Here is a 56,171-nt window from a genome sequence, read left to right as displayed (position 1 = left end):
CGCCCTTAAGCAGGGCCATCCCCTTTTTGAGGATGCCGCCCATCGCGAGGACGAGGACTGCGTCAAAGATGCCCTTGATCAGCTCCCAGATGCCCTGGAAGAACTGCTTGATGCCCTCCCACATCCGGCTCCAGTCGCCGGTGAACAGGCCGCTGAAGGTGTTCCAGATGCCCATGATCACGTCGACCGTGCCCCGGAAAATGTTCTCGACGGCATGGATCGCGGTGATCAGGGTGTCGACGAGCATCTTCGCGACGAACTCGATGGCCGGCGCGAGGACGGGCATCAGCACGTTGACGATCGCCAGCAGTGCTTCGAGCAGCGGCTTCGTGGCCTCCGCCAGCCCCGCGAAGGCCTCCGCCAGGGGCGGCAGGCACTCGGCGACGAGGCTCTGGAAGATCCCGACCAGCGGGGTGAGGATCGCCGTCAGCAGTTGGAGCAGGACGGCGATGACCGGCTGGAGGGCGGTCATGATCGTGACCCAGGCCTGGGCCACGATGGCGAGGATCGGGGTGAGCCCGGAGACGAGCTGCTCGATCAGCGGGGCTACGGCGGCCAGGATCTGGCCGAACAGGGCCGCCGCGATGGGCAGGACGGCCGACAGCGCCTGGAAGGCGCCGCCGAGCAACTCGCCCACTAGGGGCACGAGTTGGGCAAAAAAAGGGGAGAGCTGCTGGATGGCGGCGGTGAGGGCGCCGCCCAGGAGCTGGATGATCGGGATGATCGCCGGCGCGAGGGCCGTGAACGCGTTCGCCAGCGGGACGAGAGCTGCTGCGACGAGCGGGCCGAGCATCGTCGCAAACGCGCCGACGACCTGCATCAGGGCGCCGAGGGCCTGCCCGACAGGCGCCATGGCAGGTGCCAGGGCGGTCACCGCGGCCTGGAGCCCGGTGAACATCGCCGTGACCCCTTGGGTCACGGCGGGTTGGGCCAGGGCCGAGGCTACGGCGTCGAGCGCCGTCCCGATGGTCTGCCCGACCTGCGGCAGAATCGTTTCTGCAAGCGTCGCGAACTCGGTGAAGAACGCCTTGACCGCCGGGCCCGACTGGGTGGCGATCCGGTTCATCGCCTCGTGGGCTGCGGCGAAGACGCCGGTCAGCCCGGCCTGGAAGCCGGGGCTGTCGACAGCGGCGTGGATGCGCTCCAGCGTGTCGGCCAGCATGCCGAGGCTGGAACCGCCGGCCGCCTCCGCAGCGCGGGCGATGCCCGCGAGGATGCCTCCCGTGTTGGAGAGGACCGACCCCAGGTCCTTAAGAGACTGGATCCCTCCGTCGATCCACCCCTTGAGGCGGCCGTCGCCCTCGGAGGAGGTGAGGAACGCGGAGAAGCGTTCCGAGATGTCGACGAACCACTGCGCGAGCGCGGGCAGGTAGCTGGTGCCGACCTTGCCGAGGACGGCGATGATGTTCGCGAAGGCGCCGGTACCGCCGGTGGCGATGTCGATCGACGACGCGAGGTCGACGAACATCTGGTTCAGCGCGGGGTCGAGCGCGCCCTTGAGGCCGGTGGCCAGACCGCCGAAGAAGCCGCCGAGTTGATCGGCCGTCCTGGCGACGCCGGCTGTGAACTCCGGGAGGAGTTCCCGGGTCATGGCGCGGATCGGCTCCGCGGCCTTGGCCCAGAACTTCTCGCTGATCGTGTCCTGGAGGCCTGAGAGCTGGCCCTTGACCTCCGGGAGGATCGTGTTGAAGTCGCGGAAGGCCGCGACGGTGACGCCGAGGCCAACCGCCATCCCGCCGAGAAGTCCCGGCAGGAGGAGGGAACTTGCGCCGATCTGCGCCAGAGACGAGGACAGGGCGGCCAGGTTCGAGGCGGCTGAGAGGCCCCACCCGGCGAGGCCGGCGATTGCCAGCGCCAGCGAACCGATGACCGGCACGCTCTTGTCGAGGTTCTTCAGCGTGTTGCTGAGCCGCTCGAACATGTTGTTCAGGACCCGGGCGCCGCTCAACGCGGCCAGCGCCGTTGCGACCTTGGTGACCGCGCTGTTGTCGAGCTCGGGCAGGATCGGGACGGTGCGCGGCCGGGTAAGCACCTGGAGGCGCGCGGAGAGCATGGCCCCGGAGCCGTTGGCGATGTCGGGCTCGACCTTGACCTTCAGTGGGGAGACGTCGTCGGCCCAGTCCTTGAGCTTGTGCTTGGCCTTGTCCGCAGAGCGTTGGTCGAGCTCCAGCTCGATCCGGCCGGTGGCCTTGAGGTCGTCGACCTCGAACCGGACCTTCTGGCCGTTGGCCTTGTACTGGAGCTCGCGGGCCGCGTTGCGGACGGCGGTGGCCATCCCGTCCGTCGAGATCGTCGTGTAGAAGCGGACCTTGCGGGCGTCGGCCTGCCGGTTCCGCGCGTTGATCTTGCGGAGCTCGGAGATGAACTCCCGACTCGCGCCCGACATGTCGATCTTCGTGGCGACGGTGAGCTTGAGCTGGCGCTCGATCCGTTCGAGCTGTGCCCGGGCCTCTTCCTTCGTGTCGGAGGTGTCCGGCATGATTTTGACGGCCACGCGGCCGACGACCTGGGTCTGAGCCATCCCCACCTCCTACCTTCCGGCGAACTGCTGGTAGATGGCTGCGACGGTGACCGGAGGCTTGGAGCCCGTGGACTTGCCGGGTGCCTTCGAGGTGGGACGGGGCCACGGCGGGATCTTCGGGGCCTTGCCCTTGCCCCACTGGCCAGTGGCCCGGGTGTTGACGTTGACCGCGTCGTAGAGGTCGGCGATCAGGTGGCGGTCCTGGCCCCATCCGAGGAGGTGCCGGCCGCCGGCCGCGAGTGCGGCAGTGAGCGAGGTGTCGGGGAGCCTCTGTACCAGGGCGAGGACGAATACAGGCGAGGGCCCGCGGCCTGCGATCACCTCGGCGAGGTCGACGCCGAAGTAGAACAGCAGGTCCGCGTACAGGCCCTCCCCGTACTCGTCGATCAGCCCTGCGAGGCCGAGGCTTCCCCCACCTGTGCGCCCTTGGCGTACCGGTCGAAGATCTCGGCGAGCACGGCCAGGTCGCCGCTGACGGCGGTCAGCAGCTTCTTGGCCTGGGCGGCGTGCTCGGCGACCAGCTTGATCGCGTGGGACAGGAGCTCTTCCTGGTCTGCGTCGTCCTCGCCGAGGCGGTCCTGGAGCGCGGTGAGCTCCTCGCGCTTGGCCTTGGGCAGTCGGAGCGGGTTGAGCAGACGGACGACATCCTCGCCGATGGTGATGTCCGTCGATCCGTACTTGGACTCCGCGGCGGCGCGGATGTCGTCGAGGGAGTACTGGGCCATGGGGTGCGACCTCCAGGTCAGGAGAGAAAGGGGGGAAGGGAGAAGGGCTGGAGGTCTCAGGTCGCCTTGCCGGCCGTCCAGGCGCTGCCGTTCCAGAAGGCCGAGCTGGAGTCGCCGAGCTGGACGTACTTGCCGCCGGTCCAGGCGGTCGCGGGCGAGGCCGAGACGGCCGCGAGCGCGGCGAGGTTGGCCGGGGTGACGGCGCCCGGCGGGCTGAAGACGCCCGGGGTGCCGGCCGTTGCGCCGGTGGCGCCGACGTTGCCGAGCGGGGTCACCGCGTACGTCCAGGTGTTGGAGCTGAAGGCCATCGGCTTAACTCCCAGCGGCAGTCCTGCGAGGGTTTCCGTGTCCGCGATCGACATGTCGTCCGCGCGGTAGATTTCCGCCTTCGGGGCGTAGAAGGCGAAGTGGTTCTCGCCGTCGATGAAGACGGCGAGGAAGGCCGACTGGGTGGGCACGGGATCGGCGGGCACGCCGATCGAACCGTCCGGCAGCATCGGCGCATTGGCACCGAAGTACAGGCGGAGGCCGATCGTGTCGAACTGCTGGAGGGTGAAAGCCATTGTCTCGACCCGCGCGGAGTACTTCGTGCGGAGGGACTTGTTCTGGAGGCTGCCGATCGTGGTGGCCTCGCCGCCCTCGGAGGTGACGGCGAAGACATCCTCCAGCGAGGTGTGGCCGACGGGCTGCCACGGGGAGACGGGGACTAGGAGGTCGGTCGGCATCGCGGTGCCGACCGGGGCCGTCAGGAAGTTGCCACTTCCCACGACCAGCGTTGCATTGTCGTTGAGCGCCAAGAAGAAACGTTTCTGCTTTCGGGCATAAAAAAACCCCGACGCCGAAGCCTTCGGGGTTCGCGGTGCGGGTGGGATTAGGCGGGGAAGGGGCGCTGGCGCGGGCGTCGGATCTGGATGTCGTAGATCGCCTCGTAGCGGGTGACACCGGTCGGTAGGTCCGCGTACTGGACGGGCCCGGTGGCTGTGGCCCAGTCGGCAGCACGCCGGGGGGCGCTGTTCATGTCGACCCGGATGATGTGGCCGAGGCGGGGGTACACCTGCTGCTTCAGCCAGGCGTCGCGCAGGACCACGCGCACGGCTTCCCCGAGGATCGCGGCGTCCTCGTCGCCATCGGGGTCCGGGGCGAAGGTGTGGATGACCACCCTCGCGGCGTCCGTGAACCGGGTGTCGCCCTGCCACTGTCCCCAGGTGGGGTCACGGCGGACCAGGACCAGCGGGAACTGCTGGTGTAGGGAGATCAGCGTCTGGACGGGAACGCCCGGGAGGCCCTCGCGCAGGACGGCCAGGAGCAGATCTTCGACGGGGGAAAGTTCGGCGAGCGCCCGGACGTGGTCGGGGAGTCCGGCCATCAGAGCTTCACCTTGCCCTTGCGCTTCTTCGGCAGGCCGGCCGCACGGGCCAAGATGAAGAGACCTTCGGCGGGCGGGATCATGACGAGGAACTTGTTGCCGTCCTTGTCCTCCCGGACGGCCACGGACGCCTGGCGGCCGAACTCGATCGACAGCGCGGCTTTCTGGCCGCGTTCGTCGGAGAGGATCACGTACCTGTCGACGGTACCGGCGTCCACGTCGATCTCGGCGTGGCCGTCCGCACGGTGCTGAACGAGCAGCTCCTCGGCTCGGACGGCGATCTCGAACATGACTTCGTCGAGCGCCCGCTGAACGCCGACCATTTCGGCGAGCCGCTTGGTGAACTTCTTGCCGCCGAAGCGGTCGTAGATCACTGCCATCAGGGCCGCTCCCGGATGTCGATGGACCAGTGCCGGGTACGCCTGGTGCCGTGGTGGTAGGCGGGGGGCGAGACGATGTCCCACTGGCGGCCGGCGTACTCGACGCGGGACCAGAGCGAGACGCCTTCGAGGTGGGCGTCCACGATCATCCTGGTGACGTTGATCTGCTGCTGGCCGGGGACTTCGGCCCGGGCCGACCGCTGCGGGATGAAGGCGGCGCGGACCTCGATCGGCCCGGCGGGGTCGGCAGCCGTTACGGCGTTGCCGCGGTGGTCGACGGTCTCGATCGTCCGCCAGACCCGGGCCCGTTGGCCTCGACGGCGTTGGACACTCACCAGGGCCCCCGATCGTCGGCGAACAGCGGGAAGCGGTCGCCGCCCGCGTAGTCGACCGGAACCGTGCCGGCCGCACCGGGACGGATCTTCGAGGACCAGGCCGACACGACGACGCTGGTCAATCCGGGCCTTCGGCCCGCGAGTTCGGCGAGAAGCCGGATCTCCTCGCGAGTGAAGTGGATGGTGCCAGCGTCCCGGCCGATGTCGGACCAGGCCAACGTCTCGTCGCCCGCGCGGCTCTGTGTGTAGCCGTGCGGGTTGCGCAGGTAGCGGGCGACGGCCTTGAGGACCAGCGTGCGCACCAGGCGCGGTACCCGGTCCTGCGGCCAGTCGCGGCCGTACTCGGCCGCCAGGTCGGAGGCGTCCTCCAGGGCTGCCTTGGCGATTCGCAGCTCGTCCTCGTCGAGGTCCCAGTCCAGACGGCCCTTCAGGTCGTCGAGGGTGGCGTAGGCCAAGCCAACCTCCTTTCGGGAGCGGGCGGACCGTGCGGCCGGGGCGTCAGGCAGCACGGTCCGCCGTGGGTCAGGCGTTGGCCGGATCGGTCTCCGGCTTCGCGCCGGCCGGGGTCCACACCCGCGCGTCGGACACGCCTGTGAGCTTCGCGAGCTCGGAGGAGGCGGCCGGGTAGTCGCTCTTGCCGTCGAGCTGGAGGCGGATTCCGCGGACGAAGTGCTCCTGGGTGGAGATGATCTCCTTCTCCGCTGCGTCGTCCCAGCCGACCAGGATGTCGGTCACCGACCGGAACCCGTTGTAGGTGTTTACGACGCTGCGGTCCTGGAGGTACAGGCTGTCGTAGTCGCGGATCCAGCGCAGGGCGATGCCCTCGAAGGAGGCGGTGGCGCCGTAGGGAACGGACTGCGGGATGGACGGGGCGCCGGAGAGGAAGATGAACGCGCTGGACGCGAAGGCGTACGCCGCGTCGCTCGGGATGGTCTGGTCGACGACGATCCGGAAGCCCATCCGGTCGCCGATCGTAGCGGTCCGGAGGGCCGACTCGGCCTCGCTGTCGCCGACGTTCTGCGCCAGGTTGAGCTTGTCGTCGTTGAGGAGGGCAGACTCGAAGTCGGAGCCGACCAGCAGGTATCGGGCCTCCTTCGGCGCGTGGAACGCATTCAGCACACGGCGGGCCTCGATCAGCGCGGAGCGGAGGTTCTGCTGGGCGTTGCCGATGGTGACGTTGTACTGCTGGCCGGTCAGGGTCTTGACGGCACGGCGCTGGAGGCCGCGGCCGACGGCCTTGACCTGCGGGCGAAGCAGCTTCGACCACTGGTCGATGTCGAAGTCGTTCTGCTCGTCCGTGAGCTTGACGGCCGAGTAGGAGTTGCCGCCGAAGGTGACCGCGATGGTGCGCTCGGCGTACTCGTCGAACTGGATCGGCTGGCTTCGGTCGTTGCGCCACGCGTAGTCGTGGAACGGCAGGATCCCCTCAATTTTCATGGAGATCGTGTCCTTGTCTGTACCGCGGAACTGGTCGATGCCGTGCTTCTGGAACAGGCTCGGAATGAGAAGCTCCTGTTCCAGCATTCCTACAGCGGTGTTGACGAGCTTCTGGGGCTTGACTATCTGGTGCTGGGTGGTGCTCAAAAGGTGCTGGATCTCCGGGAATGGCCCCGGACGGGTGGCTCCGGGGGCTGTTCGTAGCCGGAAACACCTCTCCTAGCCCTCGACCCAGCCAGTGGCTCGGGAGCTAGGAGAAACGTTTCTGCATGTACTGGAAGCGCCGGAACGGCGCGCGAGCTTGGACTTCAGAGGAAGAGCGGGCTGCCGGTCGACAGGTCGAAGACGGCGCGTTGGTGTTCCGCTCGGGCGACGCGCAGGGCTGCGGCGCGATCCGGGATGCACAGCGACAGGTCGAGGTAGACGTTCGGCCCGTCGAGCCAGGCCCCGAAGTAGAGCCGGTCGTCGACCGCGAGACGGCCGGCGTGCTCCTGCTGGAACCGGACCAGGGCATCGTCGGTGAACTCATCGACAGGAATGGAGAGTTCAGTCCCAGCGAGGGAGACCATGAAGCCCTCGGCGGGGGCTGCGCGGCCGGGAGCCCAGGTGGCACCGCCGTTGGCCAGGATGAGGTGGGCGTGCTCGGTGAGGGTCGTCAAGCGGTCGCCGCTCAGAATCGGCGGGTTCGCCGGGCGAGCTTGCGGGGGTCGAGCTCTCCGTCGTCCTGGCTGGAAGGGTCGAGGCCGCCGTCGAGGGACTGGGGCAGAGGCGGGGCGAGCAGGCCCTGGAGGGTCTTGGCGTCGGCGTCCAGTTCCTCAACGGTGGTACCGCGCAGCCGGGCGGCGAGCGCGTCGGGCAGGTCGTAGCGGCGGGCGACGGTACCGATCATGAGCGTGCGTTCGAGCTCGGCGTTCTTCGCCGTCACCTCGGCAACGGCAGCCTCGAACTCCTCGGGGCTCTTCGCAGCCGTCAGCCGCTCCTCCGCGTCACGCAGGCGTGTGCGGTACGACGCACTCTCAGCGCGAGTCCGCGACAGCTCTCGGCGAGCCCAGTCAGGAAGATCGTCTTCGGGCGACGCGGCCGGCGTCTCGGGATTCTCGTCGTTCTTCTGTTCGTCGGTCGGTTCGGGGGTCTGTTCAGGCACGGTCACGCCTCCTGGGCTGTGGTCGCTCGCCGAGCCGCCTGGGCTTCGGCCTTCTGTTGTTCGCGTAGTCGGGCGCGAAGGAATCGGCGCCAGGCGTTCAGCGCAGCCCGGCCGCTGTGGCCCTTGGTGACCTTCGGCCACAGGTCCGCGTACTGCCGGTTCAGCTCGGTCAGCGCGCTGGCGCCGTACTGCTGGGCGTTGAAGACGGGCAGCGCGGCGCAGTGGCAGTGGTCGTGGAAGAGGTCGCCGTCCTTGTAGAGGGCGGAGGCCTCGGACTTGTAGGCGATTCCGCGGCTGAGGAGCATCGCGCAGAAGCCGCACGGGGTGCCGGTGCGGGAGACCCTGACGTAGCCAAGGGCCCGCCGGTCGCGGCCGGCATGGTGCCAGAGGGTGGACCTGCCGCCGTTCATCGCGACCCGGGAGGCGGCCCCGGCCTGCTGGGCGCCCGCCTTGCGATGGGCGTCGCCTCGCTGCTGGTCGGCGTCCTTGGCGGGCTGCTGGTCATCAACCTGCGAAAGCCGGCGGTCGAGGTTGCGGGTGCCGAGTGCGTCGAGCACCGTGCGGAGTTCCTCTTCGGCTTCTCGCTCGATCCGCTCCTCCTCCTCGCGGAGGCCTTCCAGTTCCTCGACGAGGATGCGCTCCCAGTCTTCGGGGCTGTCGTCGAGCACCTGGTGCCTGTGCTCGACTGCGGCATCGCGGACACTGGGCTCGACGGACTCGGGCTCGGTGCTCGGTGAGCTGGGATCGGATGGGGTGCTCGCGTCGGCGCTCGGCGGGACGTACGTACTGGCCAGGCCGGCAAACTCCCTGCGGAGGTCGCCGAGTGTGATGTGCGACGGCTCCGGGTGGTAGGGGTCGGCCACGGTGGTGCCGGTTTGCAGCGCGCGGGCAAGGCGGTAGTAGGCGCGCGCCAGGTCGCGGGCCTGGCGCCTGCGGCCCATCACCAGGGTGATCGCTCGACGCAGCCACCCGGCGGCCGCGGCCGCGCGCTGCTCGGCCGGGACCTCAGACCACAGGGCGAGCGCCCCGGTGGCCGTGGCGACGCCGATCTCGGTGAGCGCGGCCTGAAAGGCGCTCGACGCCCGGTCGGTCTCATCCTGCTTTGTCGGCCGGCTCACGCTGCCACCGCCACGGCGGGTTCAGGGGTAGCCCGCTTCAGCGCGGTGGCGAGCTGTCCGACCGGGTCTTCGTCCTCATGCTGTTCCCAGTCCTCGATCTCGGTCTGGGTGACACCGGGCACCCGACGCCACAGGCCCTTCTTCGGGATTCCGAGCTGCTCGCGCAGCTTGCCGAGAGCATCCGCAGCCTGCGCCAGCGACCGGGACTCCATGTCGCGCCAGATGACCTCGCCCCGGTAGTCGTCGGCGGCCGACGCGTGGCCGGCTAGCTCGGCCGCCAGGCGGAAGACCCTCTCCCAACACTCTCCGAACGAGGTACGGAACTCCGCGATCTTCCGGCTCAGGGCCTGCTCGGCGGCCAGGAGCGCCTCCGCGCTCAGGTTCGCGATCTGTCCCAGCAGGTGATGGGGCGGGGTCTGCGACACGGCAGCGAGCTGGCGTATAGACATGTCGACACTGTTGATGAAGCCGTCGAGTGGAGTCTCGTCCAGCGAACCGAACTTGACGTCCGGGTCCTCGGCGAACAAAAACCGCTTCGCATTGTGGTTGATCGCCAACGGGATGGGCTGGCCGATTTCGTTGAGGACGGCCTCGCCCGTCTCCGGATCGCGCTGGATCGGCGGCGCCATGCCGGTGACCGTCCTGACCTTCGAGGAGCCGAAGGTCTGACTGAGCAGCAGGTCGAAGACTGTCTGGTTGATCCGGTCCTGCAAGGCGATCATCGGCTCGATGACACCGACAGTCCGCCCCTCCAGGTCCACGGTCGCGGCGAACCGCGTGACCGGGCACTCGGAGGCACCGTGCCTGCGGGCGTCCGAGACCGTGATGCCCTTCTTGTCCTCCAGCGAGCGGAACGTGACGGAGTACTCGTTCCGGGCGTCCCAGAGCCGTGCCCGTCCGATGCTCTCGCCGGAGGGCCAGGCCGTGACGGTCGCGGCGGCGTAGGGAACGTCGTCGTTCGCGGCGTCCTCGTAGAGCGCGGCCGTCCGCAGGGCCGACAGCCCCTTGGTGCGCACCTGGCCCGCACGGTCGCGCTCGGTCAGGGTGAAGGCGTGCCCGTAGGTGAGGGCGCCTCGGTAGACGGCGGCCTGGCGGGCGTCGAGACGGCTGCGCTGCCAGTGCGCCCATTCCACGGTCGTCGAGTCGGCCTCGGCCGGCAGGCCCTGGCCCGTCGCGCCCGGCCGGAAGCCGTCGACGAAGAGACCCTGCGCCGGGGTCGCCACAAGCAGGGGCATCCAGTTTGACACCGCCCGCCGGGCCAGCAGCCGGTACTCGTCGTCGGCCTGCGGCGGCATGTACGGGTCGTCGTGGCGGCCGTGGAGGTAGTCGTCGATCCGCCGCAGCCGGGCGCCGTCCCGGTGAAGGACGGCGAGGAGCTGCTGCGCGAGCGACAGGGGGGAGTGGGTGGCGACCAGAAGAGATCACCACCTTAGTTACACTCTTGCAATCAGGTCAAAGAAAAAAGCCCCGGCCGGTCCGCTTGCGGACCTTCTTGCCGCGGGCTCGCAGGTCGATCAGGGCCTCATGGGCCAACAGCAGCGCCGCGTACGCGTCGACCTTGCGGGGGCTGTCCTTGGTCTCCTTGCCGAAGGAGATGCCGTAGTTGTTCGTCCTGCGGACGGCGTTCAACACGTGCCGGCGGAGCGCGCGGTCGCCGTCGTGGGCGAGCTTGCGGTCGAAGACGGACCGCATCAACCGCTCGTGGGCCATCGTGGACGTCTTCAGTGAGGACCTCATGTCCCAGCCGATCGCATCCCGGCCGAGCGGCGACTTGACGGTTAGGCCCTCACCGTAGGTCTCGGACCACTCGGAGATGTAGCTCTCCCAGAGCGCGACGTCGGCGAAGAAGCCCTGCACCTCGAAGAGGCGGAACGCCTCGTGCACGGCGGAGTCGACCTGGTCGCGGGGGACCTCCCAGCCATCGCCGCGCGGACCGTCCGGCTTCTCCCAGAGGCCCAGGACGAAGGCGCACATATCGCTGACGCGCAGAGCCATCAGGCAAGTCGAGTCGTCCCGGAGGCCTCCGTCGAAGCCCAGGGTGATGGCGTCGCCGGCCTGGAGGGACTTGGAGTCGTCGCGCAGCACGTCCCACTCGGCCGGACCGTAGAGGGCGTCCTCGGACGCGACGATCTGGTTCAACCACATCCGTCGCGAACGCGACGGCGACAGCGTCGTGTCGAGGATGGACTGGAGGATCGTCTCGACCCGCAGCCAGACGGCGTCACCGCGGATCCTCGGCAGGACGATCCGAATCGCCTCGGGGGTCAAGGGTGTTGCGGGATGGGCCTCGATCGAGTCGTACAGGAACCCGATGGTCGCGGCCCGGCCTTCCAGGATTTTCTCGTAGGCCTCGCGCATTCGCTCGGCAACGGAATCCTCACCTGGAAGGTAAGCATTGGTGATGGCGAGATACCGCGAGTCCTTCTTGGTCGCATTGCCATCGATGGTGGCGTACATTTTGTCGCCGTTATTTCCGACGATCCAGTGGTGCGTTTCGTTCAGGACGACGAACGTGGACCACTAAGGACCGCGCCCCCTCCAGGGCGCGGTAACTACTCGTCACCGCCTCAAGGCGCTGTTTTCCGCCATTCGCGCGGATCAGCTCCGCACCGGCCTTGATGCCGTACGTCTCGATCAGCCGGTCCGACATGAGCGACGGCATCAGCGTCATGGTGTTGCGCGTCTGATCGCGGCTGACAGCCGCGACCTGCACCCAGGCCTGCGGGTGGGCAACGCCGACCGGCGCTCCGTACTCGTCCCAGTGTGAGAACCGGCTGGGGCCGACGAACTCGACCACGGCCAGGACGGCCAGCAGTGGGTCCTTGCGGTAAGCCCCAGCCCTTCAAGCGCTGGAGGACGCCCTTGCGGTTGATGAACCGGCCGGCCGCATCCAGCGCAAACCAATGAAGGACGAATCGGAGCTGCTCGTTGGTGAACTTCCAGGGACCGCCGTCCTCGGCGCACAGATACTCCGCGCACCAGCCGGCGATCTGCCAGCCGAGGGTGCGCTCCGGCAGAAGCCAGGAGCCGTCCTCGCCTCGCGTCCAGGTGGGGCCTAGGAACGTGTGCTCCAGGGCCTCGATCTCCTCCAGGGTCAGGGCTGAGATGGGACTCACCTCCTCCCTGGTGGTCGGGGCCGCCGGGCAGGCGGCTCAGCCGACGCCGAGCTCCCGCTTGTAGCTGGCGATGGCGAGCACCGCGGCCGACTGGACCTCGGGCTCGGGCTCGTGCAGCTCGATGCGGACGCGCCGCCGGTCGCCTTCGGCAACCAGGAGCCGCTCGAAGGCGGAATAGATGGTCTGAAGCATTTGGCCGGACCTCTTTCCCGACTTCTTGTAGTGCGAGAGGTCTTCGCAGAGGGAATAGGCGAGCGCCCAGTCCGACTGCTGGTAGAAATCGGATTGGCCGGATATCTTCAGGGAATCCCAGAGGCGCCGCGCAATGGGGTGCCAATCGCGGTCGGCATTCGGGACCTTGACGTCCCGCATCACACCCTTGGTGACGGGCTGGACGTCGCCGCCCTTGCGTGCCCGGGGACGGGCGAGGTCGGATTCGCGATTCGGAACAGGACCGGGCATATCCCACCCCCTATCGCCAAGTCGAAGGCCCCGAGGATTTCCTCGGGGCCGGCGCAGCTCGACGGGAATCCCGGAGCGTCGCGCTCATCGCAGGCCGGGGTGCTCCTCGGTCCTGCGGAATCGCCGGTCGTTCCGGCGGCGGCGCGCAGCCTTCGCGGCGGCGCCCTCCCTGGAGGACTTGACCCGGTGATGCCACCCGCAGAGTGCTTGAAGGTTGGTCTCGCGATGGTCGTCACCGGATCGGATGTGGTCCACATCGGTAGCGGGCTCGGTGCAGCGGTCGCCGTACTGGTCCTTCGCCGTACAGCGATGACCGTCCCGCACCAGAACGCGGAATCTGATCCGCGGCCAGTCGGCCGGCAGCCGAGCCCTTCGGTCGGACGTAGCCCAGGACATCGGCGGCCTCCTTCGTCGGCCGGTAGCACCGGCGGGCCGAGGGCTTGAACAAGCCCGACAGGGGCAGCGGCGAAGGAGCCAGGAGAAGTGGGCGCCTCCGGCGCCCGCAAGGAGAAGCCCTCGACGGGCTTTCCCTTCCACTCCTATATACGGAGCGGGGAGGGAGATCTGGAAGCGACCGGACGGTGAGGCCGGTCACACTCTCGCAATCGGAGCCGGGGAGGCTAGATCGACAACTCTTGCAATCGAGTCACACTCTCGCGTATGGTCCGGTGCGACAGCCCGTCAGACAGAACAGGCCCCAGAGCGCGGGAACGCTCCGGGGCCCTGCTACCTAGAGATGAGACCTCTAGATGCGAGTGCATCGTAACCGGCACGACCGTGCGTTCGTCGTCGTGCCCAACGCCGCCGCCCGACACGACCGCCTCTCCCTCGCCGCCGTCGGCCTGCTGGTCCGCCTGCTGTCCCTCCCGGACGGCACGCCGGCCACAATCGAGCGGATCGCCGAACAGGTCGAAGAGGGGAAGACGGCCGTCGCCAAGGCGTTCAAGGCGCTGGAGGCCGCAGGCTACCTGCGCCGCCAACGCACCCAGGACCCCGAGACCGGACTCTGGAGCACCCAGTCGCACGTCTCCGACCTGCCGATGGGCCACATTCCGGCGGTCGGTGAACCGGAGCATCGGAACGTCGGCGATCTCCCCGGAGGGGGAAAGGACCAGGGAAAGAACCTCCTCCCCGCCGCCGCACCGGAGCCCGACGCACCGAAGGAGCAGGAGGAGGCCAGCACTGCCGAAGACCAGGCCGCCCCGGCCGACGCCGAGACCGGTCAGGCCGCCTCGCTGCTCGCCCGGCTCGGTGAGCACGACCGGCGGCTCGCACTCGGCACGGCCGACGTTCTTCGCCTCGCTCCGCTGGCCGCTGAGTGGTTGGTCGACGGACACACCCCCGCGAAGGTACGTGCCGTCCTGACCGCCCGGCTCCCGGAGCAGGTTGACGCCCCGGCAGCCCTGCTCTCCTACCGCCTCACCCACCACCGTCCGGCCAAGCCGGCACCGAAGGCAGCTCCCGTGGATACCCGGGCCCGCTGCCAGCAGTGCGACGCCCCTTTCCCGGCAGGCGTCGTCCACAGCCTGTGCAAGACCTGTGCACTGGAGGCTGGCCGGGACGAGGCCGGACCCGACGTCGCGGCGGGCCTGCTCGCCACCATCCGCCAGCGGCGTGCCAGCAACACCTTCGCGAAGGGTGCCCGCCCCGGCGCCCGCTTCCTGCCGGCCGCCGCCTGAGCGCCAGAAGGGTCCGAACATGAACTCCATGCAGATGCCCTGGTATGCCCGGGTCGTCTTCACCGCCGGCCGACCGATCGTCCTCGTGGCAGCTCTCGTCATGAGCGTCCCCGGCGAGATTCGGATGGCACAGATCGCGGGATGGCACGGCTGGATCACCTGGCTCATGCCGGTGTCCGTCTCGGTGTACGCCGGAGCCGCAGCCGTCATCTCCGAGCACCGCCGCCGCATCAAGGCGCCCGGTCGTGTCAGCGCCACGATCGGCGCGGGCGCTGCCCTCGGCCTGGCACTGGCGGCTCAGCTAGTGGCACACCTCTTCGACCAGGGGTACATCGCCACCTCAGGCTTCCTGGTGGCGGCCGTTTCCGCGGTGCCCCCGCTGGTGGTGGCACACATGCTGCATATGGCAGCGACTCCGGAGTCCGAGCTCTCCGCCGCCGAGCGGATTCACGACCTGGAGGTACTGCTCGACGTGATGGCGAACGAGGTGGCAGAGGCACTCGACCGAGAAGGCCGAGAGCTGATTTCCACGGCGGCCGGGATCGCCTGCGGCTTCGACGAGCTGGCAGGGGAGGCGGCCGAGCTGGCAGGTGACGAAGGCGCCGAACTGGCAGAGCCAGACGCCGCTGGCCAGGCGGCGAGCCGCTCGACCGGCAGCCGGCAGGCGATCCCGATGGCGGACGTCCACGCTGCCATCGCCGCCATCGAAGCAGACGAGAAGCGAAAGCTGAACGGCCCCGAGCTCGCCAGCGAGCTCCGTTGCTCGACCCGTTCCGGCTACCGCTACCTGAAGCTGGCGCAGGCCGCCTGACAGAACCACACCCACACCCGTCCCGCCCAGCCCCGCGAACCCGCCGGGCTGGGCGGGCTTTTTCGTGTCGCCGTCCGGCGGCACGAGCACCTCCACCTGAAGGAGCACCATGGAACAGCCCACCAACACCAACCAGAACGAGGCCCTCACCCGGGCCCACGGCGAGGTGACCACCGACATGGGGCGGACGGAGGCGAAGGTCGCCGCGATCCTCTCGGCGTTCGGCCTCCCGCTGGCGGTCCTCGCGGCCGTCGTCCCCGGCCGGCACCTCTCCGTCGCCGTCGCCGTCCTGGTCGGCCTCGCAGGTACCGGCCTGGCGGCCGGCGTCGTCGCGGCCCTGGCCGCCCTCCTCCCCATGGGCGTCACGGGGGAGACGGCGCCCGGATCCTTCCTGCGCTGGGCCGAGTGCGACACCCCCGACGAGGTGCTCGACGACCTGGCCGAAGAGCGCCGCGCCGAGCGGCTCATCCGGCGGTCGCAGCTCCTCCGCCGGAAGTTCCGCATGCTCCGGGTGGCCACCCAGATCGGCATTGCCGCGGTGGCGGTTCTGATCGTCGCCCTTGTCGTCGCCCTGGTCGAGTAGCGGCGGTTGAGCAGCGGCCGATACGGCCTCCAGGCGACCTTGGAACCGTGGCACAATCTCAGCGGCTAAGACGTGGCGGTCGGCGAATTCCGCCACCGGGGGTCATACCCCCACCCCCCATGGGCTACCCGGGCATCGGCTACCGTCGCGCGTCGTACGCGGGCACCCTCGCACCCCCCACACCCCCCGAAGAGGAACGCGCGCGTAGGAAGGCCCGGCCTTCCGCTCAGCGGGCCGGGAAGGGGGCGTTCCGGCCCGTGCTGGCAGCCCCTCACACCGGCTCTGACCTGCGGAAACGTGACCGGGTTTGCAAGAGTGTCACTAGCCCCGTAATGTTCTCCCCGTCGCCACCACGGAACGCCAGCCGCAAGGCAGGGCGGGACGGGGAGGCGGGCAGTCGAAGCGATTGCGAGAGTTGCGAACGCAAAGGCCAGCCCACTAGGGTTGGAACCAACGCCACACCGGACAACCGAGACCGGGCCGCACGAGCGGCGCCGCCGGGAAGATGGGCAGGCGGGATCGCAGCGAAGCGATTGCGAGACTTGCGAAACGGGAGAATGGCCCGATAGGGTCGAACTCGACACCAACCGGGTCAAACCGGGAGGTAGCAGAACTTGAGCTTGTCGCTCGCCCGGCCCCACCCCTTCGGGGGTGGATGTCGCAGTCGCCAGCCTGGCGGTGTGGGTGGGTACGCAGGGCGACGGTAGGCCCGAAGATGCGTGATCCGGAGGCGGGGCATCCCGCCGGTGATGGCAGCGTGTCGGAGATGACGCCGAACCCCTGGGGTACAGCCAACGTAACAGGCAGTGGCGCGGACCTTCCCGTCCGCAAGTCCCGCCCGTACGGCCTTGGTGAAGCCGCGAACCGCCCCGTCCCGGGGTAGGCGTGGTGGGAAGCTGTCCACGGATGCCCGTGGACGGTGATGTCAGGGGAACCGTGTGGACTTCGGAGGTCAGGGCTCACCGTTCACATCGAACGGGCCGGAGAGATCCGGCCGGAACGAAGCGAAGCGGCCGGAAGGATCCGGCCGGTCCTGCGGGTGAGGGACGGTGAGCCCGGTGGTCGGAGTAATCCTGCCGCTGAACCCCGAGTGATCACCCGAAGTTGAACGATCTGGCCCAGTAGGGCCAGGGCCCCCCGGACGCCATGGGCGTAGGTGCGAAACCGCCGGGGGGTTCTTGTCGGGCTGATTGCGAGAGTGTAACTAGCCCGTTCCGTGCGCCACTCGGCGGCACGGCAAGGTGCCAGGCGTCCGCCTGGCGAAGCAAGGGAGAACCATGGACTTCATCATCACCGCCACCCCCGTCAGCCTGGCCAAGTCTGGCCGGCCGGTCCTGGGTCTCCAGGAGCAGTTCGACAACCTGACCGAGCGCCACTTCGAGATGGCTCGGGAGCTGGACGCGGCCCGCGCCAAGCTGGCCAAGGCCGAGGTCCGGGAGCAGGTCTGGGCTGACATGATGATCGGCGCGCTCGACCGGGTCGAGAACCTGGAGGCTGTGGTCGAGGAGCAGGCGGTCACCATCGTCGGCTTGGACCTGTTCGTCTCCTCCCTGGAGATCTCCATCTTCTTCGACGGTCAGGCCTGATTGCGAGAGTGTAACTAGGCGAAACGCCCCCTTCGGGGCGTCCGCCCGGGGTGGTGCCCGGGTGCTGATGAGCCAGCCGCTCAACTCCGAAAGCGAGACAACATGACCTCCACCCGCATCAGCGACGTGGAAGACGAGGCGATGGCCGAGTACGCCCTCGGCCTCGACGATGACTACCGCTCCTGGCCGTCGTGGTGTACCTCCTTGAGCCGCAGGACCGAGGCCCCGACGCATGTCGAACTGTTCAGCTACACCGAGTACCCCCTGAGCATCACGGATGCGTCCAACTACCGCGTGGCGATCAGGCTGATCCGGGACGCAGCCGACAAGGGGCGTGACGACACCGCGGCCTCGGGGGAGCATCTCGTCGAGGTCGACGGCTCCGCGATGCACTACGGCTCCGCGACCGTCCTGTACGTCCAGGTCTACGAGGGTGGCTGCAAGACCGACTGCCCCGGTACTCATACCGACGAGTGCGAGCCGGATTGTGACCCTGACCTGGACTTCTGCTTCGGCGACGCCTGCGAGGGCGACTGCCACGGAACCCGTCGGTACACGGCCGCCTTCCGTGAGGCGGTCGCCCTCGCCGAGGGGGTGAAGCACGGGTACCCGCTGCTCGATGAGGAGGACTACAGCGAGTTGGAGGACGAGGTGTTCCAGGAGAACCTCCAGCTCGCCCTCGACGAGGTCCGGCGGGAGTTCGACCTGGACGAGGAGCACGACCACGAGGCGATCGTCGAGCGGGCCCACAATGGCCTGCGCGACCTGAAGTACGAGGCATGGTCGGCCGGCGACGTGTCGACCCGCAAGGTGGCAGAGGTGTACGCCGTGCATCGCGATGCGTACTTCGACGACCGGGCCCGCGACTTCCTCTGGGGTGCCATGCACGGGCAGGTCGAGCTGTTCGCGGTCTGATTGCGAGAGTGTAACTAGGCGAAACGCCCCCCTCGGGGGCGTCCGCCCGGGGTGGTGCCCGGGTGCTGATGATGCCAGCCGCATCCGTCCATACGAGGTCAAGTTGAAGACCACCCTGCACAAGATCTACTGCACGCTGAACCCCTGGGCCGGTCGCCGGGCCGAACGAGAGGCGTGGCAGAAGTTCAGTGATGCCGCGATGGCCTACTTGGAGTGCTCCGAGCGGTCGGCAACCGAACACGACCAGCTTCGCAAGGACGTCGACGAGCTCATCGACGTGCTCAATGACGGCATGCTGGCGGACTCGATCGGGGAGCGCCTCACCTGCACCGAGGCCGACGCCTTGGCGAGGTTCTTTGCCCGAACCGGGCACTCGCACGTCGCCGAGCTGTGGCTGGGGTGCCACGCCGAGGGCGACGACGGCGGCGATCTGCACCGCGACTACAAGGACGAGAAGGACGCCACCGGCACGGTCGTGGACCTCGACAAGTACCTCGTCGAACTGGCGGCGTGATCATGATCTGCGACTTCTGCATCTTCGGCCGGGCCACCTCCATGTTCGTGATCCCGATGGGGTTCTCGCTCTCGGTGGTTGACGATTTGGCCCAGCTCACCGAGCTGGACGGCGGCCGATGGCCCTCCTGCGACGACTGCGAGCCGCTGGTCGAGCAGCGTGAGGAGGCTGAGCTGACCGCCCGAGTCATGTCCGTCTTCAGGGAGAGCGGCCTGCTGTCCAGCTTCTCCCCGGAGGAGCTCGCGGCAATCGAGTCCCACCTTGACGGGAAGTTCACCGCGCTGTTCGACGCGGATCCGATCAAGCAGCCGATCTAGGCGAAACGCACAGGCCTGCCCGCGGTGGCCGGCCTGCGCGTCGGGGCGGGGTGGTGCCCGCCTCCTGACGATGCCAGCCGCATCCTGCGATTCCAGAGGTACACGTGACCAGCCAGAACAACCCCATGCTCGCCAAGGTCCGAGCGATCCTCGCCAAGGCCGAAGACCCGGCCGCCTCCCCAGCAGAGTCCGAGGCGTACTTCGCCAAGGCCGCCGCCCTCATGGCGAAGTACGGCATCGAGGAGACGATGCTTGCGGCAGCCAAGGCGCTGCCCGCGAAGCCGACGAGCCGCCTGATCAAGATCGAAGGCACCTACGCGAAGGACCGCCAGCAGCTCCTGAACCACGTGGCGGTGGCGCTCGGCGCGAGCACCGTCCTCACCAAGGTCCGCGACGAGACGACCGACAAGGTCGTCAGCGCCGTCGACATCTTCGCCTACGAGTCCGACCTCGACCGGATCGAGCTGCTGTACACGTCGCTGATGCTCCAGGCGTTCAACGGGATGCGACATGTCCGTCCGCTTCCCGGGGAGTCGACCACCAGCTACCGGAAGACGTGGCTGAGCGGCTTCGCGACCGCTGTCTATCACCGCCTCAAGAAGGCCGAGGAGGACGCGCAGTCCAGCTACGAGGAGTCCACGGGCACCTCGACCGCCTTGGTCCTCGCCGACCGCAAGACGCTGATCGAGGTCGAACGCGGCCGCAAGTACAAGAAGCTCCGGAAGACCCCGAAGCGGAAGCTCACCGGCTCGGGCTGGGGCGCGGGCAGCGCGGCTGGCCAGCGGGCCGACCTCGGCGGGAACCGCCTCGCCGAGACCCGCCGCCCCGCGCTGGTCGGGTGATCCCGTGACGACCGTGAAGCACATCCTGTGCGGCCCCCAGGGCGAGGAAATCGGCACCGGCTACTACCACTTCGGGTGGACGGCCACCAGGACAGATCGCGTACTCAGGCATACCTACCCGGACGGCACCGAACGCCTCGTCTGGGCCGATGTCGACGGCCGGGCGCTGATAACCGGCTGGTTCAAGCCCGGCTGGCACACAACCCTCTGACACCTTGCCGGCCGCCCTGTTCAGCAGGGCGGCCGGCCCTCCCAGACAGGACCCCTCATGCGTGCATACCGCCGACTCGGCATGGTCGTCGGCCTTCTGGCCGCCGCGTTTGCCGGTGCCCAGTTCCAGTCGCATCTCACAACGGAGCCGCCGGAGCCGCCGTTCGTCACGATCTTCAACGACGGCTTCACCGAGAGCAAGGTCGACGACTGCGAGCAGGGCTTCGCCCCCGCCTGCCACTGGCTCTCCCTGGGCTGACCGTTCCTCCCCGAAAGGCAGAACACATGGAAGCGATCAAGAACAAGGTCCGCGAGATCCTTGCGATACACCGGGAGGTGGAGGAGTGGCGCAATGACCACGACCCCGGCACCCCGGAGTGGTACACCCTGGTCAACCTCGCCGAGGTGGCGGCCGGGCTCGCATTCTCGCTGCCCCCCGAGATGCTCCCCGAGGAGGAGCTCCGAACCCCGAACCCCCGCGAGTACGAGCGGATCGACGAGATCCTCCGCCTCCTCGGAGAGGAGGCGGCGAAGTGAGCGGCCGGTGGAAGTACGAGGTGCTCGCCTGCACCGCCGACAGTCCGGACCACGGTGACTCCTGCTCGCTGTGGACGTTGGTCGACACCTACTACGGCCAGGCGTTCACCAAGGCCTTCGAGGCCGCAGCCGTCAAGGTGCACGCCCAGGTGCGGACGGTCAGCCCGTTCAACGGCAACAGCGTCTTGTCGTTCCACCACATCGAGGGCGGAGGTCTGTGCGAGTGGTGCGGTCCGGCGACCGGCCGGCGTGGGCCATGGATGCGCACGCCCAACGAGAACAGGTTCATGTGCCCGTCCTGCGTTGCCGACGGCGAGGCCGCGATGGACGTCCTGCACGGGGACAACGGCTGGCCCTGGAGTCGGAGCTACTGGCCCGTCCTGGAGGAGGCGGGCGACTAGGCCGACATGGCGAAACCCCTGGAAGGGGGTCGAGGCGGGGTGGTGCCCGCTTCCTGATGAAGCCAGCCACGACATCGAATTGAGGACACATGCCTGCGACCCTGACCGACCACGACGCCCCGCGCGTCTGGATCGGCTGCCTCGCCTGCTACAACAGCGGCCGGCTGACCGGCGACTGGTACGACGCCGATACTGCGGACCTCGTTGCCCCCGAAGACCTGCACTCCGGGATGACCGCTCACGAGGAGCTCTGGGTCATGGACCACGAGGGCTTCCTGGGACTCCTCACCGGCGAGTGCTCCCCGTCCCGCGCCGCCGAGTTGGCGGAACTCCTGGCCGAGATCCCGCCGTACGAGCGCAGCGCGTTCGCAGTCTGGTTCAGCACCTACGCGGACGACGACGCTGACCTCTCCTCCGTGACCGAGGAGTTCCGCGACTCCTTCGAGGGCGAGTGGCCGTCCCAGGCCCACTTCGCCCAGGAACGTGCGGAGAGGCAAATGAGCAACGAGCAGGAGGAGCTGATGAGGACCTGGCCGTTCAACGCCATCGACTGGGAGTCCGCCGCGGTGGAGCTGTTCTCCTCCGGCTACGACTCCGAGGAGGCGCCGGGCGGAGGTGTCTATGTCTACCTCATCGGATGACTGGCGGCCCGCCTGCATGGAGTGCGGCGACGTGCCCGAGCTCCTGGACGAAGACCTGACCTGCGGCCCGTGCCGCATCCGCATCCACCTGGAAGGCCAGAGCGTGAAGAAGACCGTCAAGTTCAGCATCGAGCGGACCACCGAGGCGGAGGTCGAGCTGGAGCTGACCATCCCGGACGAGTTCCTCGACGAAGACGGAGAGCTCGACGACGAGGACGCCTTCTGTGAGTGGCTCAACGACAACCCGCACGAGTGGGAGTTGTCGGAGCCGTTCTTCGAGGAGATCCAGGACACCACCGTCCTCGAAGTCCTCAACGCCTACTGAGTCCAGGAGATCAGCAATGCACCGATGGACCGTAGTTGCGCTGCACAACGAGGACAGTCAGGCCCTCCTGGTCGCCGGGGTGGTGGCGGGATGGCAGGGCGACGAAAGCAGCTCCCTCTATACGAGCGACAACCTATACCGCCTCACGAGCTTCGTTGAGGCCCCGACCGCCGACGAGGCCGAGGCGAAGGTGATCAAGGAGTTTGAGGCCGCGCTCGCCGAGATGGCCGCGGAGGAGGACTAACGCGTGGTGCCCGCGCTGAAACGCGCGGGCACCCGGCGAAACCCCGGTGGTGAATCGGGGTCGAGGTGGGGTGGTGCCCACCTCCTGACGATGCCAGCCGACATCAATCACTTACGAGGATACCCATGAAGCACTACGTCTGGTGCGGCCCTTGCGGCACCACGATTCTCCGTGCCATCCCGTCCGGCGAGTTCTCCTGCTTCCGCTGCGACGCCTCCACCGACCCGAACCTCGACCTCGTCCTGGACGAAGGCCAGACCTGGGGCGTCGACGAGGACGGCCGCCTGTACGGGACCGAGGTGGCGGCCCGATGAGCAGCTACCGCCTCCACCTCCCCCTCGACTTCGACACGCCGGCAGCCGCGCTCGCCTGGTTCGACGAGGCCCAGAAGACCGGCCTGCTCCCGGCCGAGGTGGACCTGTTCCACCCGGACGCACTCGACACGGCCATGCACGGTTACACCGACAAGGACCTGATCGTTCGGCGCTCCCGCGACCGGATTGCCGACCTTGCGGTGCGGACCGGCAAGGGGGCTCGTCGTGGCCGGTGAGGACGGGAAGTGCTCCTGCGGCTGCGGGAAGTCCACCCTGGTCAAGGTCCGAATACCAGCGATCACCATCACCATCGACCGGGACCGCTGGGCCGAGGAGGGTGGCTCCGAGCCCGACAACGACGCAGTTCGACGCACCGTCGTCGAGTACGTGTCCAGCTCCGTCGCGGACCTCTCGATGTTCGAGGCCACCGCGGCCAGCGTCAAGATTGCCCACCGGTGAGCGCCAGCACGACCGCCTTCCCCGACCTGGAGGAGCTGGTCGACCTCACGATGGAGGAGCTGGAACAGCTCGCCGCCCCCTGGCCGGCGCGGTGGCTCCTACCGCCGAAGCCCGGAGAACCCGAACGGGCCGTCTACCTCTGCGCCGGTCCCGGCGGTCTCGAAGTGGGCGTCCGAGACGCGCTCGGCCACGATCTCGACATCATCGGTGTCGAGTTCAACAAGGACGCCGCGGCAACCGCCGTCGCCGCCGGCTTCCAGCGGATCGTGGCCGACGTACGCACCCTTGACCCGACCCACCCGGCCCTCCGCTGGACCCGGGGCCTGATCGTCACCGCGCCGTGCCAGTGCTGGACACCAGCGGGCAAGCGGGCCGGCCAGGACCCCCGGAACCTCCAGATCCTCGACGACATGTTCGCCTGCGCCTGGGAAGCCACCGTCGGCGTCTGGGAAGAGGACCGATGCGGAGGGGGCTGCGGAGATGACTGCTCCGTCTGCTGGGAGGGCTGGTCCGGTCCCATCTACGGTGTGGAAGAAGTCCGTGCCATGGCAGCCGAGTTGAGCGACGACCGGATCGGCCTGCTTGCCGAGGTCGTGATCTGGGGCCTCGCCCTCAGCCGGGCCTGGGACGGCTTCGGCTGGATTGCGATGGAGCAGTCCAGCGCCCTCCCTCAGAGCGTGATCGACGGTATCCGCGCCGAGTTCCTCTGCGCTGACTGGCTGACCGTCGACTTCCACGTCCTGGACGCCGTGGACTACGGGCTGGCCAGCCGCCGCAAGCGGGTGTTCATGCTCGCCGTCCGTAACCGGTACCTCGTCCCCACGGCCGTCCGTCCGTCCTCCCCGCTGCCGGCCACCACCGCGGCGAAGGCGCTGGGCTGGCCGCCCGGCATCAGGGTCAACACCAGGGGGGTCCGAAGAACGGCGGGAGGCAACTGCTGGTCTGCGGACAAGCCCGCCACGGCCATCACGTCGAAAATCCGTGGGTGGTACTGGGAGCACGACCCGACCCACCGGTTCAGCCTCGACGAAGCCGCGCGGCTGGTCGGATTCCTCGCCGGATACCCGTGGACCGGCAGCCGAAGCTCCTGCACCCAGCAGATCGGCGACGTGGTGGCACCTCCGATGGCCTGCGTCGTCTTCGGCGCCCTCCTCGGCCTGCCCTGGGAAGCGCGGCTTCGCGCCTACCTCATCAAGCTCTACGACCGCACCCCGGCCGAGTACACGCTCGCCGTCTGAACGGAAAGACACATATGTCCCGCTTCCACCCCAACCTCCTGCTCCTGTCGATCGCCCGGAAGCGCCTCAGCTGCCCGGCCTGCGAGGCCGACCGCCTCACCTCCATGGCCGACGCGCGAACGGCTATCTGCCTTGCCTCCGACGTCGCGGTCGACGACATCGACCCCGCCACCGGCTACAACTACTCCCGCCGTTCCTACGACCGCGTGCGTGCCTCCTGGGTCGACCTCATTCGCCAGCACGGCGCCAGCGAGTTCTACGAGCTGCCCGACATCGCGAAGGTCCGGGCCCGGTGGGCCGAGAAGCGCCCCGAGTTCGTTGAGAACGACGACTGGCTGACCGAGGCGTTCGACGCGCACCGCGAATTCGTCGCCTCCCTCGGCCGGCCCTGCCGCCGTTCGTCCTGCGACATCCACTACCCCGCCCAGTGAGCACGAGGACCATCGCCATGACCGAGATCATCGACACCACCCCGGACGGCCGCTACCGAGTCCGCCTCGTCGCAGACGAGGATGCAATCAACCCGCGGGAGGATCACGACAACCTCGCGCACGTGATCACCATCGACACCTACCTCGGCCGGTACGTCCCCGTCGACAAGGACGGCGGCCCCCTTGCCGACGCCTGGAAGCGGGTGAGCTGGAACCGCTGGACCGGCGTCGAGTGCTTCAGCCGCTGGGCCCGCATCTTCCATGGCGCGATCGTCATCGAATCCCGGCCGGCACACGGGCCCGCCTCCCTCTGGTACCTCCTCGCCGACGACGCCGCCGCCCTCGGCATGCTGCCGGAGGCATACCTCGACGCCGAGCGCGCCGAGTACGAGGCCTGGGCCAACGGCGAGGTGTACGGCTACGTCCTGGAGGAGGCCGTCGACTGGCGGCGGGCCGGAGGCGAAGTCCGCACCACGTGGGAGCCCGTGGACTCCAGCTTCGGCCACTACGGCTACGGGTGGGCCGTCGTCGTCGCCCGCGAGGCGCTCGCGCTGCACGCCAACCGGCAGCAGGTGGCGGCATGACCAGCCACCTTGCCTGCCCGATCTGCACATCGACGAGCATCACCCTGACCGTCCGTGAGTGGGCCGTCTGCGACACCTGCAAGTACGGGGACCTCTGGGGCCGGTTCATGGCCTGCGACTGCTGGGGCTACGACTGCCCGGCCATCCTCAGCGGGCCCTGAAGAGCAGATGCGATTGCGAGAGTGTAACTAGCGAAACCCCTGGAAGGGGGTCGTCGCGGGGTGGCGCCCGCGGCCTGATGAGCAGCCGAAGCGGAGGAACCCATGAACGGCGAGGAAGTTGAGATCGCCAAGCTGAGGGCCGGAGATCGAGTCGAGGCCGCCAGCTACGACACCGGCGGACGCACCATCACCCGGACCGGCGTCCTGTTGGCCAAGCCGAGGCGCGTGGTCGTTCAGGTCTGGGGGCGCCGGGTCACGAAGTGGCGCCTCCATATCGACGCCCCGGGCTCCGAGATCGCCCGCGCGAACGCCGTCGCCCTCTGGCCGCACCAGCGCGTCAGGCGCCTCGACGCACCCACCGACTCCGACCAGAACGCTTAACCACAGGAGATCCCAAGTGAAGTACGCACCGTTCGCCGACTGGCTCACCGAGAAGGCCATCGCCGCCGGGTACGAGGTGGACCTGCCCCACCTCGGAGCCCGCTCCCGCCTCGCCGAGGCGGCTGGCCTGCACACCGGCAGCCTCAGCCAGATGCTCACCGGCTCCCGCCTGCCGGCCTGCGGGGCCTGGGCGCTCCTGGCCGAGGCTGTCAAGGTCGAGGTCAACGACCTGGCCGAGCAGGTCAAGGCCGCGCGCCGAACCGCCCCCCGGCGCCCGCGGCGATCCCGGGGCCCCCAGTTGATCGGCCTGGCCGGACTCGCCCGATCTGGGAAGGACAGCGCGGCCTCCGCCCTGGTTGAGGCCGGGTGGACGAGGAGGGCCTTCGCCGACCCACTCAAGGAGATGCTCTATGCCCTCGATCCCCTGGTGTTCGGCCCGAACGGGCAACGGATTCGACTGAGCGCGCTGGTCGACCGGCTCGGCTGGGACGAGGCCAAGAAGCTCCCCGAAGTCCGAGCCCTCCTCCAGCGAGGTGGTACGGAGGCCGGCCGCGGAGTGCTGGGGCAGAACGTGTGGGTCGACCAGATGTTCCGTGACGCTGACACCTGGTCGAAGCCGGTCGTCATCCCCGACGTGCGTTTCCCGAACGAGGCCGAGGAGATCAAGCGGCGCGGCGGCCTGGTTGTCCTGGTCGGCCGCCCCGGCCAGGCGCTGATTGACGGGGCCGGCCACGTCAGCGAGCACGCCCTCGCCTACTGCCCGGTCGACGCCACCATCCTCAACACGGGCACGCTGGCGGACCTCGGTGACCGCATCAGGGCGATTGCGAAAGTGTGATTGCAAGAGTTGATATGCCCCGGTCCATTGAGATAGTGTAACTAGCGAGAGAGAGGGAAACCCCTTGAACACCAACACCCTTGTTCACAGCCCTGCGATCCTCGGGGAACTCCCCGAGGGGACCGTGATCCGCGACGCGGACGGTGACACCGGGACCAAGGCCGGAGACGGATTCGCCGTCGTCGGCTGGCGCTACCCGCTGGCGCCTGAGTGGTTCGCGATGCCGGCCACCGTCGTCGGGCCGCCACCCGCAACCGTCCAACTGATCGCCGACCTCAGCAGCCCGCTGACCCTTCCGGTACTGCTCGCCGAACTGCGGAGCATCGCTGCCGACCTGAACTACCTGATTGAGCGCCAGGAGAGCGAGCTCGGCGAGCTTCGTGACGGCTGCGACGACGTGCCGGCCGGAAAGCTCGCCGACTGGGACGAGCTGAAGGCCGACCACCACGAGGAAGGCTCGGCCGCACTCGGCAGGGTTCTCCTTCGCCTGGGAGAGCTCACCAGCACCCGGAGCGGCCCGTGAGGCTGACCCCCCGTAAGGAAGAAGTCTCCGCTGTCGTCGCGCTGTTGGAGTCCCAAGACTTCGACAGCGCCGACCAGATGGCCAAGGCCATCCTCAAGGAGGCCGGCGAGATCCTCCAGATGCGCGACTGGTTCGCCCTCGCGCACACCTGGAACGACGGAAGCCGCGGCCTCAACTGGGCCCCGTTCGGCAACGAGTCCGAAGCCGTCGCCTTCGCCAACAAGATCGCAATCGGGGGCACGGCGCGCCTCATCAAGCTCTACGCCCCCGGCGTGACGCTCGCCAACATTGACGGCAAGAAGGGCTGGAAGGGCTACTGCCAGGACGCCGAGTGCGGCCACGCACCGAACGTCCACTCCGCCGTCGCCGCCGCCCGAGGCGCCTGCCACATCCCCACCTGCCCCTGCGGGCAGTTCCGAAAGTAGACGGAGGTAACCGCATGACGGCCAAGCCCGTCACCTTCTGGACCTGCCCCTGCGGCTCGAAGAGGGCATACGAAGACGCGCACGCTGCGGTGAAGGCCCTGGGCAAGGCCCAGGCGAAGCGTGCCCGGATTGCCGACCGCCGGGGAACCGGCCGCGGGATCCGTCAGGAGAACCGCGCCTACGAGTGCGAGTACGGCATGTACCACCTCACCGCGCAGTCCCGTACGAGCTACCTCGGGGTCGCCGCTTGACCTCGACCAACGCCTGATGCAGGGCGGAAGCAACCGGCTGCTGACCCCGGAAGAAGTCGCGACGTGGCTCAAGGTCAGCGAGATCACCGTCAAGAACAAATACCGCGCATGGGGCTTGCCCTGCCAGAAGGTGGGTCGACTGCTGCGCTTCCGTGAGCGGGACGTCGTGAACTACCTCGACAAGAACTACGGGTAGCACCAGCAGGCCGTACAGCCCCACGAGACAGAGAGGGGGCCGCATGGCCACCGTCTTCCAGAAGTGCAAGGAAGAACCAGGCAACCGTTACTACCCCTGCGAAAAGGTGCGATGCGGTCATAGCTGGACCGTTCGCTATCGAGAGCCGGGTGGACGGACCGCGCGCCAGCGTGAGAAGACCTTCGCGAAGAAGACCGGCCCGGACGGTGCCGACGCCTTCTCCACGAAGGTCGAGCACGACAAGGGGATGGGCATCTACCTCGACCCCCAGCGAGGCGCCATCACCCTCCGCGCGTACGCGAAGGAGTGGATCGAGCGGCAGATCCTTGCCGAGGGGACCATCCGGAACTATGAGGGGTTCATCCGGAACCATCTTGTACCCCACCTGGGCCGGAAGACGCTGGCCGGCCTCGGGAAGCCCGACTTCGAACGGTTCATCGCCGCCCTTCACCGCAACGGCGAGGGTATGGCGGCCTCGACCATCAATGACCGGATGAAGTTCGTGACGGCGATGATGGAGGCAGCCGTCACCGAGAAGCGAATACCCGAGAACCCGGCAGCGGGCGTCAAGATCGTTCGGACGAGCTCTCTGGCCGTGGACGAGGACGAGATCCCGACCCCCAGCGAAGTGCACCTCATTGCGACGCACATCGCGCGCCAGTACCGGCTGACGATCTACCTCATGGCGGGGGCTGGCGAACGTCCGAGCGAGGCCCTGGCGTTCTCAAGTGAATGCTGCCGCCCCGGGCACATCCGAATCCGCTGGCAGGTCAGCGCGAAGGCGAACCGCGGCGACTGCCGTACAACCTTCGTGCCGCTGAAGCACCGGGCGGAAGGCGAGTATCGCGACGTCCCGGTTGCCCTCTTCCTGGAAGAGGAGATCGAGGCGCACGAGGAGCTCTACCCGTCGATTCCTGTCACCTTCAAGGACAAGGGCGGCAAGGAGAAGACGCTCCACGTCTACTTCGCGCCCCGAGACCGGGGTAAGGGGACGATGCCGACCGCATCGACCTTCGGATACCACTTCAAGAAGGCCTGCATCGCCGCCGGCCTGGTCGACGCGGACGGGAAGCCGAAGTACACTCCCCGCAGCCTCCGGCACTTCTTCGCCTCCAGCGCCCTGGCGAACGGCGTCCCGATTCACGAGGTGTCGCGGTGGATGGGTCACAAGAGCATCAAGACGACCGTGGACATCTACAGCCACCTCGTTCCGGGGGCCTTCCATCGTTGCCGGGAGGTCATGGACGGCGTCCTTCGACCGGTGCAGGTGGACGTGCAGAATCCCGCCTCGGAGAGCCCCGAGGACTACGGGACCGTGGCGTAGCTGTGCTGACCTGCGGAATCCGTGCTGGTTCTGTACTGACTTGGCCCGTCCAGAGTGCTATTTCCGCAGGTCACAGCCTTGTCGTTGACATTCCGCTTCAACGTCTAGTCGAACTGCGGAAAGGCCGCCTGACCTGCGATGGAGCGGGTTGGGCGGCCTTTCGGTCCGCAAGGGGTCCGCAACCCTGCCGCCCCTGGCCAACGCAACCGACGCCAGCTACATCGGCATCCCCCGCGCCGCCGCCCTTGTCCTGCCCCCCAACTGCCAGCGTTGAGCCGATCATCCTGCTCAACCCCAAGGTCACCGCCGTCTCCGACGAGACCGACTAACAGTACGAGGGCTGCCTCAACTTCCTTGACGTCCGCGGCATGGTCCCCCGACCCCTGCGCATGGATGTCACCGCCACCACCTCGACGGCACCATCACCACGGTCACCTACGAGTTCGGCCTCGCCCGCCTCATCGCCCGCGAGATCGACCGCCTTGACGGCCTCCTCTGCACCGACCGCATGCGCCCCGACGTTCACCCGATCTCGGTCGAGGAGTACCGGGGCACGGGCTCGTCCTGGGCCTATTGAGAGTGAGTCGTTGTTGGGTGTCATCCGACGATCACAGGCGTACACCCGAGGGCGGGGGTGGCGCCGACAGGGGCAGGCCCCCAACTTGTTGGTGGTGTGGTGTACCTGGGCAGCAGTCGATCGGTTCCCTGCATTGATGGATCGCCGACTGAGGCGATTAGTCAGAGGGCGGCGGCTCACCTACACAGTCTCATTGACATGCCGGTCCAATTCCTAGGCTGTCGGAGCCTGCCAATCCGTATGAGACTTGTCGGCCGAAGCGCTCCATCATCACCGCAGCCAGGGCGTGAGGTCGATTCCAGTTGGCGGGGATGGTGGTGGGCCGGCCTGTGGATCCGATTCCACGGTGCGGGCCCACTGGAGCAGGTCTAGGACGAAGACCATCAAGAGTCGCCGTTGTTCTCTCTCGCTCTCTAGTTCTCGGTCGAGCCGGTCTGTGATCGCGATGAAATCAGCTCGGCGGTTTGAAGAGCGGGACTGGGTCCACGTCAGCAGACCTACCACGAGTGCAGCGCAGGCTGCGGAGAGCGCTCCCAATTCCATGTCATGCCCTCCAGGCCCGCAGCTCAAGCAAGGCGTCCCCCAAAGTCACCTCATACGTGTCGCGGTGTCGACTCAGCTGGGCGCCACTGACGCCTACCAGTGGATGAGTCAAGGCAATTGCGAGATCCTTTGGGTAGGGATATCCCGTCCACTGTAGTTCCCAGGACTTTCCCTCTCCCCATAGCCTTCGTTGCACGCCTTCCCTGAGTGGGAGCCTTTCTTCTCTGCGATCTCCCGGCCGATCCAGTGGGTCCCAATCCCAGCTGGTGGCCCATTTCCCTTTGGGATCTTCCATGGTGTAGCGCGTTACCAAGCCTGCCAACAGTGCTCGGGCGTTGCTAGTCATCTTCGGGATTGCGTCGAGTGCGTGCTGCTCTCGCATTGTCAGCTCATCGTCGAGCGTCAGGTGATCGCGCAAAGGGCTTGCGTCTCCTGCGCTTGAAGGCACTTCTCCAGCCGGGCTGGAAGTGACGACCAGACGTGCCCCTGTGGGGAGGTGCTGCATTACGTAGGTTCGATGGTCGGACTCATGGGTCGACGCTAGGCGCAGGCCAGGGATGCGCAGCGGGGCACCCGGAGAGCGTGTCGGCAGGATCCACGCCGTGACATTATCGGGAGCTCGTGAGTCACTGACGACCAGCGCGTCGTCACGAGATGAGATGACTGGATCGTAGGCACTGAGTGTGCTGCACTCCCACCCCATGCCTGCTGGGGAAATCCGCCCCTTATTGAGAAGTGCCAGTGCGAGGAGGGCGCGGAATTCTTGCTGTTCTGGCCTTGGCGAGTCCAGACCCAGGTCACCTGATGCTCCGACTCCTGCCAACGCAGCGGTGTAGCTCTCCCCGGTATACCTGCGCCGTACGGAGGCCGCCTTTTGGCGAGTCCGACTGGCCTGCCGATGTTGCACCTGAGACGTAGTGGACTGTGACTGCCGACGTTCTGCTTCAACCCCACGCAGAGCAGTGGTGTATTTGGAACCGCTCAATGAGGCCGCGTGTCGTACCGCACGCTTGCGTGCACTGTTCTGAACCATGCCGTCCTCCGGGGGCGGAGGCGCGCTCCCGCCCGCGCCGGCCCCTCGCAGGGAACGACGATGGCTTACGCGAGCCGGAGGCCCTTGTCCGTCGCAGCCGAGGCAAAAGCGGGAGATGTGCCTGGGCCGGAGTTCGGCGTGCGTACCCGCCGATGGGGGCAGTCTAGCCCAGCGGTAGTGGGCGTAGGAGGCTCTCGTGCACTTGGGCATCGGCCTCCTGGGCCATCGGCTAGCGGGCGCGTTTGCTGATCGAGAACGGATACAACTTCGTCGTGTTCCCTTCGGGCTCGGGTGACGGGTGCTACTCGACCTGGGGCGGCCAAAGTGTTGGTGGTGAGGTCAGAGGTACAGCTTGACAGCTGGTAGCTGCGATCGAACTGGTCTTCGCAGGATGTATTGAGACGACTTCGAGTGAAGCCACTCGTTGGGGCTGTCGAATCTGTGACTCTGTGTCAGGTCTGACGCCACTATGTGGCTGCCGTACGGAGGGAGTGGTGGGGCCAGTGGGTGAGGAAGTGCAGCTGGCTGCAGTGGCCAGTGCTGCTGCGGTTGCCCTTGTGACCGAGATGGTTAAGGACAGTTGGGCTGGCGCGAGAGAGTTGGCGATGAGGCTGTTCCATCGAACTGGCCAGACCGAGGAGGAGCGGCAGCTCGCAAGGCTCGATGCCGATCAGGAACAGATCGGGGAACTGAACCGAACCGAGGTCGAGGAGCGGTGGCGCCGGCGGCTGCTTACGTTGGCTGAGGACTACCCGGAGGCCGCAAAGGATCTGGCGCTCCTGGCGAGTCGAGCTTCGGAGTCTCCGCTGACCGGGATCAGCCAGACCGCGACAGGCAACAGTGGGCCAGTGATTCAGGTTGGCCGGGACAACTTCGGCAGTCTGAATACTGAAAGGCGCTGAACGGTGACCGTCGGATATCCGCAAGGCCCTACTTCCCAGTCGGCCTCCGGCAACACAGGCCCAGTAGTACAGGTGGCAGGGCCGAACTCCGGTCCCATCAGCATTACCCGGCGCCCGAAGCTGCCGACGCTCCCTGTTTCGGCGCGAGAACGCAGAGCTGCCACCGAGCCTCTTTGGGTCCACACACCGACGCCGCAGCGTGTCGCCAATGTGTTGTCCACGAGGGGCTTGGCAGTCATCACGGGTGAGTCGGGAACAGGCCGCGGTGTCTCTGCGATCAGGGCGATTGAGCTGCACTTGCCCAGCGCCCCAAAGCCAGCAGAACTATTTCATGTCGCCCAGGACTGGGACGACGACGAGACCCCGGACCAGGAGATCCTCCCCGACCCGGCAGCCGGGCGCGGTTACCTTCTCGACACTACGCTGCGCTCGCTACCTGCTGACACCGTCCACGCCCTCATCTCCTGGGCTGAAAGGCTCCATGCTCAAGGCAGCTGTGTGGTCATCATCGGCAGGCCTAGCGACTGGTCGGGCGATCCAGGTCTGGCCATCGCGGCAGTGCGCCCGGATGCCGTACAGGTTGCCCGCAATTATCTTCATTTCGAGCTGGGTAGCCCCGACAAGGCCGAGTGGCTTGAAGCTGACCCCAAGCCGGCCCGGAGCGGCCTGTTCGGCGGCACGGCCAACCTGGCTGCCGGAGTCTTTTCCGATCTGATCACCCGGGCGGTCAGGCCAACCGACGCAGTGGCGATGGCGGAACGGCTGCACCGGGTTACCTCTGAACGCCTTGAGCGAGCCCTGCAGCACGCGCGTGACAAGCAGAGCGCTCAAGATACGAGTAATCAACAGCTCCAGGCCATTCAGGACGAAGTCCGGGAATGGTCGGTCTTCCTGGAGCGTGTCCTGACCGAAGCCGGCACTCGTGGCCAGGACCGCGTCATGCTCCTTGCTGGTTCTTATCTGGAGAACGGCCCCGTCGAGTCGTGTATCAAGGCCGCAAACGCCTTCGGAGACCGTGATGAAGGGGCAGCTCGCCGCTTCCGTGAGGGCCGCAGCCCGCGCCGTCGAATGCAGGATGTTGGTGTTGATGTCTCCGATGACGACCGAGCGGTCTTCGATCGGCATCCGGGCTTGGCGATGGCCGCCATCCGTATGGACTGGCACCACTGGGCAGATGAACGGAGCACCACCCGAGAGTGGCTTCTTAAGATCACTGCTCCTGGAGCGGTCGCTGCCAAGTGGGCCCAGCAGATCGGCGACCGGTTGCTGGAACTGTCACGCACGGCTATTGATGGGCCGTTCTTCCCCGTCGTGGAGGCATGGGCGGGCATCGATGACGCCGACCGGATCGCCATCGTCTCGGGCTTGATGGCGAGGGCGGCCAGCACACCCGAACTTGCCCGCAAGGCCCATAAGACTCTGCTGGACTGGGCGAAGGCATCGACGGAGAGTCGGCGGGCCGTAGTAGCGGACGTCTGCAGCGGCAGCTACCGCCAGACCTGGCCGCACAGCGCCTTCACCCGGCTGCGGCATCTCCTGGCCTATGACGATGCGCCCGGCCGTACCGCTGCCCAGGCCGTGATCATGCATGGATCCGCAAGCGGCACAGGCCTCGTTCATGTTGTCAACACTGTCGATACCTGGCTTGATCGCTACGCTCAGAGCCCTACCAGTGCTCGGGCATTCCTGGCCTTGGCCGACCCCGAGCCGCAGCACAGTGTCCTTCCCAACCTGCTTACTCTCGCGCGCTCTGAACCCCAGTACCGCGATTTCCTCATCGAAGGTTGGCGGGTGACGCTCTCCCAGCATGAGGTGCGTGACCAGGCACACGACGTTCTCGTGGCCTGGGCGCGAGCTGCCCATGACGACCGCCTCGACCCACAACTCATCTTTGAGCTGCTCACGGACGTACGTAACGCCCACACGCCTCTTGATGCGATGTCTCGCTTCCTTTACGGACATCCCGATCGTGAGGACCCTGCCCTCATTGGTGCCCGACTCGCATTGGCCAACGTCCGCGCCTGCGATCATGCCGCATGCAGCAGGGCGGACTGTCCTGTCCAGCACTCCTTTGTGAGTCCACCGAAACCAGTCTGACGCCGGCCGACAGAAGAGAAGCCTGAAGAAGCGCACCACGTACCGTCTCTGCGGTGATCAAGACGAAAGTCGGTCCGCAGGCAGTCCGCAGGACGCCCGATCGCGACCGTCGCGGGTTATCGCTGACCAACCAAGAAGTCCCTGGTCAGCGGCGTGATCGGCGTTCCGCCGCAGGTCAGGATCGGCTATCAAGCGTTCCGCTTCAACGTGTAGCCAGGTGCGTGCTGTACGTGACCCGGCCGTTCGGGCGTGCAGGTCGGAAGGGGCCGGTTCCTCCGGGGGCCGGCCCCTTCGTCATGCCCGTGCTGGATGTTCCGGGGCGGCCGGTCCGGTCAGGGGCGGATGCTGATGGTCAGGGTGCCGTCCGGGGTGGTGGTCACGGTGACGTCGTCGAGGGTGGCGGCGTGGGCGTTCGGTCGGTGGGCGGCGGCGCGGGGGCCGATGCCGATGACGCGGATGCCGGCGGCGCGGGCGGCCGTGATGCCGGCGTCGGAGTCCTCGAAGGCGAGGCAGTCGGCGGGGGCGAAGCCGAGGGCGGCGGCGCCCTTGAGGAAGCCCTCCGGGTCTGGCTTGCTGGCGCCGACGGACTCGGCGGTCACCAGGACGGGCGGCATCGGCAGGCCGGCGGCGCCCATCCGGACCCGGGCGAGCGGTTCGTCGGCGGAGGTGACCAGGGCGTGCGGCAGGCCGTCCAGGGCGGCGAGGAAGGCGCCCGCGCCGGGGATCGGGACGACGCCGTCGGTGTCGGCGCGCTCGGCGGCGAGCATCTGCCGGTTGTCGGCGAGGTTGAGTTCCACCGGGCGGTCGGGCAGCAGTTCGGCCATCGTCGCGTGGCCCTGGCGGCCGTGGGCGACGGCCAGCACGGCGACGGGGTCGAGTCCGTGCTGCTCGGCCCAGCGGTGCCAGCAGCGCTCGACCACGGCGTCGGAGTTGACCAGGGTGCCGTCCATGTCCAGGAGGAGGGCGCGAGCGGTCAGCTGGAGGGGTGTGGCGGGCATGGGGCTGCTCCTCGGGCAAGGAAGGACGAGCTCTTTGTTCCCCGATGATACAAAAGATCAGCCGAGTAGGTGGGCGTTGACCGCGCGGGCCGCCTCGGCGAGCTCCGGCAGCTCCACCACCTCGACCCCGGCCGCCGCCAGCAGGGCCGTGCCCTGGCAGTCGGTGACGAACAGGTCCGGCTCGCGCCAGGCCACCACCACCCGCGGCACGCCCGCCGCGATCAGCAGCCGGGCGCACGGCGCCGGCCGCGAGGCGCGCTGTCCGCACGGTTCGAGCGAGCTGTAGACGGTCGCCCCGCGCAGCCGCGGGTCGCCGGCCGGGAGCTTGCCGAGGGCCGCCTCCTCGGCGTGGTCGTGCGCGTCGCCCTCCCGGCTGTAGCCCTCCGCCAGGACCTCGCCGTCGGCGCCGACGATCACCGCGCCGACCGAGAAGGCCGTCGCGGACGGCGGGCAGCGGCGGGAGAGTTCGACGGCCCGGCGCAGGTGGTCGAGGTCGGTGGTCGCGGGACGGGCTCCGGTCACGGGGCGGGCTCCTTCGGGGCGTACCTGAGCAGGACGACGTCGTCCACCGTACGTGCCTCCAGCAGGCGCATCCGCCGGGCCGGGCCGCCCGGGAACGCGGCCGGGCGGACGAACCGCGGCGCCTCGGCCTGGCCGACCAGCAGCGGGGCGACCGCCAGCTGGAGCTCGTCCGCCAGGCCCTGGGCCAGGAACTGGGTGTGCACGCCGCCGCCGCCCTCGACCATCAGCCGGCGCACCCCGCGCGCGCCCAGGTCGTCCAGCACCGCGCCGAGGTCCACCGCGCCGCCGAGCGAGACCACCTCGGCCAGCCCGTCCAGGCGGGGCCGCAGCACGATCGCGCCGGCGTCCGTGGTGTAGGCGAGCCGGGCGCCGCCGGTGTGCCAGAAGCGCAGGTCGGCGTCGAGCGCGCCGCTCGCGCTGAGCGTCACCTTCAGCGGGTGCTCGGCGCGGCCGTCCGCGAGCCGGGCGGCCCGGCGTGCGGGGTCGTTGACCAGCAGGCGCGGATTGTCGGCGCGCAGCGTGTTGCCGCCGACCAGGACGGCGTCGGCGGCCGCGCGTTCGGCGTCGACCCGGTCGAAGTCGGCCCGGTTGGAGAGCAGCAGGCGGTCGGGGGAGGCGTCGTCGAGGTGGCCGTCGAGGGACATCGCGGCGCTCAGCAGGACGAAGGGGCGCTGGCCGGGCATGGGCGGGGGGACCGTTCTCTCGGGTGCGCCCCCACGGTACGGCCGGCGGGGGTGCTGCGGTCGCCGGGTGATCGACAGGTGAGACGAATCTTCTCGGAATGCGGAACGTCCACTAGCGTCGGAGGCATCGCGGAAACCGACCATCCCCAGGGGGACGCCATGACCGGACAGCAGCCCGACACCGTCTACACCCACGGCTACCAGGAGGCCGTGCTGCGCTCGCACCGCTCCCGGACGGCGGCCGACTCGGCCGCCTACCTGCTGCCCGAACTGCGCCCCGGGCAGGCGCTGCTGGACATCGGCTGCGGGCCCGGCACGATCACCGCCGACCTGGCCGAGCTGGTCGGCCCGGGCGGTCGCGTGGTGGCCGTGGACACCTCCGCCGAGGTGCTGGAGCAGGCCGCCGCGTACGTGGCCGGCCGAGGCCTGTCCAACGTCGCGTTCGAGGTCGCCGATGTCCACGAACTGCCCTACCGGGAGGGCGAGTTCGACGTGGTGCACGCTCACCAGGTGTTGCAGCACGTGGCCGACCCGGTGGCCGCGCTGCGCGAGATGCGCCGGGTCGCGGCGCCGGGCGGTGTGGTCGCGGCCCGGGACGTCGACTACGCGTCGATGACCTGGTTCCCCGAGGCGCCCGCGCTGGACCGCTGGCTGGAGCTGTACGAGCGGATCGCCCGCGCCAACGGTGGTGAGCCGGACGCCGGGCGGCGGCTGCTGTCCTGGGCGCGGGCGGCGGGCTTCACCGACATCGCGGCGAGCGCCACCACCTGGACGTACGCGACGCCCGAGCAGCGCGCCTGGTGGGGCGGGATGTGGGCGGACCGGGTGACCGGCTCCGCCATCGGCCGGACGGCGGTGGAGCGGGGCTTCGCGGACCGGGCCGAACTGGCGCGGATCGCGGCCGGCTGGCGGGAGTGGAGCGCCGCCGGGGACGGCTGGTTCTCCATGCTGCACGGCGAGATCCTGGCGCGCGGCTGACCGGGGGTCGGGCCGGCGACGGTCCGGGGGCGGCGCCGGGCGGCGGGTTGGAGAGCGGGACGGGCGGCGGGGTGGGAGAAACGCCCGCGCGGGCGTTCGGAAAGATCGGGTAAAGTCGCGCGTCCGCTCGTACCGGGGCCGTTCGGGCCCGTCCGGCCCGTTGCTGGAGGGGGCGAGCCGACGAGTCGAGCTGCCGAGTCGATGCCCGTACCGGCGGGCCGGGGGAGTCCACGTGTCCAAGCCTGCGTCCGAGCCGCCCGCGCCGGGGCCGGAGTCGCCCGCGGCCGATCCCCGCACACCGGCCCACGAGGCCGCGCCGGCGAAGCAGGCCGAGCGGGCGGGGAAGTCGGAGCAGGCGGACCGGCCGGAGCAGCAGACGCAGCCCGAGCCGGTCGCGGTACCCGGCCGGCCCGGCCCCGCCGCCCCGCCCGCGCCCGCGCCCGCCGCCCCGCCCGTGCCGCCCCTCCCGCCCGAGCCCGCCAACCCGTGGGCCGCGCCCCTGCCGTCGCAGTCCCGGTCGCAGGCCCCGCCGCAGCCACCGCCCCCGCCGCTGCCCGCCGGCGGCTGGGCGTCGGTGCCGCCCGCCGCGCAGTCCGGACTCCAGCCCGGCTTCCCCTACCCCCGGCCCGCCCCCGTCACCAACGGTTTCGCGGTCGCCGCCCTGGTGACCGGCCTGGTCGTGGTGGCGCCGGTGGCCCTGGTGTTCGGCATCATCGCGCTGGTCCAGATCAACCGCCGCAAGGAGCGCGGCTTCGGCATGGCGTTGACCGGCCTGGTGCTCGGCGTGGTCGGCACGGTGCTGCTGTCGCTCGTCGTGGCCGGTTCGGCCTTCGAGTCCCCCGACGGCGGCCGGTTCGGCCAGTCCGTGAAGGCTCCGGCCGGGTCCGTCCCGTGGGCCGCGCTGAAGTCCGGGGACTGCTACAACACCCCCGACAACGGCAGCCGGGCCGACCCCGAGGGCGGGGACGAGACGCTCTACTGGGTCCGCCGGGTGCCGTGCTCGGCCCCGCACCACGGCGAGGTGGCCGGCACCGCCCGGATCCCGGCGAGCGACGGCCCGTCCTACCCGGGCGAGGCGACGGTCCGCCTGCGGGCCGCCGAACTGTGCCGCACGGTGCTCGACGACTACGCCCTCGACCAGTGGGCGATCCCGGACGGCATGGACGACGTCTACCTCTACCCGACCCGGGGCAACTGGAGGTCCGGCGACCGCTACGTCACCTGCGCGTTCGAGGACCGCGACGGCGAGCACCTGGGGACGGTCCGCACCGACCGGGGCAGCCTGAACCCCGCCCAGCTGGCCTACCTGGAGGCCGTCCGGGGCTTCAACGACGCCTACGCGGAGCAGCCGAGCAAGGGCTTCGCGGACGCGTCGTCCGAGTACCGGACCTGGGCCCGGCGGATGTCCACCGCCTCCCACGCGGAGGCCGCGGCGCTGAACAGGGCGTCGGTGGCGTGGCCGGCCGAGGTCAAGCCGGCGGTCCGCAAGCTGGCCGCGGCCCAGGAGGCGGCCGCCACCGCCTGGGACGCGGCGGCCTCCGGCGACGACCTGGAGGGCGACGTCCGGCGGGCCCGGGCGCTGGTGACCAAGTCGGTGCCGCTCAGCATCGAGATCCGGCGCGGGCTCGGCCTGTCCACCGGCGAGCAGGTGCCCGACCTCCAGGTCTGAGCCGCTGACGGGTCCGGGCCGTCGAGGGGGCTGATCCACCGAGGGGTCCGGGCCGCCGGGCGCGGCCGGGTTACCCGCCGTTAACCGCACCCGTACCTGCCGGTAGCGAGCCGCCCGTAGCGTCGTGGGGGCGGATCCCCGGCCCGACCCCCACGCAGGCCGGGGATACGCTCCCCGCCATGAGCGCCTTTCGGGTGATGCGGCAGGACGACAACGGCAACCGCTTCCTGGTCGCGGCCGGGCTCGACCGCGTCGCGGCGGAGCGGCTGGCGGCCGAGTTCGAGGCCCGCGGCCACAAGCAGCTGTACTGGGTCGAGGCCGAGGCCACGACTGCGGCTGCGGACGGCGAGGGGCCGGACAGGACCTAGGGTCGGGCCCATGGACAAGGCGAGCGAGAACACCGTCGAGCCCCGGATCGTCGTCGGCGGCGCCCTCATCCACGGGGGCCGGGTGCTCGCCGCCCGGCGCAGCGCGCCCGCGGCGGTGGCGGGGCGCTGGGAGTTCCCGGGCGGGAAGGCCGAACCCGGTGAGACCGAGGCGCAGGCGCTGGAGCGGGAGCTGCTGGAGGAGCTGGGCGTCCGGGCGCGGGCGCTGGAGCGGCTGCCGGGCGCGTGGAGCGTCCGGCCGGGTCTGGAGCTGCGCTTCTGGGCGGCCGAGCTGCTGGCCGGCGACCCCCGTCCGCTGGAGGACCACGACGAGCTGCGCTGGCTCGGCCCGGCGGAGCTGGACAGCGTCGACTGGATCGAGCACGACCGCGACGTCCTGCCGCACGTCGCTCGGTTGCTCCATGCATAGGGCGGCCTGAGCCGGTGTGCGACGCGCGGGGTACGGGGTAGGTCAATCAGACAAGACGACCCGGCGGCCGGGATAGCCTGGGTTCTGCTGGGTATGTCACTTTTCGGCACTATTCGTCACCATCGGTGAGCCGCCCCAGCCGGCGACGCCGATCCCGACCAGAGCCGGAGGCCCCGTCGGTGTCGAGTACCGGGAACGGCGGCGGAGGAGCACGGCGGACAGGCGCCGCGGGGAGCGCAGCCGCCCGTGCCCGGCTGCGCCGGGGCGCCGGGCCCGCCGCCCCGCAGCCGACGGCCGGCCGCCGTCGGCCGGCCGCCGCCGATGCCCCCGAAGCCCCGCGGCCCGACCAGCCGGCGCCGACCCTGGCCGTCCCCGTCTCCGACCCGGGCCCCCAGCCCGGCCTGCGCAGCCGGCCCGCCCGGCCGTTCCCCGGCGGGCCGTCCGACGCCCCGTACGGCCCCGGCGCGCCGGCCGAGGGCAGTCTGCTCGACATGCTGAAGGTCGCCATCGCGATCCTGGACACCGCGGGCCGGGTGGTGCTCTGGAGCCCGGCCGCCGAGGAACTGCTCGGCTGGCCGAACGAGCTGCTGGTCGGCCGCCGGATCGACGAGCTGATCCCCGACCAGGAGCAGGTCGGCCGGATCCGGGCCGCGATCCAGGACACCCTGCGCCACGGCCGCTGGGCCGGCAACGCCGAACTGCGCGACCGGGACGGCGTGCCGGTCGCGGTGGACGCCCGGATCTCCCTCCTGGTGGACGGCGACGGCACCCCGTTCCTCCAGGTCAACATGGCCGAGGCGGCCGCCGTCCGGGCCGTCGAGCACGACCTCGCCGTCCGTGACGCGCTGTTCGAGCAGTCCCCGCTGGGCATCGCGATCATGGACACCGAGCTGCGCTACACCGCCGTCAACCAGACCCTGGCCGCGATGAACGGCGTCGCCCTGGAGGACCACGTCGGCCGGACCACCGGCGAGACCCTGCCCGAGCGGGCCGCCGACGAGATCACCGCGATCCAGCGCCAGGTGCTGGCCACCGGCGAGCCGGTCATCGACGTCACCCTCGCCTCCCCGGTCACCGCCCGCTCCGGCTACCGCTCGATCTCCTACAGCCGGATGACCGACCGCTCCGGCCGGGTGCTCGGCATCTCCGGCACCGTGATGGACGTGACCGAGCGCTACCGCGCCGTCGCCAAGGTCGAGCACGCCCGGCGCCGGCTCTCGCTGCTCAACGAGTTCGGCTCCCGGGTCGGGGACCTGCTCGACGCCGCCCGGATCGCCCAGGAGCTCGCCAGCTCCGTCGTCCCCCGGCTCACCGACCACTCCGCGGTGATCCTGCTGCAGGCCGTCGCGCACGGTGACGACCTGCCCCGGCACGGCCACGACCGCCGCACCTCGCTGCTCCAGCTCGGCACCGCCTCCGTCCAGGACGGCCCCGAGGTCGAGGTGATGCTCCGCCGCGGCGCCCGGATCACCTTCGCCGAGGACTCCGCCTGCGGCCGGGTGCTGCGCACCGGCGTCCCCGAACTGCTCTCCGGCGCGGACCAGCTCGACGACGTGACGTACCCCGGCGACCCGAAGACGCAGGCCGCCCACGACCTGGGCGTGCACTCCATGCTGGTCGTCCCGCTGCGCGCCCGCGGCATCGTGATCGGTCTGCTGCTGGTCAGCCGGGGCGGCTACCGGGAGGGCTTCGACCGGGACGACCTGGCCTTCACCGTCGAGCTGGCCGACCGGGCCGGCAGCTCGCTGGACAACGCCCGGCTGTACGCCCGCGAGCGCACCGCGGCGCTCACCCTCCAGCGCACCCTGCTCCCGCAGCAGGTCCCGCAGCCCACCGGCGTCGAGGTCGCCTACCGGTACGTGCCCGGCAGCAGCGGCGCCGAGGTCGGCGGCGACTGGTTCGACGTCATCCCGCTGCCCGGCGACCGCACCGCGCTGGTGGTCGGCGACGTGATGGGCCACGGCCTGCGGGCCGCCGCCACCATGGGCCGGCTGCGCACCGCCGTCCGGGTGCTGGCCGCCCTCGACCTGCCGCCGGACGTCCTGCTGCGGCACGTCCACGAGCTGGCCGACGACCTGGCCCAGGGCCCGGACGAGGCGCTGCTCGCCACCTGCATCTACGCGGTGTTCGACCCGGGGACGGCCAGACTGACCGTCGCCAAGGCCGGGCACATCCCGCCCGTCCTGGTGGTGCCGGGCGAGGAGGGCGGGGAGCCGACCCGGACCGGCGGCCCGCTGCGCGGCGGCGCCGGCCGGATCCTCGACCTGCCCTCCGGCGCCCCGCTCGGCGTCGGCGGCGTCCCGTTCGAATCCGTCGAACTGAAGATCCCCGAGGGCAGCCTGCTCGCCCTCTGCACCGACGGCCTGGTCGAGTCCCGGGACAAGGACCTCGACGTCGGCCTCGGCCGGCTGGTCACCGTGCTCCAGGAGCCGCACGCCTCCATCCAGGCCGCCTGCGAGGCCGTGCTCGACACCATGGAACAGGGCCGCGAGCCGGACGACGTCGCGCTGCTGCTGGCCCGGCTCGGCCACGGCCAGGCCGGCACCCCGACGGCCGGCTGGACCCTGCCCGCCGAGCCCACCGCCGTCTCCCGGGCCCGCCGGCTGGTCCGCTCCACGCTCGCCGAGTGGGGCGTCGAGGAGCTCACCGACACCGCGGAGCTGCTGGTCAGCGAGCTGGTCACGAACGCCGTCCGGTACGCCAGCGCCCCCATCGGCGTGCGGCTGACGCTCGGCGAGACGCTGCTGGTCGAGATCTCCGACCCGCTGCCCGAGCCGCCCCGGGAGCGGCACGCGGCCGAGGCCGACGAGGGCGGCCGGGGCCTGGAACTGGTCCGCAGGCTGGCGCTGCACTGGGGTGCCCGGGCCGAGGGCATCGGCAAGGTGGTCTGGTTCGAGCAGGCGCTGCCGGGTAATGAGCCCGACGAGTCATAGGGAGCGCAGCGGGTCGGGGGCGCGAGCCCGAGCGGGGGCGAGGAGGACGGAACCGCATATGCCAGCAGGTGGCCGGGGGGAGCGCGCAGCCCGGAAGGGGGCGCGGACGTGGCATTGTGGTTGCGCGGGCGGTAGGACAAAAACCTTCGCCCGATCTGATGTTGTGATGTTGAGGGCGTGTGAACGTACCCCTCGATGATGAATACTCGGTCTTCTCGACATCCGGACGGTCGCGGGTTGGAGGGGTCGGTCCGTTGAACAGCACCCCGGCGCGGAACGCGCCGAGCAGCAGCGGTCATGCTGTCGTGCCCGGGCAGGCCGGTTCACCGCACCTGCCCACGCCGGCGGACCCGCCCGGCGCGGGCCCCGTGGGCCTCGGTCACCACCCGGGGGCCGCGGACCACCCGTGGGGCGTGGGCGGCCCCGGGTCGATCTACGACTACATCCGGGTCGCCACCTTCACCATCGGCCCCGACGGCCGGATCAGCCAGTGGAGCGAGCGCGCCGCCGAGTTCTTCGGCGTCCCCGCCCCCGACGCCGTCGGCGCCGACCCGATCACCACCTTCGTCCCCCGCGAGCTCTGGCAGCGCGGACGCGCCCGGCTGGAACGCGCCCTGGCCGGCGAGGAGTGGGTCGGCACCACCCCCTACCGGGACGCCGTCGGCGGCGAGGGCCTCGCCGAGCTCTACCTGATGCCCGACAGCGCCCTGCCCACCGCCGGCGCCACCTGCCTGGCCGTCGACCTCGGCCGGCTGCGCCGGGTCGAGACCGACCTCGCCGCCTCCGAGGCCGTCTTCGGGCAGACGCCCACCGGCTTCATCCTGTTCGACGACCGGCTGCGCCTCCAGCGGGTCAACGACGCCTTCGCCTCCGGCATGGGCCTGGCCCCCACCGACCTCGAAGGCCTCACCCCGCACGACCTCTTCCCGCCGTCCGAGGCCGACCGCCTCAGCGCCGCCCTGCGCAAGGTCCTCGCCACCGGCGAGCCCGTCTTCGACCTGCGCTTCCACGGCGCCGTCCCCACCCGCGAGGGCAACCGGCTCTGGGCCGTCTCGCTGTACCGCCTCAACGGCGCGGCCGGACAGCCGATCGGCGTCGCCGGGCAGGTCTCCGACGTCACCAGCCGGCACGTCGCCGAGCGCGAGGCCGACGGCGTCCGCCGCAACCTCGCCCTGCTCAACGAGGCCAGCGCGCACATCGGCTCCACCCTCGACCTGGAGACCACGGCCAAGGAACTGCTCGACGTCGTCGTCCCGCCGTTCTGCGACCTCGCCACCGTCGACCTGTACACCGCGCTGCTCTCCGGCGAGAGCGTGCCCAGCGCCGGCCGGCTCGGCGACACCGTGCTCACCGACGGCAGCGGCGAACTGCGCCGGGTCGCCGTCTCCAGCGTCATCGGCGGCGCCTCCTCGGTGCTCGGCTCGGTCACCGGCCTGCCCATCGCCGAGGCCGGCGGCACCCTCTGTTACCCGCGACGCTCCCCGCACGCCCGGGCGCTGCGCACCGGCCGCAGCGTCGTCCCCGAGCCCGGGCCCGACCCGCTGCTGCGCTCCACCCTGATCGTCCCGCTGGTCGCCCGCGACCAGGTTCTCGGCCTCGTCCAGCTCTCCCGCGCGATCGGCAGCGAGCCCTTCGACGCCCGCGACGTGGCCATCGCCGAGGAGCTCGTCGCCCGCGCCGCCGTCTGCATCGACAACGCCCGGCTCTACCGCCGCGAGCACGAGCGCGCCCTGATCCTCCAGCGCAGCCTGCTGCCCCCGGGCAACCCGGCCGCCAGCGGCCTGGAGATCGCCTGCCGCTACCTGCCCAGCAACAACAACACCGAGGTCGGCGGCGACTGGTTCGACGTCATCCCGCTGCCCGGCAACCGCACCGCCCTGGTCATCGGCGACGTGATGGGGCGCGGCCTGCGCGCCGCCGTCGCCATGGGCCAGCTGCGCACCGCCGTCCGCACCCTCGCCATGCTCGACCTGGAGCCCGGCGAGGTGCTCACCGCCCTCGACGAGATCGCCCGCGGCCTCGGCGGCGACACCGTGCCGGCCGGCCCGCCCACCCCGTACGGCCGGCTCACCTCCGCCGCCGACGAGGAGGCCCGCGAGGTCTACCTGGCCACCTGCGTCTACGCGGTCTACGACGCCGTCACCCGGCGCTGCTGGATCGCCAACGCCGGCCACCTGCCGCCCGTCCTGCTCAGCCCCGGCGAGCCCGCCCGGATGCTCGACGTCCCGCCCGGCCTGCCGCTCGGCGTCGGCGGCGAGCCCTTCGAGGAGGTCGAGCTGACCCTCCCGGACGGCGCCATCCTCGGCCTCTACACCGACGGCCTGGTGGAGAGCCGCAAGCACCAGCTGGACGAGGGCCTGCGCGGCTTCCGCACCGCGCTGTCGGCCAAGGGCAAGGGCCTCGAAGAACTCTGCGAGCACGTCCTCGGCGAGCTCAACCCGCACCACGGCGAGGACGACATCGCCCTGCTGATGGCCAAGGTGCACGCCTTCCCCGAGGACGCCGTCGGCAACTGGTTCCTGCCGCCCGAGCCCACCTCCGTCGCCAAGGCCCGCGAGCTGGCCTGCAGCTGGCTGCTGACCCGCGGCCTGGAGGAGCTCGTGGACACCACCGAGCTGCTGGTCAGCGAACTGGTCACCAACGCGCTCAAGCACGGCCGGGGCGAGATCCGGCTGCGGCTGCTGCGCGATCGCGGCCTGGTCTGCGAGGTCTGGGACGACGGCTACGCCCAGCCCCGGCAGCGGCGCGCCCAGGAGACCGACGAGGGCGGGCGCGGCCTGCAACTGGTCAGCCTGCTGGCCGAGCGCTGGGGCAGCCGGCGGACGCCCAAGGGCAAGATCGTCTGGTTCGAGCTGGGCCTCTAGGGCGGCTGGAGGCCCTCGGCGGTTCGGCCGTCCGGGTGCAGTCGGCGGGCGGTCCGCCGTGTCGGCCCGCGTCCGGGCGCCCGGACGGCGTTCCATGGCCGCCATGCGCGTCCGCCAGCTCACCTCCGCAGCCGTCGCGCTGCTGCTCGCCGCCGGCCTCGGCGGCTGCTCCGACGGCCGGGATCCGGCCCGTACCCCCGGCCTCGCGCCGGCCTCGGCCGACCCCACCTCCGGCACCGGGGACGTCCGGACCGCCGACCGCAACGCCGTCCGGGTCGGCGGCAGGCTGCGCTGGGCCGTGGACGGCGTCCCGGCCACGCTCAACGTCTACCAGGGCGCCGCGACCGCCGACTCGGCACTGCTCGCACACGCCCTCTACCCCTCGCTGTTCCGGCCCGACGGGCACGGCCGGCTCGTCCCCGACCCGGACTACCTGGCCGGCGCCGAGTCCACCCCGCCCGGGCAGCAGCCGCAGGTCGTCACCTACCGGCTCAACCCGCGCGCGGTCTGGAGCGACGGCACCCCGCTCACGGCCGCCGACCTGACCGCCCAGCGGACCGCCCTCTCCGGCCTCGACCCGGCCTACCAGGGCGGCCGCCCGGCCGGGTACGACGCCATCGACGCGATCGCCCAGGGCGCCGACCCGCACGAAGTCCGGGTGACCTTCCGGCGCCCGTACGCCGAATGGCGCTCGCTGTTCGGCCCGCTCTACCCGGCGGCCGAGACGGCCACCCCGGCCGCGTTCAACCGGGCGCTGACCGGCGGAGAGCACCTGAGCGCCGGGCCGTACACCGTCTCCGGCTACGACGCCGCGGCCGGGCAGGTCGTCCTCACCCGCAACCCGCGGTGGTGGGGGGACCAGCCGAAGACCGACCGGATCGAGTTCACCGCCGCGCCGCCGGAGGGCCGGCTGGACGCGCTCGACCAGAACCGGCTGGACATCGCCCCGCTCACCGCGGCGGTGGACCAGGCGGTGCCCGGGTCCGCCCCGGCCGCCTCCGCCACGCCCACCGCCTCCGCCACACCGACCGCCACGCCGACCGCCACGCCGACCGCCACCCCGGACGCCGCCGGTACGCCGACCGCCGAGGCGGCGCCCCCGCCCGCCGCGCCCGAGGCCGCGGCGCTGGCCCTGCGGCGGGCCGAGGGGCTGCACGGCGTCATCGTGCACCGGGCCGTCGGCGCCTCGCTCACCCAGCTCACCCTCAACTCCGCCCACGGCCCGCTCGCCGACCCGGCCCTGCGGCTCGCCCTGACCCGCGCCGTCGACCGGCGGCGGATCGCCGACGCCGCGCTCACCCCGCTCGGCCTGCCCGGCGCCCCGCTGGGCAGCCACCTGCTCGCCGGCGACCAGGACGGCTACCGCGACAACAGCGCGGCCGCCGGCCCGGCCGACGCCGCCCGGCTGTTCGACGAGGCGGGCTGGAAGCGGCCCGACACCGGCGGCACCCGCACCAAGGACGACAAGGAGCTCACCCTCACCCTGCTCGTCCCGGCCGGCTCCGCGACCGCCCAGCGCACCGCCGACGCGCTCACCGCCGACCTCGGCGAGTCCGGAGTCGAGGTGAAGGCCGTGACCGCGTCCGCCGGCACCTTCGTCCAGGAGCAGCTGGCCGCCGGGGAGTACGACCTCGCCCTGTTCTCCTGGCCCGCCGGCACCAGCCCGGCGAGCGAGCAGCGGCCCGTCTACGCCAAGCCCCGGCCCGACGCCGACGGCACCCTCGACGTCGGCAGCAACTACGCCCGCAGCGGAACCGAGGAGATCGACCGGCTCTTCGACCGTGCCACCGCCGAGCTCGACCCGGCCGCCCGGCTCGGCCTGCTCCAGGAGGCGGACGTGCGGATCTGGCAGCTCGGCCACTCGGTGCCGCTCTACCAGCGGCCGGAGCTGGTCGGCGTCCGGGCGGGCGTCGCCGGCGCCGGGGTCTGGGGGTACGGCTGGCCGCGCTTCCAGGACGTGGGGTGGAGCGCTTGAGCCCGCTCCCCGGGCCCGTCGGAGCCGGTCGGGGAGCGAACACCGGGTGACGAACGGGTGGCCTGCCTGTGATCTTGATCCCGCCCGACCTGCTCGTTTCTGCTCACCTGGGCGCTTCCCCGTACGATAGGAGGAAGCCGAGGCATGTCCGTTGCCACGGCGGGTGGACCGGTAGTAGCAGGCGGAACGGGCGGCGGCGATCCAGAGGGATCGCTGGTCGGCGTCTCGCGGCCGGGCGCCGTAACCCACGATTCCAGGAGAATCCGCTAGGCATGCCCACGCGCAACGACATCCGCAACGTCGCTATCGTCGCCCACGTCGACCACGGCAAGACCACTCTGGTCGACGCCATGCTGAAGCAGGCCGGCGCCTTCGCCGCCCACCAGCACCTGGACGACCGGATGATGGACTCCAACGACCTGGAGCGCGAGAAGGGCATCACCATTCTCGCGAAGAACACCGCCGTCAAGTACCACCCGAAGGATGGTGGCGCGCCCATCACCATCAACATCATCGACACCCCGGGCCACGCCGACTTCGGTGGCGAGGTCGAGCGCGGTCTGTCGATGGTGGACGCGGTCGTCCTGCTGGTCGACGCCTCCGAGGGCCCGCTGCCGCAGACGCGCTTCGTGCTCCGCAAGGCGCTCACCGCCAGGCTTCCCGTCATCCTCTGCATCAACAAGACGGACCGCCCGGACTCCCGGATCGACGAGGTCATCAACGAGACCTACGACCTGTTCCTGGACCTGGACGCGGACGAGGACCAGATCGAGTTCCCGATCGTCTACGCCTGCGCCCGTGACGGCGTCGCCTCGCTGACCAAGCCGGAGAACGGCACCGTCCCGGCCGACAGCACCAGCCTGGAGCCGTTCTTCTCCACCCTGCTGGAGCACGTCCCGGCCCCGACGTACGAGGCCGACGCGCCGCTCCAGGCCCACGTCACCAACCTCGACGCCGACAACTTCCTCGGCCGCATCGCGCTGCTGCGCGTCGAGCAGGGCGAGCTGCGCAAGGGCCAGACCGTGGCCTGGATCAAGCGCGACGGCACCATCTCCAGCGTCCGCATCTCGGAGCTGCTGATGACCGAGGCGCTCACCCGCAAGCCGGCCGAGGTGGCGGGCCCGGGTGACATCTGCGCCGTCGCCGGCATCTCCGAGATCATGATCGGCGAGACCCTCGCCGACCCGGAGAACCCGATCGCGCTGCCGCTGATCACGGTGGACGAGCCGGCCATCTCGATGACCATCGGCACCAACACCTCGCCGCTGGTCGGCCGTGGCGGCAGCGGCAAGGGCGCGGACGCCAAGTCCAGCGGCAAGGTCGACCGCAAGGTCACCGCCCGCCAGGTGAAGGACCGCCTGGACCGCGAGCTGATCGGTAACGTCTCGCTGCGCGTCCTGGAGACCGAGCGCCCGGACGCCTGGGAGGTGCAGGGCCGTGGTGAGCTGGCGCTGGCCATCCTGATCGAGACCATGCGTCGCGAGGGCTTCGAGCTGACCGTCGGCAAGCCGCAGGTCGTCACCAAGGAGGTCAACGGCAAGACCCACGAGCCGGTCGAGCGCCTCACGGTGGACGTGCCGGAGGAGCACATGGGCGCGGTCACGCAGCTCATGGGCGTCCGCAAGGGCCGGATGGACAACATGTCCAACCACGGCTCGGGCTGGGTCCGGATGGAGTTCGTCGTCCCGTCCCGCGGTCTGATCGGTTTCCGGACCGAGTTCCTCACCAGCACCCGCGGCACCGGCATCGCGCACTCGATCCACGAGGGCCACGAGCCGTGGTTCGGCACCCTGACCACCCGCAACAACGGTTCGCTGGTCGCCGACCGGTCCGGCGTGGTCACCGCCTTCGCGATGACCAACCTCCAGGAGCGCGGCGTGCTCTTCTGCGAGCCGGGCACCGAGGTGTACGAGGGCATGATCGTCGGCGAGAACTCGCGCGCCGACGACATGGACGTCAACATCACCAAGGAGAAGAAGCTCACCAACATGCGTTCCTCGAACGCAGACGTGGCCGAGTCGATCGTCCCGCCGCGCAAGCTCTCGCTGGAGCAGTCGCTGGAGTTCTGCCGCGAGGACGAGTGCATCGAGGTGACCCCGGAGACGGTTCGCATCCGTAAGGTCGTCCTCGACGCGAAGGACCGCGGCCGCACCGCCTCGCGCGCCAAGAAGGCGTGATCCGGACGGCTTGACCGGCCTTTGGCCGGAATGCTTCGCCCCCCTTTCCCATGGAGAGGGGGGCGAACTTTTTCAACTACTCCAAGTTGTCGACGGGCGTATTAACGGAATAGCGCTCATCACTCCCAGGTGTCCGCTGAGCGAACGTGACAGTTCGTCATTCATGACGACTGTCCGTTTGGTGCCTGTCTGGCTATGTCTCTTATGTCCGGTTTTCGAAACTTACCGACTGTTCATGTGACCTAATTGAGATCGTCACTGGTCACTTTCGTGTCCGTGCGTGACGGATAGTGGGTGCAGTCAGGCTCGGGTCAAGGGTGACGCGCAGGGGTGCGCGCCGAAACCACGAGCGCGGACGGCACAGCGGGCCAGGTAACACCCGTCCGCAGTGCCCTCCTCGTTGCAACGTCGAATTCAGGAGGCACACCGATGCGTGGTGGGAGCCAGGCCAAGTGGGTTGTCGCAGCTGTTGCGGTCGCCCTCGCCGCGACTGCTTGTAGCAGTGGCGGTTCCACCGGTGGGAGCAGCTCCGATGGCGCTGCGGTCAACGCCCAGGGCGTGTTCAGCTACCAGAGCGGCGAGCCGCAGCGTCCGCTGCAGCCGGCCAACGCCATGGAGAACCAGGGCGGCCGCATCGTCAAGCAGCTCTTCCAGGGCCTTGTCGACTACGACCCCGCCACCGGCGCCCTGCGTAACCAGGTGGCCGACAAGATCGAGACCACTGACTCCAAGAGCTACACCGTCACGCTGAAGTCCGGTTGGACCTTCCACGACGGCACCCCGGTGACGGCCAAGTCCTTCGTGGACTCCTGGAACTGGTCGGCGAACACCAAGAACAACCAGATCAACTCGGACTGGTTCTCCGACATCGTCGGCTACGACGCCGTTCACCCCGAGAAGGGTGACCCGACCGCCGACACCATGTCCGGTCTGAAGGTCGTCGACGACACGCACTTCACCATCGAGCTGACCAGCCCGGTCTCGTACTTCACGTACAAGCTCGGCTACTCGGCCTTCTACCCGCTGCCGACCGGGTTCTTCTCCGACCCGGCGGGCTACGGCCAGAAGCCGGTCGGCAACGGCCCGTACAAGTTCGTCTCGTGGGAGCACAACAAGGCCATCACCCTGGCCGCCTACGACAAGTACGCGGGCGTCAACAAGGCCAAGAACGGCGGCATCGTCTTCCGGAACTACACCTCCGGTGAGGCCGCGTACAAGGACCTGATGTCGGACACCCTCGACGTCCTGGACCAGGTCGACTCGACCGACCTGCCCAAGTACAAGGACGACCTGGGCAAGCGCGCGGTCGACCAGCCGCAGGGCGCCATCCAGAACATCTCCTTCGCGCTGTACAACGCCGAGTGGAACGCTCCGGAGAAGGCCAAGGTCCGCCAGGGCCTGTCGATGGCCATCGACCGTGACACCATCACCAAGACCGTGCTGAACGGCACGCGTCAGCCCGCCGACGCGTTCGTGGCGCCCGGCGTCATGGGCTTCAAGGCCGGCAGCTGCGGCGACGCCTGCAAGTACGACCCGGCGAAGGCCAAGCAGCTCATCGCCGAGGGCAACGGTGTCCCCGGTAACAAGATCACCATCCTGTACAACTCCGATGGCGGTCACAAGGAGTGGGTCGACGCGGTCTGCAACTCGATCCGCCAGGCCACCGGCGTCGAGTGCCTCGGTGACCCGAAGCCCGACTTCAAGACCTCGCGCGACCTGGTGACCAAGCGTCAGGTGGCGAGCATGATGCGTACCGGCTGGGTGCAGGACTACCCGCTGAACGCCAACTTCCTGCGCGACGTCTACGGCACCGGTGCCGCCGCGAACGACGCCGGCTACTCCAGCCCGGAGTTCGACAAGCTCTCCAAGGAGGCCGACGCGGCCACCTCGGTCGAGAAGACCGCGGAGCTCTACCAGCAGGCCGAGGCCGTCCTGGCCAAGGACATGCCGGCCATCCCGCTCTGGTACTACAAGACCAGCTCCGGCTGGTCCAACAACGTCCAGAACGTGAAGTTCGACTCCTTCGGCAACCCGGTCTACACCGACGTCGAGGTCAAGAAGAAGTAATCGGTCGGCACCGCCTGACCCGGTGACAACGGCCGGTGCCCGTCCATCCCCACAAGGGCGAGGACTGGCACCGGCCGTTGGCACGCCGACTTATCTCTGGCCGGGATGACGGGCCCGGCAGAGTCATACATGGAGGCACGATGGGGCGCTTTGTCGCGAGGCGACTGCTCCAGATGATCCCGGTCTTCTTCGGAACGACCTTGCTCATCTTTGTCATGGTGCACTTGCTGCCGGGTGACCCGGTGGCAGCGATGTGGGGCGACAAGGCGCCGGACCCGGCCCAGCTCGCCGCGCTGACCCACCAGATGGGCTTCGACAAGCCGTGGTACGGGCAGTACTTCGATTACATGGGGAAACTGCTCACCGGTGACTTCGGAACCACCCTGGCCGGACGGCCGGTGCTCGACGTGATCACCGAGGCGCTGCCGGTCACGGTCCGGCTGGCGCTGCTGGCCTTCGCCATCGAGATCGTGCTGGGCGTCTCTGTCGGCCTGTTCGCCGGTCTGCGCCGCGGCAAGGCGTTCGACAAGGGCACCCTGGTCATGACCCTGCTGCTGATCTCGATCCCGGTTCCGGTGCTCGGCTTCATCTTCCAGACGATCTTCGCGGACGACCTGAAGTGGGTCACGCCGACCGTCCAGGACTCGAACGACATCACCCAGCTGATGCTGCCGGCCATCGTGCTCGGCTCGCTGTCGCTGGCGTACGTGGCGCGCCTCACCCGTACTTCCATAGCCGAGAACATCAAGGCCGACTACGTCCGCACCGCGGTGGCCAAGGGCCTGCCGCGGCGCAAGGTGATCGGCACCCACCTGCTCCGCAACTCGATGATCCCGGTGGTCACCTTCCTCGGCACCGACCTCGGCGCCCTGATGGGCGGCGCGATCGTCACCGAGGGCATCTTCAACGTCAAGGGTGTCGGCAACGCGCTCTTCCACGCGATCAACCTGAAGGAAGGCACGACGGTCTCCGGCTTCGTGGCCTTCCTGGTGCTCGTGTACCTGGCCGCCGGCCTGATCGTCGACCTGCTTTACGCGGTCCTGGACCCGAGGATCCGTTATGCCTGACCTGACCGAGAAGAAGACGGCCGAGGAGATCCCGGCCCAGCGCGCCGCGGACACCGCGGCGGCCAAGCCCGAGAAGGCCCGCAGCCTCGGCTCCGACGCCTGGCACGACCTGCGCCGCAAGCCGATCTTCGTGATCTCCGCGCTGCTGATCCTGCTGCTGATCATCATCGCGATCGCCCCCGGGCTGTTCACTTCGGCGGACCCGCGCGCCGGCGACCTGCGCGCGCACTACCTGACGAAGCCGAACTACAGCCACTTCTTCCAGGCCGACTGGTTCGGCTACGACCTCCAGGGCCGCAGCATCTACGCCCGGGTGATCTACGGGGCCCGCGCCTCGGTCGTCGTCGGCATCTGCGTCACCGCGGGTGTGACCATCCTCGGCAGCATCACCGGCATGCTGGCCGGCTACTTCGGTGGCTGGGTCGACACGCTCATCTCCCGGGTCACCGACATCTTCTTCGGCATCCCGCTGCTGCTCGGCGCCCTGGTGATCCTCAACGCCTTCACCTCGCGCACCATCTGGAGCGTGGTGTTCGCACTGGTCGCCCTGGGCTGGACCCAGATGACCCGTGTCATGCGCGGTTCGGTCATCACCATCAAGCAGTCCGACTTCGTGACGGCGGCCAAGGCGCTCGGCGCCGGCACCAGCCGGATCCTGTGGAAGCACATCCTGCCGAACGCGGTCGCCCCGGTGATCGTCGTCGCCACCATCGCGCTCGGCGGCTACATCGCCACCGAGGCGACGCTGAGCTTCCTCGGCATCGGTCTGCAGGACCCGACCATCTCCTGGGGCATCGACATCAACACCGCCCAGAAGGTGATCCGGACCGCCCCGTTCGCCCTGTTCTTCCCCGCCGGAATGCTGAGCCTCACGGTTCTGGCCTTCATCATGCTCGGCGACGCGGTGCGCGACGCCCTCGACCCGAAGCTCCGCTGAGAGAAGAGGTGACGACCCGATGACCACCGTGATCGAGAACAACCAGAAGAGCGGCCGACTCGAAGTTGGCACCCCGCTGCTGGAGGTCAAGAACCTCCACGTGGAGTTCCACACCCGGGACGGCATCGCGAAGGCCGTGAACGGCGTCAACTACTCCGTCGCGGCCGGCGAGACGCTCGCCGTGCTCGGCGAGTCCGGCTCCGGCAAGTCCGTGACCGCCCAGACCATCATGGGCATCCTGGACATGCCGCCCGGCAAGGTGACGCAGGGCGAGATCCTGTACCGCGGCCAGGACATGCTCAAGATGGGCAACGAGGAGCGGCGCAGGATCCGCGGCCAGAAGATCGCGATGATCTTCCAGGACGCGCTGTCCTCGCTCAACCCCGTGCTCAGCGTGGGCTACCAGCTCGGCGAGATGTTCCGGGTGCACCAGGGCGCTTCCAAGAAGGACGCCAAGGAGAAGGCCATCGAGCTGATGGACCGGGTGCGCATCCCGGCCGCCAGGCAGCGCGTCGGCGACTACCCGCACCAGTTCTCCGGCGGCATGCGCCAGCGCATCATGATCGCCATGGCGCTCTCGATGCAGCCCGACCTGATCATCGCGGACGAGCCCACCACCGCCCTGGACGTCACCGTCCAGGCCCAGGTGATGGACCTGCTCGCGGAGCTCCAGGCCGAGTACAACATGGGCCTGATCCTGATCACCCACGACCTCGGCGTGGTCGCCGACGTCGCGGACAAGATCGCCGTGATGTACGCCGGCCGGATCGTCGAGACCGCCCCGGTGCACGACCTGTACGCCAACCCGGCGCACCCGTACACCAAGGGCCTGCTCCGCTCCATCCCGCGCCTGGACCAGAAGGGCCAGGAGCTGTACGCGATCAAGGGCCTGCCCCCGAACCTGCTGAAGGTCCCGACCGGCTGCGCGTTCAACCCCCGCTGTGACGTCGCCACCGACCTGTGCCGCACGGAGATCCCGGCGCTGCACCAGGTGACCGACAAGGACGGCAAGGAGCTCACCGGCCGCCGCAGCGCGTGCCACCTCTGGAAGGAGACCCTCCATGGCTGAGCCCATCCTGGAGGTCAAGGACCTGGTCAAGCACTACCCGCTGAGCCAGGGCATCCTCTTCAAGAAGCAGGTCGGCGCGGTCAAGGCGGTCGACGGCATCTCCTTCGAGCTGGCGAAGGGCGAGACGCTCGGCATCGTCGGCGAGTCCGGCTGTGGCAAGTCCACGCTGGCCAAGGTGCTGATGAACCTGGAGCGGGCCACCTCCGGCCAGGTGCTGTTCAAGGGCGAGGACATCTCCAAGCTGTCCGGCCAGGCCCTCAAGGCCGTCCGCCGCAACATCCAGATGGTGTTCCAGGACCCGTACACCTCGCTGAACCCGCGCATGACGGTCGGCGACATCATCGGGGAGCCCTACGAGATCCACCCCGAGGTGGCGCCCAAGGGCGACCGCCGCAAGGCCGTCCAGGACCTCCTGGACGTCGTGGGTCTGAACCCGGAGTACATCAACCGGTACCCGCACCAGTTCTCCGGCGGCCAGCGCCAGCGCATCGGCATCGCCCGCGGCCTCGCGCTCAAGCCCGAGATCATCATCTGCGACGAGCCGGTCTCCGCCCTGGACGTGTCCGTCCAGGCGCAGGTGATCAACCTGCTGGAGAAGCTGCAGGGCGACTTCGGCCTGTCGTACATGTTCATCGCGCACGACCTCTCCATCGTCCGGCACATCTCCGACCGCGTCGGCGTGATGTACCTCGGCAAGATGGTCGAGATCGGCACCGACGAGCAGATCTACGACAACGCCACCCACCCGTACACCCAGGCGCTGCTCTCTGCGGTGCCGGTGCCGGACCCGACGGCGCGCGAGAACCGTGACCGGATCATCCTGACCGGTGACATCCCCTCGCCGGCCAACCCGCCGTCCGGCTGCCGCTTCCGCACCCGCTGCTGGAAGGCGGAGGACCGCTGCGCCGAGGAGATCCCGCTGCTCGCGGTGCCCTCGGTGCTGAAGGGCCC

At 69.5% G+C, this 56,171-nt stretch carries 62 protein-coding genes, 6 other RNA genes and 1 pseudogene (1 of these 69 running past the window's edge); 51 read left to right on the top strand and 18 right to left on the bottom strand.

The genetic code is table 11. The annotated features are described in order from the left end of the window. From ACFVTF_RS26550 to ACFVTF_RS26475, 16 genes are all read right to left on the bottom strand, one after another. On the bottom strand, window positions 1-2,521 hold the 5' portion of the coding sequence (locus ACFVTF_RS26550) for a hypothetical protein (RefSeq protein WP_387816971.1). It extends 992 nt beyond the left edge of the window; the window shows 2,521 of its 3,513 coding nt (coding positions 1-2,521); its start codon is at window positions 2,519-2,521; its stop codon lies off the left edge, out of view. A gap of 9 nt (window positions 2,522-2,530) precedes the next feature. Continuing rightward, entirely contained in the window at window positions 2,531-2,842 is a 312-nt protein-coding gene (locus ACFVTF_RS26545) for a hypothetical protein (RefSeq protein ID WP_387816970.1), read from the bottom strand. Window positions 2,843-2,907: 65 nt separating this feature from the next. Further along, complete coding sequence (locus ACFVTF_RS26540; protein WP_387816969.1) at window positions 2,908-3,246, bottom strand: phage tail assembly protein; 339 nt, start codon at window positions 3,244-3,246, stop codon at window positions 2,908-2,910. A gap of 56 nt (window positions 3,247-3,302) precedes the next feature. Next, window positions 3,303-4,013 (bottom strand): hypothetical protein, encoded by a 711-nt coding sequence (locus tag ACFVTF_RS26535; RefSeq protein ID WP_387816968.1) that lies wholly within the window; start codon window positions 4,011-4,013, stop codon window positions 3,303-3,305. Window positions 4,014-4,117: 104 nt separating this feature from the next. After that, complete coding sequence (locus ACFVTF_RS26530) at window positions 4,118-4,612, bottom strand: hypothetical protein (protein ID WP_387816967.1); 495 nt, start codon at window positions 4,610-4,612, stop codon at window positions 4,118-4,120. Next, window positions 4,612-4,992: a DUF5403 family protein gene (locus tag ACFVTF_RS26525; protein WP_387816966.1), complete on the bottom strand. Its 381-nt coding sequence runs from the start codon at window positions 4,990-4,992 to the stop codon at window positions 4,612-4,614. The genes ACFVTF_RS26530 and ACFVTF_RS26525 overlap by 1 nt, the downstream gene beginning before the upstream one ends. Continuing rightward, complete coding sequence (locus tag ACFVTF_RS26520; protein WP_387816965.1) at window positions 4,992-5,327, bottom strand: phage head-tail adapter protein; 336 nt, start codon at window positions 5,325-5,327, stop codon at window positions 4,992-4,994. Before ACFVTF_RS26520 ends, ACFVTF_RS26525 begins: the two co-directional genes overlap by 1 nt. Then, window positions 5,324-5,782: a hypothetical protein gene (locus ACFVTF_RS26515; protein ID WP_387816964.1), complete on the bottom strand. Its 459-nt coding sequence runs from the start codon at window positions 5,780-5,782 to the stop codon at window positions 5,324-5,326. Before ACFVTF_RS26515 ends, ACFVTF_RS26520 begins: the two co-directional genes overlap by 4 nt. Before the next feature lie 67 nt (window positions 5,783-5,849). After that, complete coding sequence (locus ACFVTF_RS26510) at window positions 5,850-6,911, bottom strand: hypothetical protein (protein WP_387816963.1); 1,062 nt, start codon at window positions 6,909-6,911, stop codon at window positions 5,850-5,852. Window positions 6,912-7,072: 161 nt separating this feature from the next. Further along, window positions 7,073-7,423, bottom strand: a complete 351-nt coding sequence (locus ACFVTF_RS26505; RefSeq protein ID WP_387816962.1) for a hypothetical protein — start codon at window positions 7,421-7,423, stop codon at window positions 7,073-7,075. An 11-nt stretch (window positions 7,424-7,434) separates the two neighbouring features. After that, entirely contained in the window at window positions 7,435-7,908 is a 474-nt protein-coding gene (locus ACFVTF_RS26500) for a hypothetical protein (protein WP_387816961.1), read from the bottom strand. A 2-nt stretch (window positions 7,909-7,910) separates the two neighbouring features. Then, on the bottom strand, window positions 7,911-9,026 hold the full coding sequence (locus ACFVTF_RS26495; protein ID WP_387816960.1) for a hypothetical protein: 1,116 nt from the start codon (window positions 9,024-9,026) through the stop codon (window positions 7,911-7,913). Next, a complete protein-coding gene (locus ACFVTF_RS26490) occupies window positions 9,023-10,420 on the bottom strand; it encodes a phage portal protein (RefSeq protein WP_387817046.1) in 1,398 nt (465 codons plus the stop codon). Before ACFVTF_RS26490 ends, ACFVTF_RS26495 begins: the two co-directional genes overlap by 4 nt. Before the next feature lie 58 nt (window positions 10,421-10,478). Next, the gene (locus tag ACFVTF_RS26485; RefSeq protein WP_387816959.1) at window positions 10,479-11,483 is read right to left on the bottom strand and encodes a terminase; all 1,005 of its coding nucleotides are present in this window, start codon (window positions 11,481-11,483) and stop codon (window positions 10,479-10,481) included. 10 nt (window positions 11,484-11,493) lie between these two features. Then, window positions 11,494-11,823, bottom strand: coding sequence for a hypothetical protein (locus tag ACFVTF_RS26480; RefSeq protein ID WP_387816958.1), 330 nt, complete (start codon window positions 11,821-11,823; stop codon window positions 11,494-11,496). Window positions 11,824-12,178: 355 nt separating this feature from the next. Then, entirely contained in the window at window positions 12,179-12,604 is a 426-nt protein-coding gene (locus ACFVTF_RS26475; protein WP_387816957.1) for a hypothetical protein, read from the bottom strand. 749 nt (window positions 12,605-13,353) lie between these two features. Between ACFVTF_RS26475 and ACFVTF_RS26470 the strand changes: the two genes are divergently transcribed. The 38 genes from ACFVTF_RS26470 (at window position 13,354) to ACFVTF_RS26285 (ending at window position 34,486) form a co-directional block, all read left to right on the top strand. Further along, the gene (locus ACFVTF_RS26470) at window positions 13,354-14,283 is read left to right on the top strand and encodes a hypothetical protein (RefSeq protein ID WP_387816956.1); all 930 of its coding nucleotides are present in this window, start codon (window positions 13,354-13,356) and stop codon (window positions 14,281-14,283) included. Between the two features lie 19 nt (window positions 14,284-14,302). Continuing rightward, complete coding sequence (locus tag ACFVTF_RS26465) at window positions 14,303-15,094, top strand: hypothetical protein (protein ID WP_387816955.1); 792 nt, start codon at window positions 14,303-14,305, stop codon at window positions 15,092-15,094. Window positions 15,095-15,203: 109 nt separating this feature from the next. Continuing rightward, window positions 15,204-15,677: a Pycsar system effector family protein gene (locus tag ACFVTF_RS26460; RefSeq protein WP_387816954.1), complete on the top strand. Its 474-nt coding sequence runs from the start codon at window positions 15,204-15,206 to the stop codon at window positions 15,675-15,677. A 1,277-nt stretch (window positions 15,678-16,954) separates the two neighbouring features. Continuing rightward, entirely contained in the window at window positions 16,955-17,263 is a 309-nt protein-coding gene (locus ACFVTF_RS26455) for a hypothetical protein (RefSeq protein ID WP_387816953.1), read from the top strand. Between the two features lie 16 nt (window positions 17,264-17,279). Next, an RNA gene (locus ACFVTF_RS26450) (hammerhead ribozyme type II) lies at window positions 17,280-17,345 on the top strand. Window positions 17,346-17,365: 20 nt separating this feature from the next. After that, the gene (locus ACFVTF_RS26445; protein WP_387816952.1) at window positions 17,366-18,178 is read left to right on the top strand and encodes a hypothetical protein; all 813 of its coding nucleotides are present in this window, start codon (window positions 17,366-17,368) and stop codon (window positions 18,176-18,178) included. A 16-nt stretch (window positions 18,179-18,194) separates the two neighbouring features. Beyond that, window positions 18,195-18,262: hammerhead ribozyme type II (locus ACFVTF_RS26440), an RNA gene on the top strand. A 19-nt stretch (window positions 18,263-18,281) separates the two neighbouring features. Then, window positions 18,282-18,692: a hypothetical protein gene (locus ACFVTF_RS26435; RefSeq protein ID WP_387816951.1), complete on the top strand. Its 411-nt coding sequence runs from the start codon at window positions 18,282-18,284 to the stop codon at window positions 18,690-18,692. Then, entirely contained in the window at window positions 18,689-19,009 is a 321-nt protein-coding gene (locus tag ACFVTF_RS26430; RefSeq protein WP_387816950.1) for a hypothetical protein, read from the top strand. Before ACFVTF_RS26435 ends, ACFVTF_RS26430 begins: the two co-directional genes overlap by 4 nt. Then, window positions 19,008-19,092, top strand: an RNA gene (locus ACFVTF_RS26425) — hammerhead ribozyme type II. Before ACFVTF_RS26430 ends, ACFVTF_RS26425 begins: the two co-directional genes overlap by 2 nt. Before the next feature lie 21 nt (window positions 19,093-19,113). After that, the gene (locus tag ACFVTF_RS26420; protein ID WP_387816948.1) at window positions 19,114-19,851 is read left to right on the top strand and encodes a DUF2786 domain-containing protein; all 738 of its coding nucleotides are present in this window, start codon (window positions 19,114-19,116) and stop codon (window positions 19,849-19,851) included. A 13-nt stretch (window positions 19,852-19,864) separates the two neighbouring features. After that, the gene (locus ACFVTF_RS26415; RefSeq protein WP_387816947.1) at window positions 19,865-20,062 is read left to right on the top strand and encodes a hypothetical protein; all 198 of its coding nucleotides are present in this window, start codon (window positions 19,865-19,867) and stop codon (window positions 20,060-20,062) included. A gap of 57 nt (window positions 20,063-20,119) precedes the next feature. After that, window positions 20,120-20,320 carry a hypothetical protein gene (locus ACFVTF_RS26410; RefSeq protein ID WP_387816946.1) on the top strand — a complete coding sequence of 67 codons (201 nt, stop codon included), beginning with the start codon at window positions 20,120-20,122 and terminating at the stop codon, window positions 20,318-20,320. Window positions 20,321-20,346: 26 nt separating this feature from the next. Further along, window positions 20,347-20,598 carry a hypothetical protein gene (locus tag ACFVTF_RS26405; protein ID WP_387816945.1) on the top strand — a complete coding sequence of 84 codons (252 nt, stop codon included), beginning with the start codon at window positions 20,347-20,349 and terminating at the stop codon, window positions 20,596-20,598. Further along, a complete protein-coding gene (locus tag ACFVTF_RS26400) occupies window positions 20,595-20,999 on the top strand; it encodes a hypothetical protein (protein WP_387816944.1) in 405 nt (134 codons plus the stop codon). Before ACFVTF_RS26405 ends, ACFVTF_RS26400 begins: the two co-directional genes overlap by 4 nt. A gap of 7 nt (window positions 21,000-21,006) precedes the next feature. Then, an RNA gene (locus ACFVTF_RS26395) (hammerhead ribozyme type II) lies at window positions 21,007-21,071 on the top strand. Between the two features lie 17 nt (window positions 21,072-21,088). After that, window positions 21,089-21,640 carry an antirestriction protein ArdA gene (locus ACFVTF_RS26390; protein WP_387816943.1) on the top strand — a complete coding sequence of 184 codons (552 nt, stop codon included), beginning with the start codon at window positions 21,089-21,091 and terminating at the stop codon, window positions 21,638-21,640. 31 nt (window positions 21,641-21,671) lie between these two features. Continuing rightward, entirely contained in the window at window positions 21,672-21,965 is a 294-nt protein-coding gene (locus ACFVTF_RS26385; protein WP_387816942.1) for a hypothetical protein, read from the top strand. A 16-nt stretch (window positions 21,966-21,981) separates the two neighbouring features. Then, a complete protein-coding gene (locus ACFVTF_RS26380; RefSeq protein ID WP_387816941.1) occupies window positions 21,982-22,209 on the top strand; it encodes a hypothetical protein in 228 nt (75 codons plus the stop codon). Window positions 22,210-22,242: 33 nt separating this feature from the next. Then, window positions 22,243-22,312: hammerhead ribozyme type II (locus ACFVTF_RS26375), an RNA gene on the top strand. Between the two features lie 22 nt (window positions 22,313-22,334). Continuing rightward, entirely contained in the window at window positions 22,335-22,523 is a 189-nt protein-coding gene (locus ACFVTF_RS26370) for a hypothetical protein (protein WP_387816940.1), read from the top strand. Further along, the gene (locus ACFVTF_RS26365) at window positions 22,520-22,759 is read left to right on the top strand and encodes a hypothetical protein (protein WP_387816939.1); all 240 of its coding nucleotides are present in this window, start codon (window positions 22,520-22,522) and stop codon (window positions 22,757-22,759) included. The genes ACFVTF_RS26370 and ACFVTF_RS26365 overlap by 4 nt, the downstream gene beginning before the upstream one ends. After that, a complete protein-coding gene (locus tag ACFVTF_RS26360; protein WP_387816938.1) occupies window positions 22,749-22,982 on the top strand; it encodes a hypothetical protein in 234 nt (77 codons plus the stop codon). The genes ACFVTF_RS26365 and ACFVTF_RS26360 overlap by 11 nt, the downstream gene beginning before the upstream one ends. Further along, window positions 22,979-24,220 (top strand): hypothetical protein, encoded by a 1,242-nt coding sequence (locus tag ACFVTF_RS26355; RefSeq protein ID WP_387816937.1) that lies wholly within the window; start codon window positions 22,979-22,981, stop codon window positions 24,218-24,220. The genes ACFVTF_RS26360 and ACFVTF_RS26355 overlap by 4 nt, the downstream gene beginning before the upstream one ends. Window positions 24,221-24,234: 14 nt before the next feature. Further along, a complete protein-coding gene (locus ACFVTF_RS26350; protein WP_387816936.1) occupies window positions 24,235-24,651 on the top strand; it encodes a hypothetical protein in 417 nt (138 codons plus the stop codon). Window positions 24,652-24,668: 17 nt separating this feature from the next. Continuing rightward, window positions 24,669-25,235, top strand: coding sequence for a hypothetical protein (locus ACFVTF_RS26345; RefSeq protein ID WP_387816935.1), 567 nt, complete (start codon window positions 24,669-24,671; stop codon window positions 25,233-25,235). Then, a complete protein-coding gene (locus ACFVTF_RS26340) occupies window positions 25,232-25,396 on the top strand; it encodes a hypothetical protein (RefSeq protein ID WP_387816934.1) in 165 nt (54 codons plus the stop codon). The genes ACFVTF_RS26345 and ACFVTF_RS26340 overlap by 4 nt, the downstream gene beginning before the upstream one ends. 28 nt (window positions 25,397-25,424) lie before the next feature. After that, an RNA gene (locus tag ACFVTF_RS26335) (hammerhead ribozyme type II) lies at window positions 25,425-25,487 on the top strand. An 11-nt stretch (window positions 25,488-25,498) separates the two neighbouring features. Then, a complete protein-coding gene (locus ACFVTF_RS26330; RefSeq protein ID WP_387816933.1) occupies window positions 25,499-25,777 on the top strand; it encodes a hypothetical protein in 279 nt (92 codons plus the stop codon). A gap of 16 nt (window positions 25,778-25,793) precedes the next feature. Beyond that, window positions 25,794-26,615 carry a hypothetical protein gene (locus tag ACFVTF_RS26325; protein ID WP_387816932.1) on the top strand — a complete coding sequence of 274 codons (822 nt, stop codon included), beginning with the start codon at window positions 25,794-25,796 and terminating at the stop codon, window positions 26,613-26,615. A gap of 64 nt (window positions 26,616-26,679) precedes the next feature. Further along, on the top strand, window positions 26,680-27,138 hold the full coding sequence (locus tag ACFVTF_RS26320) for a hypothetical protein (RefSeq protein WP_387816931.1): 459 nt from the start codon (window positions 26,680-26,682) through the stop codon (window positions 27,136-27,138). 44 nt (window positions 27,139-27,182) lie between these two features. Then, window positions 27,183-27,563 (top strand): hypothetical protein, encoded by a 381-nt coding sequence (locus ACFVTF_RS26315; protein WP_387816930.1) that lies wholly within the window; start codon window positions 27,183-27,185, stop codon window positions 27,561-27,563. Between the two features lie 14 nt (window positions 27,564-27,577). Then, window positions 27,578-27,814 (top strand): hypothetical protein, encoded by a 237-nt coding sequence (locus tag ACFVTF_RS26310; protein WP_387816929.1) that lies wholly within the window; start codon window positions 27,578-27,580, stop codon window positions 27,812-27,814. Window positions 27,815-27,830: 16 nt separating this feature from the next. Beyond that, entirely contained in the window at window positions 27,831-28,010 is a 180-nt protein-coding gene (locus ACFVTF_RS26305; protein WP_387816928.1) for a helix-turn-helix domain-containing protein, read from the top strand. Window positions 28,011-28,053: 43 nt separating this feature from the next. Beyond that, window positions 28,054-29,334 (top strand): tyrosine-type recombinase/integrase, encoded by a 1,281-nt coding sequence (locus ACFVTF_RS26300; RefSeq protein WP_387816927.1) that lies wholly within the window; start codon window positions 28,054-28,056, stop codon window positions 29,332-29,334. 2,395 nt (window positions 29,335-31,729) lie between these two features. Further along, window positions 31,730-31,843: a DUF4241 domain-containing protein gene (locus ACFVTF_RS26295; protein ID WP_387816926.1), complete on the top strand. Its 114-nt coding sequence runs from the start codon at window positions 31,730-31,732 to the stop codon at window positions 31,841-31,843. Window positions 31,844-31,990: 147 nt separating this feature from the next. Next, a complete protein-coding gene (locus ACFVTF_RS26290) occupies window positions 31,991-32,389 on the top strand; it encodes a hypothetical protein (protein WP_387816925.1) in 399 nt (132 codons plus the stop codon). Window positions 32,390-32,617: 228 nt separating this feature from the next. Further along, window positions 32,618-34,486: a hypothetical protein gene (locus ACFVTF_RS26285; RefSeq protein WP_387816924.1), complete on the top strand. Its 1,869-nt coding sequence runs from the start codon at window positions 32,618-32,620 to the stop codon at window positions 34,484-34,486. 332 nt (window positions 34,487-34,818) lie between these two features. Here the strand turns inward: ACFVTF_RS26285 and ACFVTF_RS26280 are convergent, their stop codons facing one another. Both ACFVTF_RS26280 and ACFVTF_RS26275 read right to left on the bottom strand, forming a co-directional pair. Continuing rightward, window positions 34,819-35,484: an HAD-IA family hydrolase gene (locus tag ACFVTF_RS26280; protein WP_387816923.1), complete on the bottom strand. Its 666-nt coding sequence runs from the start codon at window positions 35,482-35,484 to the stop codon at window positions 34,819-34,821. 57 nt (window positions 35,485-35,541) lie between these two features. Then, window positions 35,542-36,689, bottom strand: a pseudogene (locus tag ACFVTF_RS26275) (dihydrofolate reductase family protein). Between the two features lie 159 nt (window positions 36,690-36,848). Between ACFVTF_RS26275 and ACFVTF_RS26270 the strand changes: the two are divergent. The 13 genes from ACFVTF_RS26270 to ACFVTF_RS26210 form a co-directional block, all read left to right on the top strand. Then, on the top strand, window positions 36,849-37,667 hold the full coding sequence (locus ACFVTF_RS26270) for a methyltransferase domain-containing protein (protein ID WP_387816922.1): 819 nt from the start codon (window positions 36,849-36,851) through the stop codon (window positions 37,665-37,667). Between the two features lie 232 nt (window positions 37,668-37,899). Continuing rightward, complete coding sequence (locus ACFVTF_RS26265) at window positions 37,900-39,336, top strand: DUF4190 domain-containing protein (protein WP_387816921.1); 1,437 nt, start codon at window positions 37,900-37,902, stop codon at window positions 39,334-39,336. A 179-nt stretch (window positions 39,337-39,515) separates the two neighbouring features. Continuing rightward, a complete protein-coding gene (locus ACFVTF_RS26260) occupies window positions 39,516-39,704 on the top strand; it encodes an SPOR domain-containing protein (RefSeq protein ID WP_387816920.1) in 189 nt (62 codons plus the stop codon). A gap of 10 nt (window positions 39,705-39,714) precedes the next feature. Next, a complete protein-coding gene (locus ACFVTF_RS26255; protein WP_387816919.1) occupies window positions 39,715-40,131 on the top strand; it encodes an NUDIX domain-containing protein in 417 nt (138 codons plus the stop codon). Between the two features lie 179 nt (window positions 40,132-40,310). After that, entirely contained in the window at window positions 40,311-43,064 is a 2,754-nt protein-coding gene (locus tag ACFVTF_RS26250) for a SpoIIE family protein phosphatase (RefSeq protein ID WP_387816918.1), read from the top strand. 254 nt (window positions 43,065-43,318) lie between these two features. Then, the gene (locus tag ACFVTF_RS26245) at window positions 43,319-45,928 is read left to right on the top strand and encodes a SpoIIE family protein phosphatase (protein ID WP_387816917.1); all 2,610 of its coding nucleotides are present in this window, start codon (window positions 43,319-43,321) and stop codon (window positions 45,926-45,928) included. Between the two features lie 103 nt (window positions 45,929-46,031). Further along, on the top strand, window positions 46,032-47,903 hold the full coding sequence (locus ACFVTF_RS26240) for an ABC transporter family substrate-binding protein (RefSeq protein ID WP_387816916.1): 1,872 nt from the start codon (window positions 46,032-46,034) through the stop codon (window positions 47,901-47,903). 272 nt (window positions 47,904-48,175) lie between these two features. Further along, window positions 48,176-50,080, top strand: a complete 1,905-nt coding sequence (gene typA / locus ACFVTF_RS26235; RefSeq protein WP_350879930.1) for a translational GTPase TypA — start codon at window positions 48,176-48,178, stop codon at window positions 50,078-50,080. Between the two features lie 429 nt (window positions 50,081-50,509). After that, window positions 50,510-52,147, top strand: a complete 1,638-nt coding sequence (locus ACFVTF_RS26230) for an ABC transporter substrate-binding protein (RefSeq protein ID WP_387816915.1) — start codon at window positions 50,510-50,512, stop codon at window positions 52,145-52,147. A gap of 140 nt (window positions 52,148-52,287) precedes the next feature. After that, entirely contained in the window at window positions 52,288-53,214 is a 927-nt protein-coding gene (locus ACFVTF_RS26225; protein ID WP_350879928.1) for an ABC transporter permease, read from the top strand. Then, entirely contained in the window at window positions 53,207-54,151 is a 945-nt protein-coding gene (locus ACFVTF_RS26220; protein WP_387816913.1) for an ABC transporter permease, read from the top strand. The genes ACFVTF_RS26225 and ACFVTF_RS26220 overlap by 8 nt, the downstream gene beginning before the upstream one ends. Window positions 54,152-54,170: 19 nt before the next feature. Next, window positions 54,171-55,220, top strand: a complete 1,050-nt coding sequence (locus ACFVTF_RS26215) for an ABC transporter ATP-binding protein (protein ID WP_387816912.1) — start codon at window positions 54,171-54,173, stop codon at window positions 55,218-55,220. Continuing rightward, a partial coding sequence (locus ACFVTF_RS26210; RefSeq protein ID WP_387816911.1) for an ABC transporter ATP-binding protein occupies window positions 55,213-56,171 on the top strand: 959 nt, incomplete at its 3' end. The genes ACFVTF_RS26215 and ACFVTF_RS26210, both read left to right, overlap by 8 nt.

Origin of the sequence: Kitasatospora sp. NPDC057940 (assembly GCF_042887425.1) — a bacterium.
In the GTDB taxonomy this organism is placed as follows: Bacteria; Actinomycetota; Actinomycetes; order Streptomycetales; family Streptomycetaceae; genus Kitasatospora.
Note: the sequence above shows the minus strand (reverse complement) of the source record. Positions and strands in the feature narration are given on the sequence as shown.

Coding starts and splice junctions, on each gene's coding strand:
- ACFVTF_RS26540 (WP_387816969.1), bottom strand. CDS start 3,246: ATGGCCCAGTACTCCCTCGACGACATCCGCGCCGCCGCGGAGTCCAAG.
- ACFVTF_RS26530 (WP_387816967.1), bottom strand. CDS start 4,612: ATGGCCGGACTCCCCGACCACGTCCGGGCGCTCGCCGAACTTTCCCCC.
- ACFVTF_RS26525 (WP_387816966.1), bottom strand. CDS start 4,992: ATGGCAGTGATCTACGACCGCTTCGGCGGCAAGAAGTTCACCAAGCGG.
- ACFVTF_RS26485 (WP_387816959.1), bottom strand. CDS start 11,483: ATGTACGCCACCATCGATGGCAATGCGACCAAGAAGGACTCGCGGTAT.
- ACFVTF_RS26475 (WP_387816957.1), bottom strand. CDS start 12,604: ATGCCCGGTCCTGTTCCGAATCGCGAATCCGACCTCGCCCGTCCCCGG.
- ACFVTF_RS26470 (WP_387816956.1), top strand. CDS start 13,354: ATGCGAGTGCATCGTAACCGGCACGACCGTGCGTTCGTCGTCGTGCCC.
- ACFVTF_RS26465 (WP_387816955.1), top strand. CDS start 14,303: ATGAACTCCATGCAGATGCCCTGGTATGCCCGGGTCGTCTTCACCGCC.
- ACFVTF_RS26460 (WP_387816954.1), top strand. CDS start 15,204: ATGGAACAGCCCACCAACACCAACCAGAACGAGGCCCTCACCCGGGCC.
- ACFVTF_RS26455 (WP_387816953.1), top strand. CDS start 16,955: ATGGACTTCATCATCACCGCCACCCCCGTCAGCCTGGCCAAGTCTGGC.
- ACFVTF_RS26445 (WP_387816952.1), top strand. CDS start 17,366: ATGACCTCCACCCGCATCAGCGACGTGGAAGACGAGGCGATGGCCGAG.
- ACFVTF_RS26410 (WP_387816946.1), top strand. CDS start 20,120: ATGCGTGCATACCGCCGACTCGGCATGGTCGTCGGCCTTCTGGCCGCC.
- ACFVTF_RS26405 (WP_387816945.1), top strand. CDS start 20,347: ATGGAAGCGATCAAGAACAAGGTCCGCGAGATCCTTGCGATACACCGG.
- ACFVTF_RS26390 (WP_387816943.1), top strand. CDS start 21,089: ATGCCTGCGACCCTGACCGACCACGACGCCCCGCGCGTCTGGATCGGC.
- ACFVTF_RS26380 (WP_387816941.1), top strand. CDS start 21,982: ATGCACCGATGGACCGTAGTTGCGCTGCACAACGAGGACAGTCAGGCC.
- ACFVTF_RS26370 (WP_387816940.1), top strand. CDS start 22,335: ATGAAGCACTACGTCTGGTGCGGCCCTTGCGGCACCACGATTCTCCGT.
- ACFVTF_RS26365 (WP_387816939.1), top strand. CDS start 22,520: ATGAGCAGCTACCGCCTCCACCTCCCCCTCGACTTCGACACGCCGGCA.
- ACFVTF_RS26350 (WP_387816936.1), top strand. CDS start 24,235: ATGTCCCGCTTCCACCCCAACCTCCTGCTCCTGTCGATCGCCCGGAAG.
- ACFVTF_RS26345 (WP_387816935.1), top strand. CDS start 24,669: ATGACCGAGATCATCGACACCACCCCGGACGGCCGCTACCGAGTCCGC.
- ACFVTF_RS26340 (WP_387816934.1), top strand. CDS start 25,232: ATGACCAGCCACCTTGCCTGCCCGATCTGCACATCGACGAGCATCACC.
- ACFVTF_RS26330 (WP_387816933.1), top strand. CDS start 25,499: ATGAACGGCGAGGAAGTTGAGATCGCCAAGCTGAGGGCCGGAGATCGA.
- ACFVTF_RS26310 (WP_387816929.1), top strand. CDS start 27,578: ATGACGGCCAAGCCCGTCACCTTCTGGACCTGCCCCTGCGGCTCGAAG.
- ACFVTF_RS26305 (WP_387816928.1), top strand. CDS start 27,831: ATGCAGGGCGGAAGCAACCGGCTGCTGACCCCGGAAGAAGTCGCGACG.
- ACFVTF_RS26300 (WP_387816927.1), top strand. CDS start 28,054: ATGGCCACCGTCTTCCAGAAGTGCAAGGAAGAACCAGGCAACCGTTAC.
- ACFVTF_RS26280 (WP_387816923.1), bottom strand. CDS start 35,484: ATGCCCGCCACACCCCTCCAGCTGACCGCTCGCGCCCTCCTCCTGGAC.
- ACFVTF_RS26270 (WP_387816922.1), top strand. CDS start 36,849: ATGACCGGACAGCAGCCCGACACCGTCTACACCCACGGCTACCAGGAG.
- ACFVTF_RS26260 (WP_387816920.1), top strand. CDS start 39,516: ATGAGCGCCTTTCGGGTGATGCGGCAGGACGACAACGGCAACCGCTTC.
- ACFVTF_RS26255 (WP_387816919.1), top strand. CDS start 39,715: ATGGACAAGGCGAGCGAGAACACCGTCGAGCCCCGGATCGTCGTCGGC.
- ACFVTF_RS26240 (WP_387816916.1), top strand. CDS start 46,032: ATGCGCGTCCGCCAGCTCACCTCCGCAGCCGTCGCGCTGCTGCTCGCC.
- typA (WP_350879930.1), top strand. CDS start 48,176: ATGCCCACGCGCAACGACATCCGCAACGTCGCTATCGTCGCCCACGTC.
- ACFVTF_RS26230 (WP_387816915.1), top strand. CDS start 50,510: ATGCGTGGTGGGAGCCAGGCCAAGTGGGTTGTCGCAGCTGTTGCGGTC.
- ACFVTF_RS26225 (WP_350879928.1), top strand. CDS start 52,288: ATGGGGCGCTTTGTCGCGAGGCGACTGCTCCAGATGATCCCGGTCTTC.
- ACFVTF_RS26220 (WP_387816913.1), top strand. CDS start 53,207: ATGCCTGACCTGACCGAGAAGAAGACGGCCGAGGAGATCCCGGCCCAG.
- ACFVTF_RS26215 (WP_387816912.1), top strand. CDS start 54,171: ATGACCACCGTGATCGAGAACAACCAGAAGAGCGGCCGACTCGAAGTT.